Source organism: Mycobacterium sp. NGS64 (assembly GCF_059812245.1).
In genome coordinates, this window is the sequence record NZ_JCALCI010000004.1 from 628,576 (window position 1) to 683,409 (window position 54,834).

Here is a 54,834-nt window from a genome sequence, read left to right on the forward strand (position 1 = left end):
CTCGATAACCTCCCGATCACCGATAATCCCTTTCCACCGGACGTCTACGCCGGCGACGCAGCCTTTCGCGATCGTCCAGTCGCCCGGAAGGTGAAGGTCCTCGGTGGTTTGCGCGTAGTCGACCTCGCAGCGCACGTCGTCGAGTTCGGCCCCTAAGGCGTCGGCGATCAGGAGCACGCCGTCGCGGAAGATGCCGGAGCCCTTTTCGGTGATAGCCCTAAGGTCTGGCCGATCGATGGGATAGCCAAAGCCCATGGGGATTTCGGTCGCGGGCGAGTTGTAGATCGTCGTATCAGCGGATTCCAGCATGGACACCTTGTCCACTCGGTCCGAAAGCCCCGCCGACACGATGGCGAACAGTTGAATGAAACCGGGGTTTATGCCGCTGCCGAAGATGGTCGATCCGCCCCGTTCGCAGGCCTCCGCGACCCGCTCGCGTCCCGCACCGAGGAAGTGGCCGGTGATGAACCCGGCCGTCCCCACCACGTTGATGCCCGCCCCGAGAATGCGGACCAGCTCGTCGACGTCGGCGAACATCGGGTTGTAGACGACACAGTCCGGCTTAAGCGCGAGTAAGGCCTCAATGTCGTTGGTGGCCTTCACGTTCAGGGTTTCGATCCCGCACAGCTCGCCGACGTCGCGGCCCGCCTTCTCCGGCGACCACGCGTAGCATCCGACGAGCTCCAGGCCGGGGTTCGAGGCGATCGCCCGCACCGAGCTCTTGCCGACGTTGCCCGTCGTCCACTGAACCACCCGGTACGTCAATGTGGCGCCGCATGCTGTTGGGCGGCCTGGCGGGCGAGTCGTTCGTCGTGAATCCTGACCAGTTCTCGGAACCCGAGCCGGTGGTACTTCGGTATCGGCTGGATGCCCCACACGTCTTGGGCGGTGGCCTTGCCCTCCGCGCCCTCGGGCGGTCCGAACGGCGGGTACGGGTACTTGCACTCCAGGGTGTCGTTGGAGTAGCGAATCTTCAGGAGCTCGCTACAGATTTCGGTGAGGCTGAGCGTCGGGTACCCGTAATAGACCGCCATGAACGGCAACGTGAATGCGCCTTCGATGACCAAGGCCACCAGGCATACCAGGACCGCGCGCTTGATCCATTTGTGCATTCGCGCGTAGTACGGTGTCGTTCCCGGCTCGAGATTTGCAGCCGGTTCTTTTTCGTCGGCGCTTGACGGTGCGGTCATGGCACTGTCCCTTCTAGTCGGTGAAGATTTCGCGGTTGACGGTGTGCAGGTAGGGGATCGCGAGGAAGGGGGTGATGTAGAAGATGTCGTAGAGCCACCAGCCGATGACCGGAAACACCACACCGGCGTAGCGCACGTCGGCGAACATCGTCATGTTGAACACATACGCGGACCAGATCACTACGCCCATCCAGCAGGTGACCACCATCCATTGATGGCCCCACCGCTTCATCTGCAAGAACCCGATCGCCGCGGCCACCCGCATGGAGAAGACCGTGAGGATGAGCCCGGCGACATAGGCCTTTTCGCCCGGCCCCGCCGCGCCGCCAATCCAGAGCTCGTTGTAATGCCAGAAGTAGCCGGCGTCGAACATGTTGCCCCAGCCGACCATCAGCACCCGGTTGATCAACGTGTGGTTGGCGACCAGGTCCAGGGCCCAGCCCAGGCTGTTGAGCATGCCGTCGATCAGCACCAGGTAGCCGATCAGGGTCACGATCATGGGCCGAACCGACAGGCCGGCGCGCAGGGCCTGACGCTGCAACCACACCCCGCGCATGAAAATGGGAAACCCGATCAGGCCCGGGGCCCACATGCCCATCAGGGCGGCGCCGACAATCATCCACTTGTCGGCGCGGCGCTGCGCCTGGCGCGATTCGTCGTGGTGGCCCTCGAGGCTGACGGAGCCGTCGCCTGAATGACGGTTGAGCAGAGGAAGATTCACAGATCCCACCAGCCTCGGGCAAACGACATGTAAAGCTGGATTCCGAACATCACCAGCAAGTAGCCGTAGATGACGATCTGGAAGACGATGAGCGCCCGCTTGCGCTTCTGCTCTTTGAGATCCATGCCGATTGCTCCTTTTCTAGGGCTTTCTAAGGCGACGTGGCCAGGCTGGCTGCCGCGACTTCACGTAGACCGTCGGTGATGGCGCCGTCCGTGCTCAGTGGCGCGAGTATGCAAGCGTCGGCCGCGTCCAATTCGGTTGCGCCGGCTGCGATCAGCTGGGCAGCGGTGACCAGCACCCTGGTGGACGGCGGTTCGAAGTGAAAGGCTTCGTCGGCGGTGCGGATCGCGACCGCGCATGCGACCAGCCGCTGCGCGGTGGCCAGGGGAATCCCGGCTTCGCCGACGATCACCTCGGCCTCGCGGTCGGGCGGTAAGTACGTCATCGCAAGCGTGACGAAACGCTGGCGGAACGAGGGTTTGAGTTCCTTCAGCGAGCTGCGATATGCCGGGTTGTATGAACAGACAAGCATGAAGGTGTCGGGCGCCCGCACGACTTCGCCGGCACGGTCGAGGTATAGCGATCGCCGGTGATCGGTGAGCGAATGCAGGATGGCCAGCGAGTCGTGGCGAGCCTCGACGACTTCGTCGAGGTAGCAGATCGCGCCGGCTTTGACGGCTCGGGTCAACGGCCCATCGGTCCAGACCACATCGCCGCCGGTCACCATGAAGCGCCCGACGAGATCGGAGCTGGTGAGATCGTCGTGGCAACTGATGGTGACCACCGGCCGCTCCAACAGCAGGCCCATGTGCTCGACGAACCGCGTTTTGCCACACCCGGTAGGCCCGGTGAGCATCACCGGGATCCGTTGGCGGAAGGCCTGTTCGAACAGCTGGACTTCGTTGCCGTTTGCAAGGTAGGTATCCGTCATGCGGCGACCAGCTCTCGATGGACATGGGCCAGCACCCGCGGCAGCTCCTCGACACGCCGGATTCGTTGAGAACGACGGGGACCGAACACCTCCGGGAGGGGATCGACTCGGGTCGGTCCAACGCCTACGTAGTACATCGAAACCCCGGCGTCGCTGGCCTCCTCGACCGCGTGTGCGGCATCTGCCCAGGCATAACGGCCCTCATAACCTTCATCGGAGATCAGTCCGTCGCCGATCACGATGAGTAGGCGCCGCTCGGAGGGCTGCTCCAGAAGGCGGTTCGTCAAATGGCGAAGCGGCGCGCCGAGTCGCGTGTAACCGCTGGTCTGAAGTCCGAGGCCGCTCGGCGGCACAAATCGCGGGTCATCGAAGTCCTTCAGGCACCGAACTTCGACGCGGTGTCGGGTGTTTCCGGTGAACATGAAGATTCCGTGGCGCTCGCGAGCACGGTTCATCGCACGCGAAAGTGCATCGGCACAAGCCAATTCCAATCGGAAGATCCGGCCACCGTGCACTCCCAGCGATGAACTACCGTCGAGAAGTAGCGCAGTGGTGACGTCTCGGCCGCTGGGTAGCAGTTCGCGGAAGATTCGGGGTTCGCTCGCCTCGCCGGTCGCCGTGTCGACGTAGTAGCTGACGTATTGTTCGACGTCCAGGTCGGAGCCGTCTTCGAGGCGATTCTGCATCGCGCGATGCGTGTGTTCTTCGAACCATTTTCGAAGGTCGGCGGAGATGGAGCCGGGTTGGCGATCGCGGCTGGTATGTGGCCGCTCGAGAACCGCCACGTGGTCTCGCATAAAACTCTTCGTCCACGCATTCCACTCCGGATAGGGAATGCCGGGTCGATGGTCGGGGGTGATGTCGAAGTCGTTGTCCTGCGGTCGGCTCGGCGGCGGCAGGTTGGGATTGCGGACACCCCCGTCGCCGCCGACGGGAACCGAGTACGGCCGCGGCAGACGCTTCTGCGTTGTCGTCCATGGCATCCTGCCAAAGCTTCGCCGCAACTTGTCGGCCAAACCCTGCGGCATCGTGTAGGCCAGCGGCAGGTTACCCAGCAGCGGGTGCACCGTCAGCGCCTGACCTGTCGCTGCCAACGCAACCGCTCGGTTGAGCATCTCGGGGGCGTCCATGTCACCGGCTTCGGTAGGGAGCTCGGGTAGCACTCGTCTGATCTCGGGCAGCAGCCCTGGCCACCGCGACGCGATCCAGCCGACGGCGACGCCGGCTTCGACAAGCGTGAGCGCCCGCAATTCGCGGTCGGAGAGCTCGTTCAGTCGATATCCGGTGACGCGCTCCTTTGAGGGCGAACATTGCAGGGCCACACCGCATGTGAGTGTTCTGCGTGTCCAGTCGGACAGGGCGGGGTAGGGGACGTGAACGAAGGTGAGCTTCCCGTTAAGCCCGAAGGCGCGCCGGTCACCGGTGACGAGCCGGACACCTTCGCGGCGTTGCTCACTCAGCGCGACCGCCGTGACGGCGCAACTTCGTTCGAGCGCCAGCGCGTGGGCATCGGCGAGTTCAACCATATGTGCCCCGAACCGCTTAGAACGTACCGATGTTGGAGAAGAGCCAATACCAGAACCAAATGATCAGGCCGGTGCCGCCCCAAGCGGCGACATAGCGAAGGATCTCCCATAGATAACCCACAATCTGTCCTCCATGTCGCTTTCAGTCGGTGAAGATTTCGCGGTTGACGGTGTGGAGATACGGGATGGCGAGGAACGGCGTGATGTAGAAGATGTCGTACAGCCACCAGCCGACCACCGGCAGCACGACACCCGCGAAGCGGACATCGGCGAACATCGTCATGTTGAACACGTAGCCGATCCAGATCACGACCCCCATCCAGCAGGTGACGACCATCCATTGATGGCCCCACCGTTTCATCTGCAGGAAGCCGATGGCCGCGGCGATCCGCATCGTGAAGACGGTCAGGATGAGCCCGACCTCCCAGCCCTTTTCGCCGGGGCCCGCCGCGCCGCCGATCCACAGCTCGTTGTAGTGCCAGAAGTAGCCGGCGTCGAACATGTTGCCCCAGCCGTTCAGCAGAACGCGGGCCAGCAGGGTGTGGTTCGCCACCAGGTCAAGCGCCCATCCCACGGTGTTGATGGCGGCGTCGATGATCACGAGATAACCGAGCAACGTGACGAGCATCGGCCGGACGGAGAGCCCAGCGGTTTGCGCCCGGCGCAACGACCGCACACCCCAGAGGAAAAGAGGCAGCCCGAAGACGCCCAAAGCCGCGGTTCCGATCAGCAGGCTGCCGGAGATGAGCCACTTGTCGGCCTGACGCTGCGCGAGCTGCGATTGCTCCGTGTGCTCGTCGAACGTCAGCCCCTGTCGGGCCGGGCCGCGCTGTTGCAGCTTCGGCAGGTTCACAGACCCTCCCCGTCGTCGGCGCCGAGTGACCAGGTGGGTGCACTATAACAGGCTGACTTCAGTCAGCAAAAGGGTATGACGGTTCGCGCTAGGTCGGCGTGCCTGGCGCAGCAACATGACAGCCGCATCGATATCCAGCAGATCTGCTGGGAAGCTCAAGCGGATGCCGCATCTAATTACTGACAGTAGTCAGATTATCGCCGTTGACACGGTATCGGCGAAACGCCTACGCTCAGCGAGCGCTCAGCCATTGAGGCCAAAGGGGTTGCAATGACGCACAAATCGCCGGCCGAGAAGAAATATCGCGTAATCCAGTGGGGCATGGGCAATGTCGGGACGGTCGCGCTGCGTCACTTTGCCCACAATCCCGCGTACGAGGTGGTCGGGGTGCTCTGCAATCGCCCGGAGAAGGTGGGCAAGGACGCCGGCGAACTCGTCGGCGTCGCGCCGATCGGGGTGCTCGCCACCACCGATAAGGCCGCGATCGAAGCGCTTGACGCAGATTGTGTTTTCTACGCGCCGCTGTGGTCGGATCCAGACGAGGTCTGCAGGCTGCTGCGCGCGGGCAAGAACGTCGTCGCCTCGGGCGGCGCGTGGTGGTATCGAACCGAGCACAGCCAGGCCGACATCGACAAGATCGACGCGGCGTGCCACGAGGGCGGTACGTCATTCCACGCCGGGGGTGTCAACCCGGGCTTCGCCGGGGACCTGCTCGTGCTGACGCTGGCTCGCATCGTGAGCCGCATCGAGTCCATCCACATCTACGAGGTGGTGAATTTCGGCAAGGACACCTTGAAGTACCTGCACGAGATGGGGATGGGCAACACTCCCGAGGAGTTCATGGCCGGCCCGAATCTGCTGGGCAACGCCTGGCCGCTGTTCGCGCAATCGATGGCCATGGTGGTCGACGGCCTCGGGAAGACGGTGGACAAGTACACGACGGACGTCGAGCTGGGCACGGCAATTCGCGACATTCCGTACGAAGGCGGGCCGACCAGTGACATGCCGGGCTTTAAGGGCTCGATCAAGAAGGGCACCGTCGCCTCCCAGCATCACAAGTGGACGACGTGGGTCGATGGCAAGCCGCTCATCACCTTTCATGAGATGTACACCATGGACGAATACGATGCCATTGAGCCGCAGCCTGATTGGGGCGGACACTATCACTACCGCATCGTGATCGAGGGCGATGAGCCCACCGAGTTGATCCTTCAAGCGCCGGCCGATCCGCACGGCAATTACCCCAAGCCGGGTTACACCTGGACGGCGATGGGCCCGGCGAATACGGTGCCGGCCGTGTGCGAGGCCGCACCTGGATTCCTCACCCACAAGGAACTCGGGCTGGTGCCGTTGCGCGGCCTGGTCCGCTCGTAGCCGTAAGGGCAGTGGATCAAGGCCGCAAGCTGCGCAACGTCCTCGCCACGTAGTCTTCCAGCAGATCGTGGCCAGTCGGCCAGTGGTTCGTGGTGATCAAGAGCGAGTAGAGACCCAGTAGGAAGAACACCGCACTGTTCATGGGGTTGACTTCCGGATCCGTCTCGCCGCGTTCCTGAGCAAGCGCGATCTCCTGGGCGACCAAGACGACCAGGGGGTGGTCCCTGCCGTCTTCGGTAGGCGGACGGGTTTGGGAGAAGTGCAGCGCGAGAAAGTCATTGAAGAGCAGATAGCCCAGCCGGCGTTCCAGTCCGACCACGACGCGGACCGCCTCGTGAAGCGCGCCCGCAAGATCGTGCTCGTTCTTCAAGAATTGCGCGAACTGCTTGGCGATGCGGTCCTCTTCGCGGCGTTCCAGCTCCAGCAGCACGTGCTCTTTGGTGGGAAAGTGAAAGAAGAAGGTGCCGTGGGCGACTCCCGCGGCGGCCACGATGGCGCTGACATCGGCCTCTGCCATTCCCGCGCGGGCGAACTCCGCGATCGCGGCGCCCATCAACCGCTCTCGCGTCTGCAAGCGCTTGGCTTCCCGCGCAGACACCCGGTCCGTCACAGCCATTTCTTTCCTCACGGTTGACCCGACTCATACCAGAGCAGCGAGGCTAACAGATCATTATGCCGTGTTCCGGTCAAAAAGGCTTGCACAACTTGATCACTATGGGTACAGGGGCGCCGCGACAGATACCGATCGTGGAAATTCGTTGACTTTAGTCAGCTAGGTTCATAGATTGAACGACGCACACCTCACGCGCGGCCAAAGGAGCTCGGCATGGCGTTGGAGCAGTTCCGGCTGGATGGACAGGTCGCGATCGTCACGGGCGCCGGGAAGGGTGTCGGGGCGGGCATTGCGCGCGTCTTGGCGGAGGCCGGGGCCACGATTGTCGGGACCGCGCGTACCGAGGCGGATATCGTTGGCACGATTAAGGGTATCGAGGCCGCGGGCGGCAAGGGGCTGGCGCTGGTCGCCGATGCGATGAGCCGTCCCGACGGTGAGCGCGTCGTCAACACCGCGATGGAGCGCTTCGGCCGCATCGACATTCTGGTCAACAACGTCGGCGGCTCCACATACGCGCGGTTTCTGGACATCACCGACGAAGACTTCCGGCACACGTTCGACTGGTGCGTCACCTCCGCGTTCATCATGAGCCAGCTGGTGGCCCCGCACATGCTGAGTGCGGGGCGCGGTTCCATCGTGAACATCTCGTCCGGTTCGGCGCGCTTCGGCATTCGCGCGCTGACCGCCTACTGCGTGGCCAAGGGCGGCCTCGAAGCGCTCACCCGCGCCATGGCACAGGAACTCGCGCCGAAGGTTCGCGTCAACGCCATCGCCCTTGGTTCGTTCGCCACGGATGGCCTGAAGGGCAGCCTCGACCTGATGCCCGGGTCGCTGGAGAAGATGCAAGAGGCCACCCCCCTGCATCGGCTGGGCGACGTCGAGGACCTCGGACGGCTCACCGTGTATCTGTGCACGCGCGATTGCTACGCGACGAACGCGACGTTCCACGTCGACGGCGGCATCGACTCGAACAATTCGCCGCTGCCGATACCGGACTACTGATCTCGCCTGACATGATCGGTCATCATCCCTCGCTGTAAGGATCGGGCTAACAGTGCGCAGAGTCATTCAATTCTCGACCGGCAACGTGGGGCGGCACTCGTTGCGGGCCATCATCGGCAGGCTGGACCTCGAACTGGTCGGGGTGCACGCCGCCGGCACCGAAAAGATCGGTCGGGATGCCGCCGAGCTCTGCGGACTGGAACGGCCCACGGGCATCGTCGCCACTGACGACATCGACGCCCTCGTCGCCCTCGGAGCCGATTGCGTCGTGTACACGGCGCAGGGCGAGACCCGGCCGATGGAGGCCATCGAACAAATGGCTAAGTTTCTGGCGGCGGGCGTCAACGTGGTTGGCACGTCACTGGTCTGGCTGGTGACGCCGCACCAAGCCGACGACTGGTTACGGGTGCCGCTGGAGCGCGCCTGTGCGGCCGGCAACACCTCGCTGTACGTCAACGGCATCGACCCCGGCTTCTCCGGCGACACGTTGGTGCATTCGGCGGTCAGCCTGACCACCCGCGTCTCGTCGATCACCGTGCAGGAGATCTTCGACTACGGGAACTACGATGACGCTGAGTTCACCGGTGCCGCAATGGGTTTCGGAACTACGGCGGACGACGAGCCGGCGATGATGTTCCTGCCCGGGGTGATCGTCGCGATGTGGGGCGGCCAGGTACGCAGTCTGGCCGACCATCTCGACATCAAACTCGACGATGTGCGCCAGCGCGTCGAACCGTGGTACACACCCGAGCGCATCGACTGCACGATGATGACGGTGGAACCGGGGCAGATGGCCGCGGTCCGGTTCGCCACCGAGGGCGTGCTCGACGGCGAACCGGTCATCACCCTCGAGCACGTGACCAGACTGACCACCGCCGCCGCGCCCGACTGGGAGTTCCCTCCCGAGGGTCACACCGGCGTACACCGTGTCGTCGTGGAGGGCGAACCGCGGGTGGAAATCAACACCCACGTTTCCCATCCTCTTTTCGATTCCACCGATGCCGGCTGCATCTCGACCGCGGGCCGTGCCGTCAATGCGATCGACTGGGTGTGCCGCGCGCCGCAAGGGCTGATCGCCGTGGAGGACATCCCGCTGTCCGCGACGATGCGCGGCCTGATGTGGAACGAGCGTTAGGTGCGCCTTGCCGGTAAGCGCATTCTGATCACCGGCGCCGCCCGCGGCATGGGGCGCAGCCACGCACTGCGGCTCGCCGAGGAGGGCGCGGACCTCATCCTGGTCGACATCTGCCAATCGCTGCCGCAGATCGAATATCCCTTGGCCACAAAGGAAGACCTCGACGAAACGGTACGGCTGGTTCGGGAGTCGGGCCGGCGCTGCGTCAGTCATATCGTCGACGTCCGCAACGATGAGGCGCTGCGCGAGGCCGTCGATGACGGTGTTGGCGAATTGGGCGGCCTGGATGGTGCAGTGGCCAACGCGGGCGTGTTGACGGTGGCGGCGTGGGACAAGACCACCGCGGAGCAGTGGCGCACGGTGGTCGACGTGAACCTGATCGGCGTGTGGAATACCTGCGCCGCCGCGATACCGCACCTGCTCGAACAAGGCGGCGGCAGCCTGGTCAACATCAGCTCGGCCGGCGCTCTCAAGGGATTTCCGCTGCAGACGCCCTACACCGCGGCGAAGTACGGCGTCGTCGGCCTGACGCTGGCCCTGGCCAATGAACTGGCGGCACAGAACATCCGGGTGAATACCGTGCTTCCCACCGGTGTCCCGACCGGGATGGTTCCACCGTCGTTCGGGCCGCTCCTGGGCGAGCAGCGCTCCGACCTGATCCCGATCTTCGTCAACGCGATGCCGACGCCGGCCGTCGAGCCGGCCGACGTCAGCAACGCGGTGTTGTATCTGCTATCCGATGAATCCAGGTACGTGACGGGGTTGCAGTTCAAGGTCGACGCGGGCGTGACCATCAACTGAATTGCTCACAGCGGCCAGCTGTTCGGCCCGACGTCATAGCGCAGCGCGGCGGCGGGAGGCAATGGCTTACGTCCGTCCACCGAAATCGCATCGATGACGAGGGCGACATAGCGTCGCCAGCCGTCGCTGCCCGCATCCATCGTCGACAGCACGCTGAAGAGCATCGCGACCAGCCGCGGCAGGTCGTCGGCGACCAGGTCGGCGCGGATGCTGCCGACGCGCTGGCCTTCCCGGGCGAGCTCGCCGAGCGCCTCGTTGAGCGAAACCGAAATGTCGGACGTCAGCGATCCGGCCCGTCGCGCGGCGGTCAGCAGGTTGTGTTCGCGGGCCCCCAGCGATATCGCCGCTTCGATCAGTTCGGTAAGACCGCGTAGCGGGTCGTCGGCACGCCGGGCGCTGTCGATCACCGGCGTCAGGTCCTCGGCGATGCTCTGATCGAGGGCGGCCCGGACCAGATCGGCCTTGGCCGGAAACCTGCGGTAGAGGGTTCGTTCACCCACTCCGGCGCGACGGGCGACGGCTTCGACGGGTGCATCCGGTCCGAGCTCGCCGTATACGGCTCGCGCGGCGCGCAGTATGCGCGCGGCATTGCGGGCGGCGTCCGCCCGCAACGGCCGGTCCTCAACGGCGGTCACCCCGACAGCTTAACTGACGGTTGACTGCCAGTTAGGTGTAGCTCTAGGCTCACAAATTGACAGCTCGCTGCCACTTACCAGGAAACGCCGGTGATGCCAACAACTTCCGAATCCCGCCCTGACGTCGACCTTCCGGTGCTACCTGCGGCCCGGGCCGCGCGCTGCCCCCTCGCGCCGCCACCCGAATTCGCGGGCTGGCGCGAAGAGCCGGGCCTCCGCCGGGCGATGTTCCAGGGCAACCCGGTCTGGGTGGTCAGCCGCTACCGGGACATCAGAGAGGCGCTGGTCGATCCCCGCCTGTCCGCGAAGACCATTCCCGACGCCATCATGCCCAAGGACGCCGACAACAAGGTCCCGGTGATGTTCGCGCGGACCGACGATCCCGAGCATCAGCGGTTGCGGCGCATGATGACCAGCAACTTCACCTTCAGGCGTTGCGAATCGATGCGGCCACAAATTCAGGAAACGGTTGATTACTATCTCGGCCGAATGGTCGAGGGTGGAGCGCCGGCCGACCTGGTCCGTGAATTTGCCTTGCCGGTGCCATCTTTGGTGATCGCGTTGCTGTTGGGGGTGCCGCCCGAAGACCTCCAGATTTTCCAACGCCACACCACGACTGGGCTCGACCAGAGGTCCACCGACGAGCAAAAAGGCCAAGCCTTCGGGGCGATGTACGCCTACATCGAGGAGCTGGTGCAACGCAAGGAGCGCGAACCCGGGGACGATTTGATCAGCCGTCTGGTCACCGAATACGTGGCGACGGGCCAACTCGACCATGCCACCACGGCCATGAACAGTGTGATCATGATGCAGGCCGGCCACGAAACCACGGCCAACATGATCTCGCTGGGAACGGTTGCGCTGCTGCAGCATCCGGACGTATTTGAGCGACTCGGACACACCGACGACGCCGCCGTCGTCGCCAACATCGTCGAAGAGCTGATGCGCTACCTCACCATCGTGCACAGCCAGGTCGATCGTGTCGCGACCGAAGATCTGATCATCGGCGGTCAGCTGATCCGTGCGGGAGAGTTCGTCCTGATGAACCTGCCCGCGGGGAACTGGGATGCCGAGTTCGTCGACAATCCGGAATCATTCGACCCCGACCGAAACCCTCGGGGGCACTTGGGTTTCGGGTACGGCGTGCATCAATGCATCGGGGCGAACCTCGCCCGCGTCGAAATGCAGGTCGCGTTCGCCACGCTGGCGCGCCGCCTACCCGGCCTGAAGTTGGCGGTACCCGCGGATCAGCTGAGGTTCAAAGAGGCCAACATCTACGGCATGAAAGAACTTCCGGTCAGTTGGTGACCAACGAGCTGCGGTTCGACGAGCAGGTCGCCGTGATCACGGGTGCCGGCGGCGGGCTGGGGAGGCAATACGCGCTGCTGCTCGCATCACGCGGCGCGCGCGTCGTCGTCAACGACACCGGTGGGTCGGTGACCGGTGATGGCTCCGACGGTGAGGCGGCACAAGCTGTCGTCGACGAGATCCGTGAGCTGGGTGGCGATGCCGTCGGCGACGCCCACAGCGTGACGACTCCCGAAGGCGGACAGGCGATCATCGATACCGCCATGCGCGCCTGGGGGCGGGTCGACATCGTGATCAACAACGCCGGGATCGTCGGTGACGCGCCGTTCGCGGACATGACCGCCGACCGGCTCGAACCGCTCATCGACGTCCACCTCAAGGGCGCGTTCCACGTGACGCGACCCGCATGGAACCTCATGCGCGAACGCCGGTACGGCCGGATACTGAACACCTGCTCAGCGGCGGGAATCCTTGGCGCCGAACGCATGAGCAACTACGGCGCGGCGAAGACCGGACTGATCGGATTCACCCGAGTGCTGGCGGCCGAAGGGGCGGGGCACGACATCAAGGTCAACGCCATCGCGCCCATCGCCTACACCCGGATGCTGGCGCGCGAAGTCGAGCACGCGACCGGACAGCAGCCCGCCGAGCACGAGGCGGCGGCCCAGGCTGTGCTCGATGACCTTGTCGGCCAATACCTTCAGAAGCTGGACCCCGCGCTCGTCGCGCCGGTGGCGGCCTTCCTGACGCACCGCGAGTGCCCGGTTTCGGGCGAGATCTACACGGTCGGCGCCGGGCACGTCGCCCGCTTCTTCATCGGCAGGACAAGGGGTTTCTACCGTCCCGGGCTGTCCGTCGAGGACGTGCGCGATCACCTCGCCGAGATTCGCGACGAGGCGGGCTACACCGTCCCCGGCGGGCCTGCGGATGAGATGACGGAGCTGTTCGCGGCCGTCAGCGACCGACCGGGCTAAGGGTCACGCGGGCTTCTGGAACTGGCGCCAGACCACAAAACCGATGGCCACCACCACGCCCGCGATCAGAGCGAACAGCACGGTCTGCAGGGCATCGATCGCGAACCAATTAGGGTCGTACGAGTCGGCGCCCCGGACACACTCGAAGTCCACGTTGGTTCCCGACTGGCCGGGCTTGTAGCTGTAGTGCGAGGTGTTGTAGGTCAGCTGGTAGCCGCCGTCGCACACGATGGGACTCGTCCACAACGCGGTCGACGGCATCGATGCGGTGAGCGCCGCGGCGCCGCCGACGCAGAGACCGATGGTCCCGGCGATCGCCCCGAAACGGTTTGCCCACACGCGTCCGTCACGTTCGCGCCGGCCGCCGAACGTGGCTTGGCGCCTCGAGCCGACCTGTTGCGCAAAGCCCGTCGGCGGGCCCATGAAGGCCGGCGGGGCGTATTCCGGTGCGGCGCCCTGTCCGGAATACACCACCGAGTGCCCCACCTTGAACGTCGCCTTGCCGTGCTTGAAGATGTTGTCGATCTGCTCCTCCGACAGACCCGCCTGGGCCGCGGCTTGCATGAACGCGGCCCGATGCTGAGCCATCTCGGGCCCGGACGGCCCGCCGGGGCCGGCCGGTCCGCCGGAGCGCAAACCCTCCCACAACGACTCCGCGTACTGGCGGGCGCGCTCGTCGCCAGCCTCGCTCACGCCCGTTTGCACCGAGAAAAACGACGGCGGCTGCCCCGCGCCGGGGTTCTGGCCGGCGGCCGCCTTGGCCTCGGCCAGTTGACGTTCCAGCTCGGCGATGCGCTTTTGCTCCGCGAGCTGACGTTCCAGCTCGGCGATGCGCTTTTCGGGATCGTCGGGGTCCATCGGCAAATGGTCCCACGCCGAAACCGCGGTTGCAGCAAATTCAGCAGCCGAACGCGGCGCCGACCCCGTCCGGCGGTGGCACCGGCTTCAGGCACCCGAACGGCTGGATGCCGGCGGCGGCGAACCGCACCGCTGACTGGTGGGCGTAGTTCACGCAGAAAAGGCCCGAATCGTCGGCGCGGCAGCGATAGTCGCCGAACGACAACGAATCGCCGTTCGCCAATTCGGGTCCGTTGCCGTTGAGGAACGGACCGGGATCCGCGCGCGCCGACCCCACCTGAAGGTTCGTCCCGTCGAAGTCCACCCAGCCGCCCTTCCAATCGCCGTAGGCCGTGTCCGGGCGGGGCGGGGGATTGGTCAGGGCAACCAGACAGGCCAGCGTGGCGCCGGTGTGCTTGGAATCGGTCATGCAGGACACCTTGCCCCCTTGAGCGGTCAGGGCGATGTCGTTGCCGAGCGGTGTGGTCGCGCCCTCCCGGGCGGCGCTGTGATAACGACCGGGATCCGCCGGGTGAGCTGCCTCGATCCAGGCGATGACGGCGGAGATCGCGGCGCCGGCGGCCGGTGCGCCGGACGGCGCCGGAGGTTTGCTGCCCGACGCTCCGGCCGATGTGGTCGCGGGGGGCTGCGCGCTGGTCTGCGGCTGCCCCGAGTTGTCGCCGAGATGCGAGCATCCGGCGATCAGCAATGGCACGGCGACCAGCGCGGCGATCCGCATCCAGCCAGGCTAGCCGCCACACCCGGCGATTCGATCGCTAGCCGCGCAATACCGGCGCAGTCTCGGCTACCGTCACTGGTATGCATGAGCGCATCGTTCGCGCCCGCACCACCGCCGGCATCGTCGAAGGCTTCACCCGCGACGGCGTAAACCGCTGGCGGTCCATCCCTTACGCCCGCCCGCCGGTGGGAGCCCTGCGATTCCAGGCGCCGCAGCCCGCGCCGCCGTGGTCGGGCGTGCGGCACTGCCACGGCTTCGGCAACTGCGCGCCCCAGCAGCGCCGCTACACCTTGCTCGGTGTCGGCCGCTACCAGCCGATGAGCGAGGACTGCCTCACCCTCAACGTCGTCACCCCTGAGGCCACGGCCTCGGACGGGACTGACGAGCCGCTGCCGGTCATGGTCTTCGTCCACGGTGGCGGCTACATCATGGGCAGCTCGGCCACCCCGCTCTACGACGGCGCCGCGCTGGCGCGCCGCGGTTGCGTGTACGTGTCGGTCAACTACCGCTTGGGCGCGCTGGGATGCCTGGACCTGTCGTCGCTGTCGACGCGCGATACCCAAATCGAGAGCAACCTGTACCTGCGCGACCTGGTGATGGCGCTGCAGTGGATCCGGGACAACATCGCCGAATTCGGCGGAGACCCCGGCAATGTCACGATCTTCGGCGAGAGCGCCGGCGCCTGCATCACCTCCACGCTGTTGGCCGTGCCCGCCGCCGAAGGCCTTTTCGCGCAGGCGATCTCGGAAAGCCCGGCGTCAGGTTTGGTGCGGTCGCAGGAGATCGCCGTCGAGTTCGCCAAGCGCTTTGCCGGGCTGCTCGGCGTGCGCCCGCAGGACGGCGCGCACGCGGTGATGCAGGCGTCCGCGGCGCAACTCGTGGAAACGCAGCACCGGCTGATCGACCAGGGCATGGAAAGCCGGCTGGGCGCGTTCCCGATCGGCCCGGTCGTCGGCGACGACGTCCTGCCCCTCGACCCCGTCGAGGCGATGCGGTCCGGCCGGGCGCACAAGGTGCCTCTCATCGTGGGCACCAACGCCGAAGAGGGCCGCCTGTTCACCCGCTTCCTCAAGATGTTGCCGACGAACCAATCGATGATCGAAGAGCTGCTGGCCGACACGGAACCGGCCGCCCGCGAACGCATTACCGCCGCCTACCCCGACTACCCGTCGCCGTCGGCCTGCATCCAGCTCGGCGGCGACTTCGCGTTCAGCTCGGCGGCCTGGCAGATCGCCGAGGCCCACGGCAACCACGCGCCCACCTACCTCTACCGCTACGACTTCGCCCCGCGGACGCTGCGCTGGTCGGGCTTGGGCGCCACGCACGCCACCGAGCTGCTGGCCGTCTTCGACGTCTACCGCACCCGGTTCGGTGCGCTGCTGACCGCCGCCGCCGACCGGCGCGCGGCGCTGAAGGTCAGCAACCACGTGCAGCGCCGGTGGCGGTCCTTCAGCCGCACGGGTTCGCCGGGCGACGACTGGCCCGCGTACACCCGCGCCGACCGCGCCGTGATGGTGTTCGACCGCAAGAGCCGGATCGAGTTCGACCCGCACCCGCACCGCCGGATCGCCTGGGACGGCTTCTCACTTGCGAACTGACCTGGCACGCTAGACCCTCATGCACGCCGACACCGAGCAAGTCATCGAGCGACCCGAGAACCTCACCGCCTCCTGGCTGGCCGCCGCGATCGGCTCCGGACCCATTGCCGAATTCGCCGTGGAACGCATCGGCACCGGACAGATGAGCGAGTGCTACCGCGTTCGGATCACCTATGTCGATTCCGAAGCCGCGGGGCCGGAGTCGGTGGTGCTGAAGGTCGCGGCCTCCGATCCGGTGAGCCGGCAGACGGGGTCTGCGCTGGGCCTCTACGAGCGTGAAGTCCGCTTCTACGGCGACATCGCGCCCCGCCTGGGCGGGCCGATAGCGCCGTGCTACCACGCCGCCGTCGACACCGCCACGGGCGTGTTCGACCTGCTGCTCGGTGACGCCGGGCCCGCCGTCGTGGGCGACGAAATCGCCGGTGCCACACCGGAACAGGCCCGCATCGGCGTCGTCGAGCTGGGGCGGCTGCACGGCCCGCTGCTCGGCGACCCGGCGCTGGCCGACGCGCCGTGGCTCAACCGCGAAACGCCGCTCAACCAGGCGATGATCGCGTCGCTGTATGCCGGCTTCGTCGATCGGTACGGCGACCAGATCGCGCCCGAGCACCGCGTCGTGTGCGAGCGCCTGGTCGCCGCGTTCGACGGTTACATCGCGGCCGAGTCGGAGCCCCACCGGATCCGGGGCCTGGTGCACGGCGACTACCGGCTGGACAACATGTTGTTCGGCACCGAAGGGGCCGACCGCGCGCTGACCGTCGTCGATTGGCAGACGGTTTCCTGGGGACCGGCATTCACGGACCTGGCGTACTTCCTCGGCTGTGCGCTGCGGGCGCAGGATCGTCGCGACCACTACGACGAATTCCTGCGCGCCTACCACGACGCGCTGGGCCCGCAGCCGCCCGTCAGCCTGGCCGAGGTCGCCGAAGGGGTTCGGCGCCAAAGCTTCTTCGGCGTGATGATGGCCATCATCTCGTCGATGCTGGTGGAGCGCACCGACCGCGGTGACCGGATGTTCATGACGATGTTGCAACGCAACTGCGCACACGTGCTCGACACCGATGCGTTGGCGACCCTGCCCGCCGCGACCAAGCCGGAGCCGCTGCGGCCGTCGGAGGACGACGAGCTCGCCCACGATCCGACCGACGAGCCGTTGTGGAGCGAGAGCTGGTACGCCGACTTCGCCGACGCGGCACAGGGATTGGGCGGCTGGTTTCGCCTCGGCCTGATCGCCAACCAGCAGCACGCCCTGGTGCACGTGCTGCTGTGCGGCCCCGACATGGCGACCGTCGCCGTCGACGCCGAGATCCCGCTGCCCGCGGACCCGTGGGTGTTGCGCACCGACGCCTTCGAGCTGGGCCACTCCACCGGCGTCCCGCTGCAGACCTATCGGGTCGACGTGCGCGCGCAGGCCCAGGCCTATCCGGATCCGTCGGCCTTGTTGCGCGGCGAGCCGGGCACTGAAGTCGAAATGGCGATGAATTTGGAGTGGGCCACCGACGGCGCACCGTACAAATACCGGCTGACGACCCGCTACGAAATCCCTTGCCGCGTCTCGGGAACCGTCACGATCGGTGACACCAGCTACCGCGTCGACTCGGTTGCCGGGCAGCGCGACCACTCGTGGGGCGTGCGCGACTGGTGGAGCATGGACTGGATCTGGAGCGCGCTGCACCTCGACGACGGCACCCATCTGCACGGCGTGAACATCCGCATCCCGGGCGCGCCCACGTTCAGCATCGGCTACGTGCAGGACGCCGCACACAACGTGACCGAGCTGGACACCGTCGCCTCGCGGGAATCCTTCGCGGACAACGGGTTACCGCTGAACGCGACCGTGGACCTGCGCCCCGGTGACATCACCGCGGACATCGAGGCGCGCGGGCACGCCCCGGTGCGCATGCTCGCCAAGGATGGGCGCGTGAGCCAGTTCCCGCGCGCCTGGGTCGGCGTCAAGACCGCGGACGGACGCAGCGGTGTCGGTTGGGTGGAATGGAACCGCAACCTCGCCGAATAGCGGCCGGGCTACCCGTCGTGGTGATGGGTGTCTCGGGATCGGGCAAGTCGACGGTGGGGGCGGCGCTGGCCAGACGGTTGGCGGTGCCCTTCATCGACGCCGACACCCTGCACCCGCCGGCGAACATCGCGAAGATGACCGCCGGTGAACCGCTGGACGACGACGATCGCCGGCCCTGGCTCGAACGCGTCGGGGAGTGGTTGGCCGACCACCGCGACGGCGCCGTGGCGAGCTGCTCGGCGCTCAAACGCAAATACCGCGACCAGCTCCGCGCCCACTGCCCCGAGGTCGAGTTCCTGCATCTGGCCGGTTCACCCGAACTGATCGGTGGCCGGCTGGCCGCGAGGTCGGGCCATTTCATGCCGGCCGCGTTGCTGCGATCCCAGTTCGACGCGCTCGAACCCCTCGGCGCCGACGAGCGGGGCAAAACCATCGACGCAAGCCAACCGGTCGAGGCGATCGTCGACGCCTACGTCGCGGGTGGCTGACCCAGGTACGCGAGCGCGACGTCCGCGCCGCCTCGTGTAGCATTGTGCTACATTCTGTTACGAAGTGCTGCAGGGGCGGAGGAAGGTCATGGCAGAGGCTCTCGATCGCGTCACGCGCGTGGCCGCGGACCTGATGGACAGCGCGGCGTCCGAGGGCGCCCGCCAGAGCCGTTCGGCCAAGCAGCAACTCGACCATTGGGCGCGGGTCGGTCGGGCGGTATCCAGTCAGCACACCAGCTCCCGGCGGCGGGTGGAGGCGGCGTTGGCCGGTCACTTGGCGACCGGCGACCTCACCGTCGAGGAGGGCGTCGTGTTCAACGCCGAGATCTCGGCCGCCATCGAGGAAAGCCTGGCGCGCACCAATTACGGGGCGGCGCTGGCCGGGCAGGGGATCACCACGGTGGCCCTCAACGACGCCGGTGAGATCGTCGAGCACCGGCCCGACGGCACCGAGGTGGTGCTTTCGGACAAGCGCTGACCGCGCGGGACGATGAACCGCCTGGACCTGGTGGTCGGGCCGAACGGCGCCGGCAAGTCGACATTCATCGCGTTCACCCTCTCGCCGCTGTTGCCCCGAAGCCTCGTCGTCAACGCCGACGAGATCGCCCGCCAGCGCTGGCCCGAGGACCCCGCCTCGCACGCGTATGACGCCGCGGAAATCGCCGCCGGCACGCGCGCCAAGTTGATCGAGCTGGGCAGGTCTTTCATCGCGGAGACCGTCTTCTCGCATCCCTCGAAGCTGGAGCTGATCCGCAGCGCGCACGGCGAGGGCTTCACCGTCGTCCTGCACGCGCTGCTCGTCCCGGAAGACCTTGCCGTCGAACGGGTTAGGCACCGGGTGGCGGCCGGCGGACACCACGTACCCGAGGACAAAGTCCGTCAGCGGCACCGCCGGTTGGGGGCACTCGTCGCGGGCGCCATCGCCCTATCGGACATCGCGACCGTCTACGACAACACTCGCCTGCGCGGCCCACGCATCGTCGCCCAATTCAGCGGCGGCGAGGTGGTCGGCTCGCCCGACTGGCCGCAGTGGGCACCGAAGGAGCTGTCGGCACGCTGGCCGAACTGAATGCGGTTACCAAAGGCGCCGGCGGCGACGAGTCGGGAGCCCGTCGCCCACCCGGTCCCGGGCGGTGTCGGCCAGTTCGCTGCCGCGCGCGGCCGCCGTGTTGGCCAACTCGATGCCGCGCAGCCGCGCGATCTCGGCGAGCTCCGCGCCGCGGTCCCGCGCCTCTTCGGCGAGTTCCTCGCCGCGTTTGCGCGCCTTCTTCGCCAGGGGTGCGCTCTTTTCGGCGGCCGTGCTGGCGAGTTCTTCGCCGCGTTTGCGGGCCTTCTTCGCCAGGGGGGCGCCCTTCTCCGCGGCAGTGCTGGCCAGTTCGCGGCCGCGTTCGAGGGCGGCCTCGGCGTACGGGGCGCCTCGTTCGGCGGCGGTGCTGGCGAGTTCGCGGCCGCGTTCGAGGGCGGCCTCGGCGTACGGGGCGCCCCTTTCGGCGGCGGTGCTGGCCAGTTCGCGCCCGCGCTCGGCGCCGACCTGCAGGCCGTGCACGATCTTTTCGCCAAGTTCGCCGTCGTCAGACCCGGGCAGCGCCGACGACACCCGCTCGGAGAGCCGTTCCGCGGCCCGACGGCCCCGCCAGCCCAGGGACGGCTTGCCCGCCGTATCGGCGGACGCGATGATCAGCCCGCCCACCAGGCTGAGGTCGGTCAGAAAGTCCTTGCGCTTCTGGGCTTTCAGCTGCGGGTCGCTCTCGCTCCAGAACATGTGCGCGCCGAGGTTGGCGGGCAGCACGGTGAAGGCAAGCGCGGCCGAGGCGACGCGGGGCGCCTTGCCGATGGCGAGCAGCAAGCCGCCGCCGATCTGGACGGCCGCATTGATCTGAGCGAACGTCTGGGGGTCGCTGGGGATGCTGCTCCCCACCGGATCCGGCAGGGCGCGAAGACCGTCGACCGCCGGCGCCGCGGCTTCGGCCGCCGGCTTGGGATTGAGCAGCGAGTCGATTCCCTGGCCGATGAACACCGCCGACAACAGGGGCCTCGCGATTCTGCGGATCAACATGGCAGCTGGGTTACCCGGCCGACCGGGCGGCAAACCGCCGGGAGCCGCGCCCAGTCAAAGGTCCTGCTCGCGGCCGCCAGATCAAGCCCGGCGATAGGGTGGAGCGCGTGCGGGCGTTGATCGTCGTCGACGTGCAAAACGACTTCTGCGAGGGCGGCTCGCTGGCTGTGGATGGTGGTGCGGCGTTGGCTTCCGCCATCACCGGGTACCTCGCCGACGAGCCCGGTTACGACCACGTCGTCGCGACCGCGGACTTCCACATCGATCCCGGCGACCATTTCTCCGACCGCCCGGACTACCGGTCGTCGTGGCCCCCGCATTGCGTCGCGGACAGCCGCGGCGCGCAGTTTCACCCGGGCCTCGACACCCGCCGCATCGAGGCGGTGTTCCGCAAGGGCGACTACGCCGCGGCGTACAGCGGCTTCGAGGGCGTCGACGACGAGGGGACCCCACTGCTCGAATGGCTGCGTCGGCGCGGGGTCGACGAGGTCGACGTGGTCGGCATCGCCACCGACCACTGCGTGCGGCGGACCGCCGAGGACGCGGCGAGGGCCGGCCTGACCACCCGGGTGCTGGTGGGTCTGACCGCGGCCGTGGCGGCGGACTCGGCAGCGGAAGCGCTGAGGGAGATGCGGACCCTCGGCATCGAGCTGGTTGGCGGCCCGTGATGGTGGTGCCACTGGATCGCGAGCACCTGCTCGCCGCGGTGGAACGCTCGCCGCAGGCCGCCGCGGCGCACGACCGCGCCGAATGGGTGGGGCTGTTCACCGGCGACGGCCGCATTGAAGACCCGGTGGGATCGCGCCCACACGTGGGGCATTCGCAGATCGGCCGCTTCTACGACACCTTCATCGGCCCCCGCGACATCAAGTTCCACCGCGACCTCGACGTCGTGGTGGGCACCGCGGTGCTGCGCGACCTCGAGCTCGAGGTGTCGATGGGCTCGAGCGTGACCTCGAACGTGACCTCGAACGTGACGATGTACATACCCGCCTTCCTGCGTTACGACCTCCGAGAAGACAACGGCGAGTGGAAGATTGCGCACTTGCGGGCCTACTGGGAATTGCCGGCGATGATGCTGCAGTTCCTGCGGGCCGGGTCGCGGGCGGCGTCGCCCGCCGTGGCGCTGTCGCGTGACTTGTTGGCCAATCAGGGATTCGGGGGGACCGCGGGCTTCCTGGCCGGATTCCGCCGCCCCGGCGCGCGGCGCAAGCGACTGGCGGAGGCCTTCCTCGGCGCGGTCGCCCGGAAGGAGACATCCGCGGCTGTGCGTGCGCTGTCGCTAAGGGCCGCAATAACTTTGGGCGACAACGACCGGCTCGATCTCGCCGAACTCTCCGAACAGCTCGACGGGGCCGCCTGGGCCAAGGTGATCGGCGCCGGGACCACCGTCGCGGCCTCGGTCAGCTCGGCCCACGGGCGCGGCGTCGTGCTCGTGGACGTGGCCTGGCCGGGAAACGTGATCGACCGGATCCGGTACTTTCCCGCCTGAGGACTCCGCCCTTCCTCGGACCGTTGAAGTTAGCCAGTGCCGGATGCTTCTATGTCTTGCCAGGCAAGTGATACTGCCGTAGAAATAGCTGTCACTGAATGGAGGCGGGCAATGGATGTGGTGCGGATCGTCGGCGTGGGAGTTGCATTCACCGCCGTCCTGACGGTGGGAACGGCCTGCACGGTCACCACCACGACATCTTCGTCGAGCTCGTCCAAGCCGACGTCGTCCACCACGACGCCGTCGAGTTCGGCGACATCGACCACCACGTCGAGCACGCCGTCCGGCGTTGCGCCGCTGGGCGACTACACCTACTTGCTGCTGCAGGCGAGCGACATCGGACCCGACACCGCGACCATCGCACCCCCCGTGCAGAACCCCGGCGGTATCGCCGGAGCCGGCGTGACGTACGCCAACCCCGATCGGACGCGCAGCATCGACGACCTCGTCGTGGTGTTCACCGATCCGGCGACCGCCGCGCAGCAGGCCAAGGAGCGCGCGTCGTCCTACGGCAAATACGTGACCGGGGCCCCGCAGCCGTTCGAGGTCGGGACCAACGGCCTGATCGCGGTGGGGACGTCGCCCGACAACTCCAAATCGGTGACATATGTGACGTTCGCCGAGGGGAGGGTGGGTGTCGACCTGGAGTTCGACAGCGCCCCCAACGATCCCGCCCCGCGCGACGTCGTGCTCGACATGGCCCGCAGGCAAGACCAGCTCATCAAGGACCGGTTGCCCGCCTAGCGGGGTTCAGCGCGCCACCATCAACGCCAGCGTGGCCGCCGACAGGCACAGGTAGGCGCCGGGAAACGCGATGTTGTAGAAGACGCGCGCCCGCAGGTGAGTAACCACCGCGCCGACGAAGAACAGCACCAGGCCGATGGCGGCCGCAATCCCCAACGCGCGCAGGCCCACCAGCCCGACAACCAGCCCGGCGGCCCCGGCCAGCTTGATCACCGCCAGTGGCCGCAGCCACGAGCGCGGCACCCCGACCTCGGCCGAGTTCGCCAGGACGAATCCGGCGGGAATCAGGTCGGCCACCGCTATTGCGGCGGTGACGACGCCGGTTGTCAGCGTGATCACGATGTACGTGGTATGGATGTTCGTCATCTGCTCCAACCCCTTGTCCTACATGGTTTTTCCGCGGCGGCGAGCCGGATGGCCGCGCCGCGCGTCGCGGCGCACAATCGGTAGGGTCATGGTGCTGGTCTCCTTTGCGACAGAGAGTTCGATGGATGCGTTCACCGTCTTGACGACTCCCACGCGGAAAAGGTGACCCATGAGCGCACCAAAGGATCTGGCGGATCTCGCGCAACGGTTCGACGAGGATCGACGACACCTGAGGTCGGTCGCATTTCAGCTGCTCGGCTCGGTGGCCGACGCCGACGACGCCGTCCAGTCGGCGTGGCTGAAGGCCAGCGGCACGGCCTTTGACGGCATCCGCAACCTCACCGGCTGGTTCACCACGATCACCGCCCACGCGGCCATCGACCAGCTCCGGGCGCGGGGGCGGCGCGCCGAGCAACCGCTCGGCGATCCCACCGACCTCGACCGGCTCACGGGGACCGCGGCCGCCCCGGCGGACGAGGACGCGCTGCTGGCGGACGCGGTCGGCAGCGCCATGCTCGTCGTGCTCGACCGGCTCTCACCCGCGGAGCGGGTGGCGTTCGTGCTGCACGACGTGTTCGCCATGCCGTTCGAGGAGGTCGCCGGCCTCCTGGACCGCTCGCCGGCCGCGGCGAAGAAGCTGGCAAGCCGGGCCCGGGCACGCCTGCACGCCCGTCCGGCGATCGAACCGGCCCGTGCGGCCGAGCACCTAGCGGTCGTCGAGGCGTTTCTGGCGGCGTCCCGCGGCGGCGATATCGCCACCCTGCTCGAGCTGCTGGCGCCCGACGTGGTGCGCCGGGTCGATGCGGCGCTGGTCCCCGCTGACGTGCCCACCGAAGTGCGGGGGGCGAGGGAGGTCGCCGAGGAGACCCGCCGGTTCACCCGCCGCGCGCGGACGGGCGTGGTGCTGCTCATCGACGGCGTCCCGGGCATCGTCCTCGCGCCAAGCGGTCGCGCGCGGGCCATGCTTCGGATCGGCGTCGGCCCGGACAACCGCATCCACACCATCGACATCACCGGCGACCCCGGCCGGCTGCGCCGGGCCGTTTTCGCGCTGCCGAGTGAGCCGCCGCGCCAACACCTCAGCCCGATCGGGCGCCAGGGAGGTCCCAAACGGCCGGCGGCGGGGGCCGCTGCCGGGCAACATCGGGAGCACCATGCTCGATAAGCCGTTCGGCCGGCGAAGTCTGCTGCGGGGAGCCGGTGCGCTCACCGCGGCGTCGCTGGCACCCTGGGCGGCCGGCTGTGCCCCCGACGACGACGCGCTGACCTTCTTCTTCGCGGCAAACCCGGACGAGCGCGACGCGCGGCTGCGCATCGTCGACGAATTCCAGCGCCGCCACCCCGACATCAAGGTTCGGGCGGTGCTGTCCGCGCCGGGCGTGATGCAGCAGCTGTCGACGTTTTGCGCGGGCGGTAAATGCCCCGATGTGCTCATGGCGTGGGAGCTGACCTACGCCGAACTGGCGGCTCGTGGGGTGTTGCTGGACCTCAACACGATGCTCTCCCGGGACCAGGCCTTTGCGGCGGAACTCAGGTCCGACGGCATCGGCGCGTTGTACGACACCTTCACGTTCGACGGCGGCCAGTACGCCCTGCCGGAGCAATGGTCCGGAAACTATTTGTTCTACAACAAGCGGCTCTTTGCCGAAGCCGGGGTGCCCCCGCCGCCGGGAACCTGGGAACGGCCCTGGACTTGGACCGAATTCCTCGACACCGCAACCGCGCTCACCAAGCGAGACGGATCGGGGCGAGCCCGGCAATGGGGCTTCGTCAACATGTGGTTCTCGTACTACTCGGCCGGGCTGTTCGCCATGAACAACGGCGTACCGTGGGCCACCCCGCTGAAGAACCCGGCCCACTTCAACTTCGGCGACGACGCCTTCATCGAGGCGGTGCAGTTCTACGCCGACCTGGCCAACAAGCACAAGGTCGGGCCCAATGCATCCGAGGTGCAATCGATGTCCACCCCGGACCTGTTCGCGGCGGGCAGGGCGGCGATCGCGATGGGCGGCCACTGGCGCTATCAGACGTTCATCCGGGCCGAGGGCCTGGATTTCGACGTCACCTCGTTGCCGGTTGGCCCGCGCCGGCAAGGGCAGCCGGCGCGCTCCAACATCGGTTCCACCGGACTGGCCATCTCCGCGAGCAGTCCGCGCAAGGCGCAGGCCTGGGAGTTCGTGAAGTTCGCGACCGGACCCGTCGGGCAGGCGTTGATCGCCGAATCCAGCCTGTTCGTGCCGGTGCTGCGGTCCGCGCTCGACTCGGCCGGATTCGCCAAAGCCCACCGGAACGTCGGCAACCTCGCCGTGCTCACCCAGGGACCGGCGTATTCCGACGGGTTGCCGGTTACCCCGGCGTGGGAGAAGATCGTTGCCCTGATGGACCGCAACTTCGGGCCCGTGCTGCGTGGATCCCGGCCGGCGACGTCGCTGACCGCGCTGCCGCCCGCGCTCGACGAGGTGCTGCGCACCTCATGACATCGGTCGACACGCCCACGGCGCCCGGTCCCTCCCGGCGACGCGCCCGCGCCGGTCGCCTGTTCGTCGCGCCCAACCTCGCCGCGGTCGCGGTGTTCATGTTGTTTCCGCTCGGCTTCTCGCTCTACATGAGCTTTCAGCAGTGGGACGTCTTCAGGCCGCCGAAATTCGTGGGGCTGAAGAACTTCCAAGAGCTGTTCACCTCTGACCCGCTGTTTCTGATCGCCATCCGCAACACCGTGATCTTCACCCTCGGCACCGTCGTGCCGACCATCCTGGTCAGCCTCGTCGTGGCCGGCGTGCTGAACCGAAAGGTCAAGGGCATCGGTGTTTTCCGCACGATCGTCTTCCTGCCGCTGGCCATCTCGTCGGTGGTGATGGCGGTCGTGTGGCAGTTCGTCTTCAACACCGACAACGGGCTGCTCAACATCATGCTCGGCTGGGTCGGGATCGGGCCGATCCCATGGCTGGTCGACCCCAAGTGGGCCATGGCCTCGTTGTGCATCGTCAGCGTCTGGCGCAGCGTGCCGTTCGCCACCGTCATCCTGCTCGCGGCGATGCAGGGGGTTCCCGAAAGCGTCTACGAGGCGGCCAGGATCGACGGCGCGGGCGAGGTACGCCAATTCGTCTTCATCACGGTGCCGCTGATCCGGGGGGCGATCTCTTTCGTGGTGGTCATCTCGATCATCCACGCGTTCCAGGCGTTTGACATGGTCTACGTCCTCAACGGCGCGAACGGTGGGCCCGAAAGCGCCACCTATGTGCTGGGCATCATGCTGTTCCAGCACGCGTTCTCGTTCCTGGAATTCGGCTACGCGTCGGCGCTGGCCTGGGTGATGTTCGCGATCCTGCTGGTGCTGACCGTCGTGCAGTTGCGCCTGGCGCGGCAGCGTTCTTTGGAGGCTTCCGGTGGTCTTGGCTGAGCGGGTGTTCAAGCGCAACGTGTTTCGCGCTGTCCTCGTGTACACGGCGCTGACCGCGATCGCGTGGTGCTGGCTGTTCCCGATCGCGTGGGCCGTGTCCGGCTCACTGAAAAGGGAAGGCGAGGTGACCGAGCCCAGGCTGTTGCCGGCCCATCCGCGGTGGTCCAACTACACCGAGGTGTTCTCGCTGATGCCGTTCTGGCGCATGTTCTTCAACACCGTGCTGTACGCCGGGTGCGTCACCGCCGGGCAGGTCTTCTTCTGCTCGCTGGCCGGATACGCGTTCGCGCGACTGCAGTTTCGCGGCCGGGAGGCGTTGTTCGTCCTATACCTGGGCACGCTGATGGTGCCGCTGACCGTCACGGTGATCCCGCAGTTCATCCTGATGCGGACCCTGGGCTGGGTGGACACGCCGTGGGCGATGATCGTGCCGGGCTTGTTCGGCAGCGCCTTCGGCACCTATCTCATGCGGCAGTTCTTCCGCACGCTGCCAACCGATCTCGAGGAGGCGGCGATCCTGGACGGTTGTTCCCCATGGCAGATCTACTGGCGCATCCTGCTGCCGCACGCGCGGCCGGCGGTGCTGGTGCTCGCGGTGCTCACCTGGGTCAACGTGTGGAACGACTTCCTGTGGCCGCTGCTGATGATTCAGCGCAACAGCCTGGCGACCCTGACGCTCGGCCTGGTCAGGCTGCGCGGCGAGTACGTCGCCCGCTGGCCGGTGATCATGGCCACCTCCATGCTGATCATGGTGCCGCTGGTCGTCATCTACGCCTTCGCCCAGCGCTCCTTCGTCCGGGGCATCGCCGTCACCGGAATGAACGGATAGCCATGGCGTCGGTCAGTTTCGAGCAGGCGACGCGGCGCTATCCGGGCACGGATCGACCCGCCCTGGACGGCCTCGATCTCGACGTCGGGGACGGCGAATTCGTCGTCCTGGTCGGGCCGTCCGGCTGTGGCAAGACGACCTCGCTGCGGATGGTGGCCGGACTGGAAACGCTGGACGCCGGGCGCATCCGGATCGGGGACCGCGACGTGACCAACGTCGACCCCAAGGATCGCGACGTGGCGATGGTCTTTCAGAATTACGCGCTCTACCCGCACATGACGGTGGCGCAGAACATGGGCTTCGCGCTCAAGATCGCCAAAACCCCGAAAGCCGAGATCCGCGAGCAGGTGCTGGCCGCGGCGAAACTGCTTGACCTGCAGCCGTATCTGGATCGCAAGCCCAAAGACCTGTCCGGCGGGCAGCGCCAGCGGGTCGCGATGGGCCGTGCGATCGTGCGGCGCCCGCAGGTCTTCCTGATGGACGAGCCGTTGAGCAACCTCGACGCCAAACTGCGCGTGCAGACCCGCAACCAGATCGCCGCGCTGCAGCGGCGGCTCGGCACCACCACCGTGTACGTCACCCACGACCAGGTGGAGGCCATGACCATGGGGGATCGGGTCGCCGTCCTGTGCGACGGGGTGCTGCAACAGTTTGCGACACCGCGCGAGCTCTACCGCAACCCCGAGAACGTCTTCGTCGCGGGGTTCATCGGGTCCCCGGCGATGAACCTGTTCACCCTCCCCGTCGTCGACTCCTCGGTTTCGCTGGGGGACTGGCCGATCCGGGTCCCGCGCGAGATCGGCGGCGCCGCAGACGAGGTCGGCCAGATCGTTGTCGGGGTCCGCCCCGAACACTTCGAACTGGGCGGCCTCGGCGTCGAGATGGAAGTGGACGTGGTCGAGGAGCTCGGCGCGGACGCCTATCTCTACGGCCGAATCACGGGTTCGGGCAAGGTGATCAGCCAGCCCGTCGTGGCGCGCGCCGACGGGCGTCACCCACCGGAAAAGGGCAGCCGCGTGCGCCTACACCCCGAACCCGGGCACTTGCACTTCTTCGGCACCGATGGCCGAAGGATTTGTTGAGCGGCTATGCGCTGGCGCAGCCGATCGCGTGCAGCCGACGCTGCACGCGCGCGATGTCATCGTCGGAGGGCATCGCGTTGGTGACGTGCGTGATCGCCACCCCGACGTCGGCGCTGCTGATCGGCGCACATCTGCGCATGATGAGTTCTCTTGTGATGGTGTTGATCTCGTCGTTCGAGACGCGCCGGTGCGACAAAGCCGCCAGCGGCGCGTAACCGGTCGCCGGCATGCCGGTGGGGTACCCGGCGCGCAAAAAAGCGACAATGCTCGACACCCAATGGGACAGGTCCATAACGTCCACCTCGCTCACCGCCACACGCTGTGCATTAGCGGCACTTAGCAACCTAGCAGCGGCAACGCAATCAGCCCGGTAAGGCCACGCAGTTACTTACGACAATTTATGGATTTCTCATGCTTACGGCCGAATCCTTAACAGATTCGAGGCGTGGATGCTGTTATCCGAAACAATGACTATCGCGCTCCCGAGCGCGACGATTGTCTCGCCAAGACCCGCGCCGAATGCCAAAGGGAGTCGCCCGGATGATCCCCTATTCCGACGGTATCCCGGCCCGCAGGTTTCCCATCGTGAACTCCACGCTGATCGCGATCAACTTCGCGGTGTTTCTGTTCTACGAATTGCCGAACGGGGATGCCGCGATTGACCGGGCGTCGTTTTATCCGTGCAACGTCGACGGTGCCTGTCACGTCGGCGTCCCCTGGGGGCTCGGCTGGATCACGGCGATGTTCCTCCATGCCGGCTGGGATCACATCCTCGGCAACATGCTGTTTCTGCTGATCTTCGGCAAGAACGTCGAGGATGCTTTCGGACGGCTCGGCTACCTACTCCTGTACTTCGCCGGGGGGTTCGTCGCCACCATGACGCAGACGGCCATGACCCTGCTCTTCGGCTCGGCCTCCGATGCGCGAGTACCGGCACTCGGTGCCAGCGGCGCGATCGCGGCCGTGCTGGGCGCTTATCTGGTTCTCTACCCGAGCTCGCGTATCAGCACCTTCATCGGGTGGATCCCGGTCGGCATCCCCGCCTGGGTGTTCCTGGGTGGCTGGTTTCTCTACCAGTTTTTCGAGGGCAACTCCTCGCTCGTCCAACCCAAGGCCGGCGGCAGCGGCGTCGCTTTCTTCGCCCACGTCGGCGGATTCGTCTTCGGTTTCCTGGTAACGCGAGTGTTGGTGGGTGCCGATCGACTCGCGGTTCGGCAGCCCCAGGGGAGTGGATGATGACACCGAAAATCGTGCCGGGCCGGCCCGAAACGCTCGGCGCCACACCCGATGCCGGGGGCACCAACTTCGCGGTCGCCTCCGGCGGTGACGAGGTGACGCTGTGCCTGTTCGACGCTGACGGAGCCGAGACGCAGCTGGTGATGCCCGACCGCGACGGCGACGTCTGGCACGGCTTCGTGCCGGGCATCGGGCCGGGACAGGCCTACGGATTTCGGGTCGCCGGCCCCTTCGACCCCGGTCGCGGGCTGCGCTACAACCCGGCCAAGCTACTGCTGGACCCCTATGCGCGCGCAATCGCGGGCGATGTGCGCTTCGGACCGGAGGTCGTCGGTCACTCGCTGGAAACCCCCGCGGCGCCAAGCCCTCTGGACTCGGCACAGCATGTGCCGCGCAGCCTGGTATGTGCGGCGCTCCCGCCGCTAACCGCACCCAAGCCCCAGCACGCGCTCGCCGACAGCATTCTCTACGAGGTTCACGTTCGCGGATTCACCGCCAGCCATCCGCGCGTTCCCGAAGAACTACGCGGTACCTACGCGGGCCTTGCCCACGATGCGGCACTGCAACACCTGACCGACCTTGGCGTCACCGCGGTGGAACTGTTGCCCGTCCACCGCTGCGTGCCCGAGCAGTTCCTCGTCGAGCGGGGCCTGACGAACTACTGGGGGTACAACACAATCGGGTTCTTTGCGCCGCAGGCGAACTACTCGGCCGCGGCGCGCGCCGGCCAACCGGGCGCCGAAGTCGAAGAATTCCGCGCCATGGTCGACGCCCTCCATGCCGCCGGTTTGGAAGTGATTCTCGACGTGGTGTTCAACCACACGGCCGAGGGCGGAGCGGGCGGGCCGACCCTGTCCTTCCGCGGGCTCTACAACCCCGCCTACTACCGGCTCGTTCCGGGCGACCCGAGCAGCTACTACGACACGACCGGGACCGGCAATTCGTTGAACACCGGCAATCCCACGACGCTGCGGTTGATCATGGACTCCCTTCGCTATTGGCTGTCGCAGATGGGCGTCGACGGCTTTCGGTTCGACCTGGCCGCCACCCTCGGCCGCGGGGGTGGCGCCTTCGACCCGGTGTCCGCCTTCTTCGATGTGATCGGTCAAGACCCGGTGATTTCGCGGGCAAAGCTCATCGCCGAACCCTGGGACGTCGGTCAGATGGACAGCTACGAGGTGGGCCGATTTCCGCCGCTGTGGAGCGAATGGAACGGGCGCTTCCGCGACACCGTCCGCGACTGGTGGCGCAGCCACGACGGGGTTCTGGCGGACTTCGCGTCCCGGCTGTGTGCCTCGTCGGACATCTACGGCGATCGTGCCGAGGGGCGACGCCCGAGCGCATCGGTCAACTTCGTCACCGTGCACGACGGGTTCACACTGCGCGACCTCGTCTCCTACGACCAGAAACATAACGAGGCGAACGGCGAGAACAACCGCGATGGCACCGACGACAACCGGTCATGGAACTGCGGGATGGAGGGGCCGACCGACGATCCCGATGTGCTGGCGCTGCGCGCGCGCCAGCAGCGCGCGTTCCTGCTGACCCTGTTGCTGTCCGGCGGGGTTCCGATGCTGCTGGGTGGCGACGAACTCGGCCGCACCCAGCGCGGCAACAACAACGCCTATTGCCAGGACAACGAGATCACCTGGTTCGACTGGTCCGCGCGCGACGACGACCTCATCGGGTTCACCACCGACCTCATCGCGTTGCGCCGCCGTCACCCCGTGTTCCGCCGGCGCCGCTTCCTCATCGGCCCGGCCGCCGCGGACCTGCGCTGGTTCACGCCGGCCGGCGCGGATATGACCCCCCAGAATTGGGCGGATCCCCTCGCGCGCAGCATCGCGTTGTTCATCGACGGCACAACGGATCCCGACGTCGCCCCCGATGGCACGCCGATGGTCGACGACGATTTCCTGGTATTCGTCAACGCCTGGTGGGAGCCGTTGACGTTCTCCCTTCCGGCAGATCTTGCGCTCCTGCCGTGGGACATCGTGTGCGACTCCTTCGACCCCGGGCGAACCGGACCCGCCGGGCAACAGCTGGAGGTCGGGCCGCGGTCCGCGGTGGTCCTGCGATCCGCTGGCGCGCCGTAACCCCGATCGGCCGCAACGCTTCCTAGTATTGCCGGGTGGTCGATCGCTACGGAACGGATCTCCTCGCCTCGGGTCGGCGCAAACCCCGCTCGACGGAGCACCCGGCCGAGCCCGGCCTGGTGGTCGAGGACGTCGAAACCGGCTACGTCGGGGCGGTGGTGCGGGTCGAATACGGCCGCGTCTACCTGGAGGACCGGCACGGTCACACCCGCGGCTTTCCGCTCGGCCCAGGCTTTTTGCTCGAGGGCCGCCCGGTGATCCTCACCTCACCGCGCCGCGCGGCGCCCGCTGCCGCGGGCAGGACGGCGTCCGGCTCCGTCGCGGTGCCCGGCGCGCGCGCCCGGGTCGCCCGGGCCGGCCGGATCTACGTCGAGGGCCGCCATGACGCCGAACTGATCGCACAGGTGTGGGGCGACGACCTGCGCATCGAGGGCGTCGTCGTCGAGCATCTCGGTGGCATAGACGATCTGGTGGGCATCGTGGCCGAGTTCGCGCCCGGCCCCGGGCGCCGGCTCGGGGTGCTCGTCGATCACCTCGTCGCGGGTTCGAAGGAGACCCGGATCGCCGAGGCGGTACGCCGGGGGCCGGGCGGCCGCGACACCCTGGTCGTCGGCCACCCCTACGTTGACATCTGGCAGGCCGTGAAGCCGCAGCGGCTCGGCCTGGCGGCCTGGCCCGAGGTCCCGCGGAACATCGAGTGGAAGCACGGCGCGTGTGCGGCGCTCGGCCTGCCGCACAACAACCAGGCCGACATCGCCCGGGCGTGGCGGCGCATCCGCTCGAGCGTGCGCGACTGGAACGACCTGGAACCGGCGCTCATTGGCCGCGTCGAGGAACTCATCGACTTCGTCACGCAACCGCCCGGGCCCTGAACCTTCCGACGGAAAAGATCCGCGGGATTTTATTCGCGCGCCGAACAAGCCCGGCGGGCCCGACCTGCTCGACGCATGCTGAGGTCCCCACCGACTAGCTACCTCCGCGCGGCGGCACCCGGCCGAGGAAGCCCACGACACCGGGCAGAGTCGGTTCATCCGGGCAACACCGTGTCGGTGCGCGCGGTCGTCGGTGGCCGCGCTTTTCGGGCAACCGAAGTGCCGCCTCGTCGGTGGGTCGCGAGCGCGCCCGCCGTCACGCATCGGTTCCTAAGAGCACTAAATCCGTGGAGAGCCAAACACCGCGGGAAACGGAGGACGTTCATGACCGACGCGCTCGTCATCGATGCCGAAGGGCTCGACCGGCTGTCGTGTAATGCCAAGGCCAACCCCGACACCGGCAAGAAGACGCTGAAGGCCAAGACGGTCTGTGAAGCGGGGTTCCGCAACATGACCTACGTGCGCGGTCTCGCGCCGATGCTGGTGGGAGAACCGCCGGCGCTGCTGGGCGACGACTCGGCGCCCAACCCGTCGGAAACGGCCCTGGCGGCCCTGGGGTCGTGCGTGTCGGTTGGCCTGCTCGCCAACGCCACCCACCGCGGGGTGACCCTGACCAAGATCGAGGTCGAGATGGAGGGCGACATCGACATCTCCGCGGTCTGGGGGGTGGGCGACACCCCGGAGGGCAAACGCCTCGGCTTCAGCGCGGTTCGCTGCAAGGTCACCCTCGCCGGCGATGCCGACGACGCGACCCTCAAACAGATCCACGACAACGCGATCGCCTGGTCGCCCGTGGTCAGCACCTTCCGCAACCCGGTGACCGTGGACTCGACGCTGGTCACCGAATAGGCATCGTGACAAAGGGATTTAGTGAAATGACGGCGACGTTGGACCCCGCGGCCGGCCGGTTGGACCTCGAACTGTTGGAGGACATCCGCGCCCACGCGGGGGCGTTGGACCGCGGCGAGCACCACTCGCGCCGCAGTTTCGCTGCGCTCGGGGCGGCCGGCCTGCTGGGGATCGGCGCGCCGGGCAACGCCGACGGCAGGCTGCCCGAGATGGCGGACGTCGTGCGGCGGATCTCCGCGGAGTGCATGAGCACCGGTTTCTCGGTGTGGGCGCATCGGATGGCGCTGGAGTACTTGCTCACCGCCGCAACGCCTTTCAGCATCGCGGCGGCGCGGCCGCTGCTGGCCGGAACCGCGCCGGGGGTCACCGCCATGGCATCGGCCTTCAAGGAAGCGGCGGGCTGCGGTGGCCTCGATCTTACGGCCGCACCGGTCGACGGCGGTTACGAATTGTCCGGTCCGATCAGGTGGGCCAGCAACCTCTACCCGGACTCGACGATGGTCACCGCCGCGCGGACCGACGCCGGCGAAAAACTCATCGTGGCACTGCCGTTGGGCACAGCCGGGGTCGTCGTAGGGGAGCACTTCGACCTGTTGGCACTGGGGAGCACGGCGTCGTCGTATCTGAATCTGCAGTCCGCGTACGTTCCCGCGGAGCAGGTGTTGTCGCGCGACTTCGATGGGTTTCTGCGCACGGTCCGCCCGACCTTCCTTGTCTTGCAGTCGGCCATGTGCCTGGGGCTGGCGAGAGCCGCGGTGGAACAGAGCAGGCTGGGGCTGACGGGGGTCAACGCCGTCTTCGCCGCGGAGGTCGAACGCGTCGCGGAGCAGCTCGCCTCGGCGGAGGCGACGTTGGCCAGGTTGGCGGCAGCGCTCGGCGGGGCTGAGGCGTCACAGACGCCGACGAAGAAAGAGCTGCTGTCGCTGCGGCTCACCGCGGCCGAACTTGCCGGCGCCAGTGCGGATCTGGAGATCCGGACCGCCGGGGGCAAGGGCTACGCCAGTAGGACCTCGGCAAGTCGGCGATACCGGGAAGCAGCGTTCATTCCCGTGCAGTCCCCGTCGGAAGCGCAACTGCGCTGGGAACTTGCCAGATGCTCCTGAGTGAGGGGCGATGGTGACTCCAGTCGCGCTGCCCCCCGAGGGCGCCGAGTCTGAACACCTGGTCGGCGGAATTCCGCTGGCCAATTTGGTGCGAGACTTCCACCGGCCGATGGTGAACTTCGCTCGCACCATGGTCAATTCGACGACGGTGGCCGAAGAAGCGGTCCAGGAAGCATGGGTGCAGGTCCTGCAGTCGTCCGGTTCGTTCGAGGGACGTTCCTCGGTGCGCACCTGGTTGTTCGGGATCGTCAAGAACACCGCATCGCGGTACCGGCGGCGTGAGTCGCGGATCCGCGACCACGAGGTCCTGGCAGCCGCTGACGCTGAAGCCGTCGATCCACTGGCGGGTCGCATGCACCCCGTCGGTCACCCCGACGCCGGGCACTGGAGCTCGCCGCCGTCGCATCGCTTCCTGCCCGAGGACCAAACGGTGGCAGGCGAACTCGTCGGGCTCGTGCGCGCCGCGCTGGATGCGTTGCCGGAGCGGCAGAAACAGCTGATCATCCTGCGCGACCTCGTCGGCGCATCGGCCGAAGAGGCGGCCGGCATCCTTCAGCTGTCCGCTGAGGCACAGCGCGCCCTGCTCTACCGCGCCCGTGGAAACCTCCGAAATGAATTGGAAAGGCGGTATCAACGATGACCGTCTACGACAACACCGTCCCCGCCATCGACTGCGTCGACTTCGTGCGGCTCGTCGACGAACTCGTCGATTCCGATCCCGCGGGATGGGGCCCGATCGTCGCCAAGCACCTCGAGGACTGCCCCCCGTGCCTGGTCTATCTGCAGCAGATGCTCGACCTCAAGATCCTGCTCAACCACGTTTTCGAGGGGGAGAAGCTCAGCGACGAGCACGTTGCCGGGGTCATCAACGCGATCCACGACTTCAAGAAAGGCCGACACGAATGACGATCGACACGCAAGCGCCGCAGTTGGAAAGGCAAGTCACGGCGGGAGACACGCTGGTCTCCTTGTCTTCCGCTACGCCCAGCGCCGCGACCCAGGGCCCCACCGAGGATCCGTTCGAGCCGCTGAGCGTGGGCGCGATGGTGGACCGGGTGGCCGCCATGGCGGTGGAAAAGGCCGCACATCCGTTGGCGTTCTTCGTCCGTTCCGTGGTCGGCGGCGCGATGGTGGCCTTCGGGGTGCTGCTCGCGCTCGTCGTGAGCACCGGTGTGAAGACCCCGGGCGTGGCGAGCCTGCTGATGGGCCTGGCGTTCGGCATGTCCTTCGTGCTGATCCTGGTGTCGGGCATGTCGCTGATCACCGCGGACATGGCCGCGGGGCTGCTTGCCGTGCTGAAACGCACCATGAGCGTTCGCGGCTACGCGTGGCTGGTTGGCGTCGGCCTCATCGGCAACATCGCCGGTGCGTTTGTGTTCGTCACGCTCTGCGGCGCCGCCGGCGGCCCGTATCTGGGTGCCTTCGCCGAGCGCGCGGCAACCGTCGGCGCCCTGAAGGCCGGCCAACCGGTCGGCACCGCGCTGTTGCTGGCCGTGGTGTGCACCTGGTTCCTGCAGACCGCCATGTGCATGTTCTTCAAGGCCCGCAGCGACGTCGCCCGGATGGCGTTCGCGTTCTACGGGCCGTTCGCGTTTGTGATCGGCGGCACCCAGCACGTGATCGCGAACGTCGGCTTTCTCGGGCTTCCCTTGTTGCTCAACCTGTTTCATCACGCCGCACCGCGCGCCGGCATCAGCTGGGGCTTCGGCCACGACGGCTTGCTCACCAACATCGGTGTCACCACCGTGGGCAATCTGATCGGCGGCACCGTCTTCGTGGCGTTGCCCTTCTGGATCATCGCGCGGCTTCAGCGTCGCCAAACCTGAACGGCCCTCGATTAACGAATGAATGGGCGGTTACCGCTGGACGACTTCCGTCGGCTAAGTCAGCTAACTGCCCCAATGGGTTTCACTGACTGTCCTCCGTCCCAGGTTGTTGAGGACTAAAGCCTCACGACCGACACCCCCGCCTCCCGATAGCGTCGCTGGTGACGAAGGGAGAACCAAGTGTCTGAATCCGTGAAACGCCTGGGCATCGTCGTCGCGGTCGACGGCGCGCCCGCAGCGAACACCGCCGCGTGCTGGGCGGCACGCGAGGCGACGATGAGAAACGTTCCGCTGACCGTCGTCCACGCGGTGGCGACGCCCACCGCGACCTGGCCGCCGGTCCCGTACCCCGAGTCTCTGGCGGTACGGCTCGAGGACGACGGCAAGAAGGCCATCATACACGCCATCAAGATCGCGGAGGACGCGATGCCGGAGGACGGAAAGGTCGCCATCGGACGGGAATTGGTGTACGCCGCCCCGGCGACCACCCTGATCGAAATGTCCAATGACGCGGAAATGGTCGTTGTGGGCACCTCCGGACGGGGCTTGCTGGCCCGCGGCGTGCTCGGTTCGGTCAGTGCGACCGTGGTGCGGCACGCCAGTTGTCCGGTGGCGGTCGTCCGTGACGAGGATTTACCGGACCTGAACGCTCCCGTCCTGGTGGGCATCGATGGCTCTCGGACGTCCGAACACGCGACGGAGCTGGCTTTCGACGAGGCGTCTCGTCGGGGCGTCGACCTGGTCGCGTTGCACGCATGGAGTGACGTCACGACCGAGGTGCCGTTCTTGGATTGGGCGACCGTGGAGGAGGAGGGGCAGCGCAGCCTCGGCGAAGCCTTGGCGGGCTGGGCAGAACGCTATCCGGACGTGACGGTCCGACGCGTGATCGTGCGCGACCGGCCGGCGCACCACCTCATCGAAGCGGCCGAATCCGCGCAGCTTGTCGTGGTGGGCAGCCACGGCCGAGGCGGTCTCACGGGGATGCTGCTGGGCTCCGTCAGCAACACGCTCCTGCACTCGGTCCGCATTCCGGTGATCGTCGCCAAGCCGGCTCATTAAATCCGCGCCGTCCTAGCCGCCCCTTTTACCGCGAGCGTTCAGTCGGCGTGCAGGACGGTGGCGGCCCACGCACATAGCGCCGCCTGGTCGCGGCCCGCGCGCATGACGGTCCGGTCCGGGCGCACCAACGCCGCGGTGGCTCGGCCACCGCGCAGCCACGAGTCGAGCCCGCCGCCGGGCTCGGCAACCACGACGGCGACGCCGCGGCGCCCGAGGAGCGCTTGCTCCTCGGCGCCAGGGAGACTCGTGGTGATCAGTGCGAACCCGGTGCCGATGACGTCGTCGAGCCGCTGACCGTTGGGCAGCAACGGGTTCGGGGACAGGGTGCCGGCGAGCTGGCCCGGCCGGCGGGATTTGCGCACCAGCGCGGAAGCCCGCAGCGGCGGGGTGGTCGAGTCGACCACCTTGTCGCGCAGGCCGGGGATCAGCCGCAGCCTGGGCAGCACCAGGCGACGCGCGAGATCGCCGGCGCGGCCGCCGCCGGTCATCGCCCAGCCGACGCCCAGCGCAAGGTGGATCATGTGCCGGGTATGCGGCTTGCGTTCCTGCTCATAGGAATCCAGAACGCTTGCATCGAGGGTGCCATGGTGGACCGCGGCGATCTTCCAGGCCAAGTTGGCGGCGTCCCGCATTCCGGCGCACAAGCCCTGCCCGACGAACGGGGGAGTGAGATGCGCCGCGTCACCGAGGATGAAGACGTTGCCGCGGCGCCAGCGATCCGCGATCTGCGCCCGGAACGTGTACTCCGTAACCCGCAAGAGCGTCATCTCGGAGTCGGCAACCTCGGCGATCCAGGACGCGATCAATGGTCGCAATGACTCCAACGTGCCGAACTGCTCGGCGCTTTCGCCGTCCAACAATCGGAACTCCCACCGGTAGCGGCCCGCTCCGATGCGCATGTAGGTCCCGGCGCGCACCTTGTCGCACACCTGGTGGACGCCGTCCCATTGGTGCAGGTCGGAGTCGCTGGCGATGTCGACCACGAGCCACCGCTGCTCAAACTTCAAATCCCGCATGGCCGAGCCGATTTCGGTGCGCACGATGCTCTTGGCGCCGTCACAGCCCAACACGTAGTCTGCGTCGACGTGGTGCACACGGCCGTCGGTTATGTCGGTGAACGTGACTCGGGCCCCCGGTCCGCTGTCGCTCACTGCGGTGACCTCGACGTTCCCGCGCAACTGGGCGTTCGGATACCGCTTGAGGTTCGCGCGGAGCAGCGCCTCGAACTCCGGTTGGTCGAACATGTTGGCCTGCGGAAAACCGTTCCGGCTTTGGGAGGGCTCGCGGTGGAACTCGCCGAGCACCCGGAACCGGTTGTCCACCAAGCGCAATCCGAGGGTGGGCCGCGAAATCGTGGCGAACTCGTCGGCCATGCCGAGCCGTGCGATGATGCGATAGATCTCGTCGTCCAAGTGCACGGCGCGCGGTTGCGGGTACACGTCGGGCCAGCGGTCGAGGACAAGGCTGTCGACCCCACCCTGCGCCAGCAGGGTGGCGGCCGTGATCCCGGTCGGTCCGGCGCCGACGATCACCACCGGAACATGCGGAACAACGTTGTCGCTCATTTGAATCGAACCTCGTTGCGCTGTGCGCCGAGGTCGATGGCCCCGTCGTCGGTGGCCACCGAAGCCTCCACGACGTCGCCGTCGTTGAGGTACTTGGGGTTGCCGGCCTGACCTTTGAAGAACATCTTCCATTTCACCGCGGGCGGCAACAGGTTCGAGATGATCTGCACCGGCTTCGGCGGGGCACTGAGCGCGGTGCCGACCGGGGTGCCGGTGAGTACCAGGTCGCCGGGAGCGAGTTCCTGAAACTGGGTGAGCGATTGCAGCGCTTCCAGCGGCCGATACAGCATGTCGCCCTCGACGAGCGCGTTTTGCCGCTCCTGGCCGTTGACGCTCAGCCGCAGCCGCAGGTCGCCGAACCGGTTGAGCTCTTCGGCGGTCAGCAGCACCAGCTCCGGACCGACCGGCGTGAACGTCGGGTACGACTTGGCCTCGTAGAACTGGGTTTGGGGAAGCTGGATGTCGCGCGCGGAAACATCGTTCGTCACCGCCAGCCCGGCGATGAATTCGGCGAGGTTGTCCTCGGAAATGGTTGCGCCGATGGGGACTTCGCGGCCGATGACCAGCCCGATCTCCACCTCGTAGTCGAGGAACCTGACGTGCGGGGGTTTGACGATCTCGTCGAACGGACCGGTGATCGACGCCGACGCCTTGCGGAAGAAGGTCAGCGGAATGGACGCCGGGTCCATGCCGGCGTCCTTGACGTGCGACGCGAAGTTGGTCATCTGCGCGATCACCCGGCACGGGCGGGTGATGGGGGAGACCAATGGCAGGCTGTCCAGCGCGACGGGCTCGCCGCCGGCGGCCGCGATGGCGGCGCGGTCGGCCAGCAGGGCCGCGGTACTGGTGGCGTCGGTGTCGATCTTCACGGCGCCGTCCGGGGTCTTGAGCCACCAGGCGGGGCCGGCTTCAGAGGCGGTGCGCAGCACGGAAATTGTCATGAGGTGGGTACTTTCAGTAGGCCGGCGAGGCGGTTGACATCGAATTCGTTGCGTGCGCGTAGCGCGGTGATCATCGAAATCACTTCGTGGCGCGCGGATTTCAGGTCCGTTCCGAGGAAGTCCTTGGTCGCCGGCGGCCCCCACTGGGCCAGTCCGGACGCGGTGAAGGCCGCCCAGCCCGGGTCCAGGGTGTTGTCGAAGAGGTCGCCGTCGGTGAAGTGCTCGACCAGGAATCCGTCGGGATCGCGCCAGTAGTCGAAGATTTGACTGCCCTGGATGTGCCTGCCGATTCCCCAGGATCGGACATAGCCACGGTCCTTCAGGTATTCGCCGCCGGCGGCCAGCGCGTCCAGGTCGCTGACCTGGTAGGCCGAGTGCACGTAACGGTTGGCCGGCCCGAGCGCCAGCGCCAGCGTGTGGTGATCGGCGGGGGTCGATCCTCGATCGCAGCGGATGAAGCTCATGGTCGGTCCGCGGCGGCGCTGGCCCGGGAAGTACAGAAAGTCGCTGACGATCATCCCCAGGTTGTCGAGGTACCAGTTCAGCGTCTCGAGATACTTCGTCGACTGCAGCACCAGGTGCCCCAGCCGCTCGATGCGTGCGGGCACGCGCGGGGGGCGCTGGCCGGCGTTGGTTCGCCGCACGCCGCAGCCGAAGTTGAGGGCGTGGACCGGCTGGCCGGGCAGCTCGGGCAACTCGTGCATGCCGGCGACGACGCGCACCGGCATGCCGCTGGGATCGACCAGGTCGGCCGACAGGCCGCCGATGGTCTCCGGCAGCGCCCGCACGGGAGCACCGGATGCGTCGGCGAGCCGCAGCACGTCGGCCTCGTCGCAGGCCCGGAAGGCCACGCCGGTGAAGCGCGTGCGCGGGCCCCGGCGCAAGATCACGCACGGTCCGCCCGCGCGGGTGCCACGCAGGTGTAGGTCGTCGGGGTCGTTCCGCGCGGTCTGGAAGCCAAAGGCCCGGGCGAACGCCTCGGCGCGGGTCAGGTCGGGTTTGTCGAACTCCAACCAGGCGATGTCGGCGACCTTGATCACCGGATTGCTGGACCGGCCCGGGTGCTCGCCGCGCAGCGCGCCTTTCTCGCTGTGCAGATTTTGGTGGGGGTTTTTCGTCAGATTCATCGCCATCTCCAGGTAACTGACGAAATCGTCACATATCCGGGGCGCGCCGTCAAGATCTATCTGACGAAATCTTCAATAGTGATGCATACTCCTATAGGTGAGCGCGATGCCCGAAGCCCAGGACCAGCCCAGCCGCTTGGAACGGCGCAAACAGCGCACCAGGGCGGCGCTGATCGGCGCCGCCCAGCGCCTGATCGCCGAGGGCAAGACCAACGTGCCGGTCCTGGAGATCACCCAGGCGGCCGACGTGGGGATGGGTTCCTTCTATAACCACTTCGAGAGCAAGGAGCAGCTGTTCGAGGCCGCGGTCGCCGACGTGCTCGACGCGCACGGGGCGATGCTGGACCGGCTAACCGAGTCGATCGACGACCCGGCGGAAACCTTTGCCACCTGCTTCCGGTTGATCGGCCGGCTATTCCGCCGGCGGCCGCGGGAGAGCGACATCCTGCTGGCCAACGGGCTGGCGCTGCTGTCGTCCGATCGAGGCCTGGCCCCGCGGGCGCTGCGTGACATCAAGGCCGGCGTCGACATGGGCAGGTTCACGGTCGACGATCCCGAACTCGCCCTCTTCATGGCGGGGGGTGCCCTACTCGGGCTGGGAAAGCTGTTGCGGGACGACCCGGAACGCGACGACGCACGGGCCGCCGACAGGGTGACGGAAAGCGTTCTGCGTCTATTCGGGCTCAGCGCCGAGGACGCGCGCGCGGTGTGTCAACGCCCGCTGCCCGACGACGCGCTCGTCGAGGCCTAGCGGTTTCGGGTGTCGGTCGACCACAGGTTCGCGCAGCCCGGGCATTGCAGGTTGACCACCGTCGCGCGGTTGCTCAGCAGGTACTGCCAGTGCGCGCCGCAGTTGCGCTGGCTACGGCACTCCGAGCACTTGTCGCGGCCCCAGCCGCAATTCGGGCAGGGCAGCCAGGCGCGACGGGACGCATCGGCGTGTGGGTGCAACGGGAACCTAACCGGCACAGTAAGTAAGCCTTCCTATCTAAATTAGTTAGGGTAGCCTACCCACATTGCCGATGGCAAAACGCGCCGAATTGCGGGTCAGATAAGGGGCGGGCCGGCCTCGTAGGCGGCGATCAGGCCCCTTTGAGGGCGTCGTCCCCGGCGGCCGACACGATGTGGGCCACCAGCTTGCCGCCGCGGACGACCTCAATCGTGTGGCCCGCCGCGACCCTGTCGAAGTAGCGTCCCGCGCGCTTACGCAGCTCGTCCAGCTCGATCCGGCGACCAGCGTCCGCCGGCGGCGGGGACGTCGCGCCGGCTACGGCCGACACGATTCGGGCCAATATCCGCCCGCCGCGGACGACGTAGACCGTCTCGCCGGCCGCGACCCGGTCGAAGCACCGCCCGGCGCGGGTTCGCAATTCCTCGAGCCCAACCCAGCCGCCCGCGTCGGAGGCCGGGGCTTTGACGGATCGCGTCGGGACGGGAGCCACCCTCCAGTCGCCGACCGGCAGGATTCGCGCCACCAGCTTGCCGCGACGGACGACATCGATCGCCTCTCCGGTGGCCACCCGCTCGAGATAGGCGCACGCGTCACTCCGGAGCTGGCCCAGGCCAATCACTTCCGGCATTTCGCTCCGATCTCCGAGCTTCACCGACCTGGAGCGTGGTGATGCGCCAACTCGACGATGCCCAAGTATATGACTGTACGTGCGGTCAGTGTCAATGGCCTGGTCAGGACGCTGAGGCTGCCCGGAGGAGCCGCGCGACGCGTCTCCGGGCGTGCGGGTGCGGGTTAGGTGGGGGAGGGCGACCCTCCCGTTGCCCAGAACCTTGGGATGGGGCCAAAAGCCTTGCAAATCAATGGGATCCATGGGGAGCAAGCTCAACCGGGCGGCGCCAGCATGTCCTTCCACCCGTCGTCCCCGGTTTTGGTCGAATTTTCGACCGCGTACTTCACGCCGTCGGGCCCCACAAGCTCGCCGCTCTGCGGGCTGTAAACCGCCGCGGGAGGGCCGCCCGGGATGTAGACGCAGGGGTTCGGCTGCTGCCCGTTGCATTGGACGGTGCCCGAGCCCGGGCGCTGCAACGGATCGCTGACGGGGGGCGGTGTCCCCGGAATCCGGTCGGAGGGTGCGGGATTCATGCCGTTGTTGACGGACGGCGCGGGTATCACCAGGCCCGGCTTGACCGGCTGATCACAGCGCGCCGCGGGCGCGGGGCAGGTCAGGATCTGGTTTGGGTCGCCGTACCACGGGTTGGTGCCCGCGGGGACGTACGGCTTGGAGTCGCGGCATTCCCGCGGCGTGGCGGCGCGTTTGCCGGGCACATCGACACACGGCAGGTTGCGCGCCCCGCGCACGGCGTTGGCCGGCGCGTCCTGCGGGATCTTGCAATAGGTTCCGGACGGCATGGGCGCCAGGCTGGTGTCCGCCGGCGAGCGCCACTGCGGTGCGGGGAGAAACCCCGTCAGACAGGGCGGCGGCTGGTTGATCGTCAGCGAGGTGCCGAGCGATGCGTAGCCCGGGAACGGCGTCGTCACGGTCTGGCCTTCCGAGGCGCCTTGCGGGTAGGAAACGAGCAATTGCTCGACGCCCTTGTGGTAGCGCTTGAGCATGTCCAGCACGATCTCGAGATTCGCCAGCGTCTGCGGCAGCGATTCGCGGACGTCGCCGAACACCGCGTTGACCTGATCGGCGGTCGGCGCGCCCTGGGTCAGGATGCTTTGCACGTGTTGGTCGTTTTCCGCACTCTGTGCGGCCAGGATGTCCAGGTTGTGCGACCACCGCTCGATCGAGTCACCCGAGGCGACCTGGCTGTCGATGATCGGCCCGGAGTTTTGGATGATGTCGTTGACATCACCGATGTTGGTCTTGAAATCCCCGGCGATCGCCTGGGTCGCGTCGACCAGTCGTTGCAGCGCGGGCCCCAATCCGCCTACGGCTTGGGCGGTTTCGTCGAGCAACGAGGAGATCTTGTCCTTGGGTAGCGCGGCCAGCCCGCGGTTCGCGGCGTCCAGCGCCGGACCGATGTCGGTGGGTATGGTGCCCTTGGTGATGGTCTGTCCCGGCTGGAAGTACTTGCCCGGGTTGCCGAGCGACACCAGATCGATGTACTGCTCACCGACCGCGGACACCGAATGCACGTTCGCCGTCGCGTCGATCGGGATCTTGAAGCGGTTGGCGATGCTCATGGTCACCCGCGCGCCCGACTTGGTCGGCTCGACGTCGGTGACCCTGCCGATGGTTTCGCCGCGATAGGCCACGTTGGCCGTCTCGTACAGACCGCCCGACGCCGGCAGGTCCGCGTGCAGCGTGTACTGGCCGATCCCCGCCGCGGTGGGAATCCGCAGGTAATACCCGCCGAGTGCGACCGCGGTGACGAGGCTCAGGAGGGCGAACAGGATCAGCTGGCGCTTGATGAAGGGGGTCAGCATTGGCCTCGGTCCGCCCTTTCCACCAGCGGCCCGCCCGGAGCGTCGTTCGGGTTCGGCGTGTAGCGGACGTCGGGGATCATCGTCTCGGGGTCGCGGCCCCACGATTGCTCGAGCGCGCGCAGCGCTCCGGAGAATCCGGTCCCGGTCAGGATCGCGTTGTCGACGGAGCTCATGGTCAGGTCGAGCGTCAGCGACAGGTTGAAGTAGTCGCCGCGGAACGCCTTCGGCACGGCGTCGACGTCGAACGGCCGCACCAGGATCAGCTTGAGCGCGCGGATCAGATAGGGCGCGCCACGGCCCAGCTCCCGCAGCGGGCATTGCAGCGCCAGCAGGTCCTGGTGCAGGTCGCCCCGGGAAGCGGACAGGTATTGGTCGGCAACCTGGCTGAGTCGGCCCGTCGCGTCGACCGCGTTGATCAACAGGTTCTGTTTATCGGCGAAATGCTTGAGCAGGGGCGGGAATTCGGTGAGGACCCGATCGATGACGTCCGAGCGGGGACCCACGTACGCCAGCAGCCGATTGGTCGAGTCGATGGCTCGGGTGATGTCATCGGTCTGCTCGTTGAGCCGGGCGGTGAAGGTGTCCAGCTTGCCGAGGAAGGCCCGGATCTGGTCGGCCCGCCCGTGCACGATGTTGTACACCTCGTTCTGCAGCGTTTCGAGGTTCGGGATGCCGCCCCCGCGCAAGATCATGGCGAGACTGGCCAGGGTCTGCTCGGTCGTGGGGTAAGCCGACGCGTTTTGCAGTGGGATGGTGTCACCCGGCCGCAGCGGCTCCGGCGACGGGTTGGGTGGCGCGGCCAACTCGATGTGCTGGGAGCCCAGCAGGCTGGTCTGCCCGATCTTGGCGGTCGCGTTCCGCGGCAACTTGACGCTCTTGTCCACCCGCAGCGTCAGCGTGGCCACCCAGTTCTTCAGGGCAATCGCGCGCACCGTGCCCACGAAGACATCGGCCACCCGCACCCGGCTGTTGTCGTTCAGGGCCAGCGTGTCGGGCATCTGCACGTAGACGATGTACGAGCCGGGGCCGCTGCCCGGGCCGCCCGGCATCGGCACGTTCGCGATTCCGTGCCACTTCGCGCAGGACGTCAGCGCCGCGGTGGCGACCAGCAGGGCAACCGCTTGGCGCGCCCGGTACCCGACGCGAATGCCGAAGGCGCGCAGCGCGTTCACGATCCCAGTCCCGCCGAAACGGCCGCCGCAGCGGGCGGGGGTGTCGGTGCGACCGGCCCCGGGATCACGCCCGGCCCGGGCGCCGGCGGCGGGATCGGCACCTGCGGGGCGCGCACGCCGATGGGGGGCAGCACCGGGTTCTCGTCGTAGGCATTCGGCGGTCCCGGCGGCGTCTGCAGCCCCGATTGCGGGGGCGCGATGTCCGGGCCGCCCATCAGTTCGGCCAGCGAGTCGGGGGTCAACAGGCCCGCGGTGATCGGCCCCACCTGCTGCCCCTGCATCCCCGGGGCAACTACCCAGCCGGGCTGGGTGTTGCGGTGCGACAACGGGGTATCGGGCACCCAGATCCCGGGCACAGTCGTGTCCTTGTACCCGTTCGGCGGCTGCAGCCGGCGCTCCGAGTAGGCGACTTCCTTGGGCAGCGTCTCGGCGGTGGAAAACAGGTTCAGCCCGAAGGGCAGGTAGTTGAACTTGATCGCATCGAGGACCGGCGCCAGGTATTGCGCGCACAGTTCGGCGGAATCTTGGTAGCCCAGCCGGCTGCCGGCCTGAATCATGCTGCAGACGAACTGCATTGGGTTCGCGAAGTTCGGGATCGCCGGGATGGACATGACCGCGCCGTGCGTCGGGTGATAGATCTGGCTGAGGTTCGTCTCCAGCGTGGGCAGCACGTGCAGGGCGGTCTCCAAACCATTCAGCGGATCGGGCTGCACCAGCGTGTTGGTCAGGGTGGCGAGGTTGTCGATGTCGTTCGTCAACACCCCGCGGTTCTTGTTCAGGAACGGCCGCAGCGTGGACAGGAGGGAATCGAACTGCTGTATCGCCGTGGCCAGCTCGCGATCGGACCCGGTCAGCTTGTCGGTGAACTGGGCCAGGTTCTGGTTCAGCGCGACGAACTGCTGGTCGTCTTTGTGCAGGGCGTTGACGAACTGCGCCAGGCTGCGCACCACCGCGAAGAAGTCCCCGCGGCCCTCGTTCAGCGCGGTCAACGCCCGCGACAGGCTGTTCAGCGTGGTGTTGATCTGCTTGCCCTTGCCGGCCAGCCCGTCGGCGAACGACTCGATGGCGTCACCGAACGGACCCTTCGGCTGCTCGGGTGTCGGGCCCAACTTGTTGATGACGTTGGCGACGCTCTGGCTCAGTTGGTCCCACTCCGTCGGGACTTGCGTGCGCTCGATGGGGATCACCGCTTTGTCGCCCATCACCGGGCCGCCCTGGTAGGGCGGCTCCAACTGAATGTTGCGTGACGCCACCAGGGTTGGGTTGACGATCACGGCGGACGCGTTGGCGGGCACCTTGTATTTGTTCTCGTAGTGAAACGTCACCCTCATCTTGTCGCCGGCCGGCTCGATCTTGTCGACCGCACCCACGCGGACGCCCATGATCTGCACCTTGTCCCCGGCATAGAGCGCGTTGGCCTCCGGGAAGTACGCGACCACGGTGTTGGTCGTCAGCTTGTTGTAGAGCTGCAACCCGAGGTATCCGGCCAGCACCGCCAGCGCCACCACCAGCACCCCGATGACCTTCCGCGCCCGCGGGATACGAAATGTGTTGACGGCACTCAATTCTGGTTACCTCCCGTGATGCCGCTGCCTCCCGTGCCGCCGGGATTGATGAACGGGGCCGGCAGTTGATTCCCGGGTCCGGGCGGTGCGGGTGGCCCGGGAGGCAGGGCGGGCGCGAACGTTGACGGTGGCGGCAGCGGGCCGGCGGGCTGCAGGTTCTCGGTGCGCGCGCCCGGCGGTGCCTGGGTTGGCAGTGGCACGGGTGTGCCCGGCACGTCCGGGGGCGGATCGCCCGGCCGCCCGGCGATCGCGATCCCCGGGGTCGGGGGCAGACCGTTCGGGTTCGGCGGCGAGGCCTGCACGTCGATCGGCGCCGGGAAGCTGCCGCCGAACGGTCCGACGTTTACGCCCGCGCACGGCAACGGGTTCCGCGGCCGCGGCAGCGCGTCGGCTGGTGGTGTGTACGAACACGCCGTTCCCGGCGGGACGGCCGGTCCCGGATGATCGGGCGTGCCCTCCAGCACCGGAGGTGCCGGCGGTGGCGCCCCGTTGGGGAACCGGGTCCCGTTCGGGTCGGGCCAGCGGAACTCGGGCAGCCCGGCGCTGCGCCAGAAGTCCTCCGGATCGAGACCTCGTTTCTTGAAGGCGGCGTCGACGAACGGCTGCAGGATCCAGTACGGCAAGAGGTTGGACAGCACGATCTTGAAGTACGGTCCCGACGCGACGGATTCCCCCAGCGATGCGGCGAATTGGCTGACATAGGTGAGGGTTTGGGCCAGGTCTTCCTTGCGCGTCACCAGCACGTCGGTGATGGCGTGCAACTGTTCCAGCACGGGGTTGAGGTTCGGGTTGTCGTTGATGAACCCCTGCACCTGCGTCGAGAAGGCCGAAACGTTTTGCAGCAGGGCGTCGATGGCCCGGCCGCGCTCGTTGAACGCGACCAGCAGCGTCTTGGCGTTGACCAGCAACCGATCGATCTGTTCGCTGCGGTCACCGAGCACGCCGGCCACCTGGTGGGCCTGCGCGAGCAGGTGCTTGATCTGTTCGTCGCGCTTGCCGATGGTGTCGGAGAACTTGGTCAACCCGTCGAGCGTGGCGCTCAGGTGCGGGTAGGTCTGGTCGATGGTCTGCGACAAGACGTTCAGCGAGCGCTTGACGGTGTCGACGTCCCAGCCGGCGGCGGCCCTGGTGATGTCGAAGTTCGCGTCGTAGAGCTGATAGGGGGTGGTGCTTTGGCTCAGCGGCAAGACGCTGCCCGGCTTTAACGTCTGGTTTCCGCGCGGCTCGATCTCGAGAACTTTCTTGCCCAGGATGGTATCGGTCTTGATCGCGAGCCGACTCTCGGTGCCGATGGTGTTGGCGCCGATGTTGAACTTGATCAGGACATGGTCGCCGTCGATCGCGAAGGACTCCACCTTGCCGACATTCACGCCGGAGATCCGCACCTTGTCGCCCTTGTTCAGTTGGCCGGTGTCGGTGAACTGACCGTAAAAGCTCGGAGTGGCGAAGATCATCGGGACGCTGGTGAAGCTTTGGCCGACCACGACGCCGAGGATCAACACCGTGATGCCCATGAGACCCACACGGCTGCGGTTGAATTCGGTCAGCGTTCTCATTGCGGCGAGCACCTGCCCGTGGGCTGCTGCCAAATTCTGACCGTCCGGACCGGGCCGCCGGCCTGCAGACCGTTCCACTTGATCGTCAGGTCGCAGAGGTAGAAGTTCACCCAGTCGCCGTAGAGGCCGATGCTGCGCCCGATCAGGTTGAGCGCGGTCGGCGTCTTGTGGACCAGATCGCTGAGCTGATCGCGTTGGTCCACGAGCGGCTGCTGGAGCGCCTGCAGGTAGTCGATCTCCTTGTGCAGCAGAGCGCGGTTGTCGGCCAGCAGGTTGGCCACCGTTCCGGCGGCGTTGCTGATGTTCGCGGTGCCGGCGGCAAGCGGGTCGGCGTGGTTTTCCAGCCCGGTGATCAACCGCTCGAAGTTGTCGATCGTCTGGTCGAATTCCTTGCGATGCCGAACCGTGGTGTCCAGCACCACATTCAGGTTCTTGACCACCTCGCCGATCGCCTCGTCACGCTCCGCGAGGTGCGAGGTCAGCTGCGCGGTCTGGTCGAGGATGTCGTTGATGGTGCCGCCCTGACCCTGAAACACGGTGATGATCGCCGACGCGATGGTGTTGACCTTTTCCGGATCCAGCGCCCGGAACAGGGGTTTGAAACCACCGATCAGGGCGTCGAGATCTAACGCCGGTGAGGTGCGGGACAGCGGGATGAATCCGCCCGGCGGCAACACGCGGTCGGTGCCCGCACCGTCGCCGCGCTTGAGTTCCAGGAAGCGGTTCGCGAACAGGTCGAGGTAGCGGATCTGGGCGGTCGTCGACTGGTAGAGCGGAATCGAGCGGTCGACGGCGAAGTCCACCTGCGCCTTGCGGCCACCGTCGACCAGGCGCACCTTCTTGACCTTGCCGACCTCCACTCCCGAGGCGCGAACGAACTGGCCGTCTTTGAGGCCGCTGGCATTGCTGAACTCCGCGGTATAGCTGTTGGTCCGGTTGAAGCGCAGCTGTGCGAACACGACCACGATCGAGACGGTGATCAGCGCCAGCACCAACGAGACGATGCCGAGCTTGATGGCGGAGCCGGTGATCTTCATGGGTTGATCGTGTTGTCCCCGACTTGGCGGCCCCACACGTACTCGATGGCGTACGGCGAGCCGGTGTCCAGATGGTTGTACGGTGCGAGGCTGGCGCCGGTGTCTTGCACCAGCTCGGGCGCGGGCCACAGGTCATGGGTGATGCCCTGCCAGCAACCCGGCGCACCCCCGGGCCCGCCGCGCGCGTTCACCCGCGGCAGATTGTCCGGGTACGCATAGGGATTCGGCGCGCCGCCCACCAGCCCGGCCAGCCCGAGGAGCCCCATGGTGGCCACCGTGCCGGCCAGCCCCGGGAGCGTCAGGATGCCGCCCAACCCCGACGTCAGCTCGGTCATCGTCCTCAGCGCGTAGCCGTTGCCGCCGCCCGTCGTCGCGAAGGCCGCGGGTTCTTCATCGTAGTAATTGCGGATGGTGCAGAAGAATTCGGGGCTGTAGGTGTCGAGCAGCTGGGCGGTGGGCACCAGATCCGCGGCGCCCCGCTGGAAGTAGGGCCCGCCGCGTCGGAAGATGTCCTCACCCGTGTTGCCCAACCCGGCCGCCGCCAGCAACGCGGCGTCCAGGTCGGCCTCCTGCCGGTGCAGGGTGCGCGCCGTGACCACCGCGTGGTTGAGGGAGTCCAACAGATCAGGTGCGGCGTTCGCGTAAGTGTCGCCGAGGGCCGCCAGCCGCTGGATGTCGTGGCGGATCTGCGGCATTTGCGGATTGATGTCGTCAAGAATGGTGTTGCCGTTGACGATCGACTGCCCGAACTTGTCGCCCAGCCCGGTCAACGCCTGCGCCGCGGCGGCCAGCGTGAGGTTCACCTTGACCGGGTCCACCTTGTCCGCGATCGAGGTGATCGTCCCGAACAACGTGTTGAACTCCGTCGTCACCGACCGCGCCTCGATCACCTGATTCGGGGTAACGCGTTGCGGCGTCGGGTTTTTCGGAGAGGTCAACGACACATACTTGTTGCCGAACACCGTGGTCGCCTTGATGTTCGCCTCCACGTTGGCCGGGATCAGGTCGATGTACTTGGGCTGGACGTCCAAGACGAACTTGGCCGCCGGCACGCCATCACGCTGGATCTGCGAAATGCTGGCCACCCGGCCGATTTCCACCCCGTTGTAGGTGACCTTCGAATTCGGATCCATCACCAAACCCGATCGGGGGGCCACCATCGTCAAGGGCGTCTTCGGCGTGAGCCGGCCCCGGAACTGCAGCCACACGAACGACAACACCACCGCGGCGATCACCAGGAACACCACGGCCGCCGTCTTGTACGGCGGAATCCGTGGCGGGTGGTCCTTGATCTGCGGGGGCGGGGCTGTCCGGGTCGTCATGGTCGGCTACACCGTGAGGTTGAAGTTCGGGCTCTTGCCGTAGACCGCCATCGCGGTCAGCACGACGACGACAACGATCGTGATCAACGACAGCCGCATCGACCGGCCGACGGCTTCACCGACGCCGACCGGCCCGCCGCTGGCGGTGTAGCCGTAGTAGCAGTGGGTGGTCATCACGACCACCGCGACCAGGATCACCTCCGCGAACGACCAGCCCACGTCGTTGAGGCGCAGGAATGTGTGGAAGTAGTGGTTGTACGTGCCGGCGGACTGCCCGTAGAAAAAAACCGTGGTGACCTGCTGGGACACGAAGGCCAGGGTGATCGCCAACCCGTAGAGCGGGATGATGACGACGAGACCCGCCACCACCCGGGTGGACGCCAGGAAGGCGACCGACCGGATGCTCATCACCTCCAGCGCGTCGATCTCCTCGCTGATGCGCATGGCGCCCAGTTCCGCGGTGGCGCCGGCACCAACCGTCGCGGCCAACGCCTGACCGGCGGCCACGGGCGCCACGAAGCGCACATTGACCAGCGCGGCCAAGAACCCGGTGAACGCCTCGACACCGATGTTGCCCAGCGTCGCGTAGCCCTGGATGGCGACCAGCGAGCCCGCGGACAGGGTGATGAAGCCGACTATGGCCGCGGTGCCCCCGACCACGGCCATGGCGCCGGTGCCCATGCCCATCTGGGCGACCATCCGCAACATTTCTTTGCGGTAGCGGCGCATGGCGAAGGGGATCTGCCCGACGGCGGTCATCGCGAACCAGACCATCTGCCCGATCTCAACCAGTGCCCGGGCCGGGGCCTCGCCGTATCGGCTGAGGCTGGCCCATGAGAAGCGGGCGGGCGCCGTGGAATCCGCTGCGGTGACGGTCATCAGCGCCCGGTCCCGAACCGCACGCCGATGGTGGTCAGCGCCGCGTTGACCGCGAACAGGGCGATGAAGCACAGCACCACCGTCTCGTTGACCGCGGTGCCCAGACCCTTGGACCCGCCGCGGACGATGAGCCCGCGGTAACAGCCGACGAGGCCGGCGATCAGCCCGAACGTCGCGGCCTTGATGAACGCGATCACCACCTCGGGCAGGCCCGTCAGCGCCGTCAACGTGGAGAGGTAGGCGCCGCTCGAGACGTTCTGCAGGTAGACGCTGAAGAGGTAGCCGCCCCCGAGGCCGACGGCGACCACGAGGCCGTTGAGCAGCACCGCGACCATCGTCGAGGCGACGACGCGCGGCACCACCAGCCGGTGGATCGGGTCGATGCCGAGCACCTCGAGGGCGTCGATCTCCTCACGGATGGTGCGGGCGCCCAGGTCGGCGCAGATGGCGGTGCCCCCGGCGCCGGCGACCACCAGCACGGTCACGATCGGGCCGAGCTGGGTGACCGCGCCGATCGCGGCACCGGCACCGGAGACGTCGGCGGCGCCGATCTCGGCCAGCAGCAGGTTGAGCGTGAAGATCAGCAGCACGGTTTCCGGGATGGACACCGCGATCGTCGGCAGCAGCGACACCCGCATGAGGAACCAGCCGGTCCAGATGAACTCGCGCCACTCGAAGGGCTGCTTGAGGGCCTTAGCGGTCAGCACGCACATCCGGAAGAACCCGCCGGCGACTTCGGTGCCCGGCCGGATCCGTTGGCCCACTTTGCCGGCAAACGAGTGCGTGGTGGTGGTCATCGGCGCGGCCCCCCGGGCGGATGCGTGGCGGATCGCGGCTCTAGTGCCGGCCGTTCACGTGAGCGACGCGGCGGCGCGGGGGAGAGGCGCAGCCGGCCGGCGTGGTTCCGATTCGCAGCCTTGCCCGTAGGGTGCGTACGCTCCGAAAACCGGCGCGGCAGAATGCATTTCGACGGCGTATCGAGTGATGACGCCTGCCGGCTGCCGCGCGTCACGATCCGGCCCAACTGTGCTCGGTGCGACACCCGGCGTCGCGCATCACGCCGTTCGAGGTGCTGACCCACTCCGCGGTCCTCCCGGGCGGCGGCCCGGGTCCCCGCCCTCCGGCCCCACGCCGCCATCCTTTGCGCCACGCTGCAACTATCGCATTAGACCGTACGTGCGGTCAATAAATCGCAAATCTCGCCCGCTTTCGCCCAAACATGTGGGCGATCCGCGGAACGCCCTGGTTTTATCAGGGCTTTTTGTGTCTCATGGCGACTGCCGGCGCAGCGGCACGTATGCACGCCGACTATCGTCGAATGTGGCTCCGGCGCAACATGTTTCGGCGATCGTCCGTCAGCGTCGCCCGGCCGTGACCGCGGCGAGGCACTCACGCACCACCGAGACGACGCCGGCAGACGGGTTCGCCCACTTGCTGAGGCCCAGGCGGTCGAGCAGCAGCCCGCCGAGAAACACGTCGACGAAAGCGGCGCCGACTTCTTCAGGCGTCCGGGAATCGGCCGGATCGAACCACACCCACATCCACTCCAGCGATCCCCACAGCTGCAGCGCCGCCAATTCGACGTCCACGCTTCGAAACACGCCGAGATCGATCCCGTTGCGGATTTCGTCAATTGCATGTGTCTGCAACTGATCGCGCAGCTTGCGTACCTGCTGCATCGCGGGGTCGTCGGACAGTTGAACCACCTCGCGCTGGCTCGCGACCGTAGCGTGGCGCGCGCTCACCTGCAGCAGTGCGGAGGCGTAAATGATCGCCGCGATCCGCTCGTGCGGGGCGGCCAGGCGATCCCAGGCCATCCGCAGCACGTCGAGCTGGAGGGCCAGGTGGGTCTCTTCGAGCTCCCGCAACATCTGGGCCTTGGTGCCGAAGTGATGGACGATCGTGCCCTTCGACATGCCGAGTTCGTCGGCGATGTCGCCGATATTCGTTCTGTCATAGCCACGTTCGGCGACATAGCGGACGAACGCGTCCAGAATCTCGCCACGCCTGCCAGGCGACCTGGGCATCTTCAACCCTTCGGCATAACTAACCGTACGAACGGTCTATCATAGCGTTCAGCGACGCGAATACACGTAACGGTTTGGTCAGCGTGGCCCGCGGCGTGCCGCGCCGGACCCGTCCGGTGCCCTCACGACATACATGTTCTCGCCGGGCGCGGAGTTGATCTCACCGGCGGCGTAGACGGTCAGAAGTTCGGAGCCATCGCGATCGGCGACGCACACGTAGGCGTCGGTCTCCGCGTCGTATTCGAAACCATCCCAAGCCAATACGAACGCTAAGCAGTTGCCGTCGCGGTCGAGAACGACGAGCTTGTGCACGCCGGATTCCTTCAATAGTTCGGCATCCTGGGCGCGCCCTTGAGGGCCGTGGTTGTTGGTGACCGCTAGGCTGTCTAACATCTGCGTACTCCCTTAGCTAAGGCGTTGGGACCTGCCAGAGACGTTTCTCCCAGATACGGCCTCCGACCAGGGCATTACGGCCCCTCTCAAGGGGTCGTAAGTCGCTTGCC

59 protein-coding genes (1 of these 59 only partly in view) are annotated in these 54,834 nt (G+C 67.1%); 30 read left to right on the forward strand and 29 right to left on the reverse strand.

The window, feature by feature from the left end; genetic code table 11:
- The 6 genes in view from AC5Y4S_RS20860 to AC5Y4S_RS20885 are tightly spaced (at most 26 nt apart) and all read right to left on the reverse strand, a layout consistent with a single transcriptional unit that may run on beyond the window.
- On the reverse strand, positions 1-765 hold the 5' portion of the coding sequence (locus AC5Y4S_RS20860; RefSeq protein ID WP_500034505.1) for an NAD(P)H-dependent amine dehydrogenase family protein. It extends 291 nt beyond the left edge of the window; only the first 765 of its 1,056 coding nucleotides appear in the window; the start codon lies at positions 763-765; its stop codon lies beyond the left edge, outside the window.
- Positions 762-1,190, reverse strand: coding sequence for a hypothetical protein (locus tag AC5Y4S_RS20865; protein ID WP_500034506.1), 429 nt, complete (start codon positions 1,188-1,190; stop codon positions 762-764). Before AC5Y4S_RS20865 ends, AC5Y4S_RS20860 begins: the two co-directional genes overlap by 4 nt.
- 13 nt (positions 1,191-1,203) lie before the next feature.
- A complete protein-coding gene (locus AC5Y4S_RS20870) occupies positions 1,204-1,911 on the reverse strand; it encodes a hypothetical protein (protein WP_500034507.1) in 708 nt (235 codons plus the stop codon).
- Positions 1,908-2,036 carry a hypothetical protein gene (locus AC5Y4S_RS20875; RefSeq protein WP_500034508.1) on the reverse strand — a complete coding sequence of 43 codons (129 nt, stop codon included), beginning with the start codon at positions 2,034-2,036 and terminating at the stop codon, positions 1,908-1,910. The genes AC5Y4S_RS20870 and AC5Y4S_RS20875 overlap by 4 nt, the downstream gene beginning before the upstream one ends.
- 26 nt (positions 2,037-2,062) lie before the next feature.
- Positions 2,063-2,845, reverse strand: coding sequence for a CbbQ/NirQ/NorQ/GpvN family protein (locus tag AC5Y4S_RS20880; protein WP_500034509.1), 783 nt, complete (start codon positions 2,843-2,845; stop codon positions 2,063-2,065).
- Complete coding sequence (locus AC5Y4S_RS20885) at positions 2,842-4,305, reverse strand: nitric oxide reductase activation protein NorD (protein WP_500034650.1); 1,464 nt, start codon at positions 4,303-4,305, stop codon at positions 2,842-2,844. The genes AC5Y4S_RS20880 and AC5Y4S_RS20885 overlap by 4 nt, the downstream gene beginning before the upstream one ends.
- Here AC5Y4S_RS20885 and AC5Y4S_RS20890 point away from each other — a divergent pair.
- Positions 4,219-4,434 (forward strand): hypothetical protein, encoded by a 216-nt coding sequence (locus tag AC5Y4S_RS20890; RefSeq protein ID WP_500034658.1) that lies wholly within the window; start codon positions 4,219-4,221, stop codon positions 4,432-4,434. The two genes, AC5Y4S_RS20885 and AC5Y4S_RS20890, sit on opposite strands and share 87 nt — an antisense overlap.
- Before the next feature lie 79 nt (positions 4,435-4,513).
- Here AC5Y4S_RS20890 and AC5Y4S_RS20895 read toward each other — a convergent pair whose 3' ends face one another.
- On the reverse strand, positions 4,514-5,224 hold the full coding sequence (locus AC5Y4S_RS20895; RefSeq protein WP_500034510.1) for a hypothetical protein: 711 nt from the start codon (positions 5,222-5,224) through the stop codon (positions 4,514-4,516).
- A 270-nt stretch (positions 5,225-5,494) separates the two neighbouring features.
- Here AC5Y4S_RS20895 and AC5Y4S_RS20900 point away from each other — a divergent pair, with 270 nt between their 5' ends.
- Positions 5,495-6,598, forward strand: coding sequence for an NAD(P)H-dependent amine dehydrogenase family protein (locus AC5Y4S_RS20900; protein ID WP_500034511.1), 1,104 nt, complete (start codon positions 5,495-5,497; stop codon positions 6,596-6,598).
- Between the two features lie 16 nt (positions 6,599-6,614).
- Here AC5Y4S_RS20900 and AC5Y4S_RS20905 read toward each other — a convergent pair whose 3' ends face one another.
- The gene (locus AC5Y4S_RS20905) at positions 6,615-7,214 is read right to left on the reverse strand and encodes a TetR/AcrR family transcriptional regulator (RefSeq protein WP_500034512.1); all 600 of its coding nucleotides are present in this window, start codon (positions 7,212-7,214) and stop codon (positions 6,615-6,617) included.
- 210 nt (positions 7,215-7,424) lie between these two features.
- Here AC5Y4S_RS20905 and AC5Y4S_RS20910 point away from each other — a divergent pair, with 210 nt between their 5' ends.
- From AC5Y4S_RS20910 to AC5Y4S_RS20920, 3 genes are read left to right on the forward strand one after another with little or no spacing between them, the layout of a single operon-like run.
- Positions 7,425-8,213 carry an SDR family NAD(P)-dependent oxidoreductase gene (locus AC5Y4S_RS20910; protein WP_500034513.1) on the forward strand — a complete coding sequence of 263 codons (789 nt, stop codon included), beginning with the start codon at positions 7,425-7,427 and terminating at the stop codon, positions 8,211-8,213.
- Between the two features lie 52 nt (positions 8,214-8,265).
- Positions 8,266-9,348, forward strand: a complete 1,083-nt coding sequence (locus tag AC5Y4S_RS20915; protein WP_500034514.1) for an NAD(P)H-dependent amine dehydrogenase family protein — start codon at positions 8,266-8,268, stop codon at positions 9,346-9,348.
- A complete protein-coding gene (locus tag AC5Y4S_RS20920; RefSeq protein WP_500034515.1) occupies positions 9,349-10,149 on the forward strand; it encodes a mycofactocin-coupled SDR family oxidoreductase in 801 nt (266 codons plus the stop codon).
- 5 nt (positions 10,150-10,154) lie between these two features.
- On the opposite strand, the gene AC5Y4S_RS20925 is transcribed toward AC5Y4S_RS20920, so the two are convergent.
- Complete coding sequence (locus AC5Y4S_RS20925; protein ID WP_500034516.1) at positions 10,155-10,784, reverse strand: TetR/AcrR family transcriptional regulator; 630 nt, start codon at positions 10,782-10,784, stop codon at positions 10,155-10,157.
- A 93-nt stretch (positions 10,785-10,877) separates the two neighbouring features.
- Here AC5Y4S_RS20925 and AC5Y4S_RS20930 point away from each other — a divergent pair, with 93 nt between their 5' ends.
- Positions 10,878-12,092, forward strand: a complete 1,215-nt coding sequence (locus tag AC5Y4S_RS20930) for a cytochrome P450 (RefSeq protein ID WP_500034517.1) — start codon at positions 10,878-10,880, stop codon at positions 12,090-12,092.
- Positions 12,089-13,066, forward strand: coding sequence for an SDR family NAD(P)-dependent oxidoreductase (locus AC5Y4S_RS20935; protein WP_500034518.1), 978 nt, complete (start codon positions 12,089-12,091; stop codon positions 13,064-13,066). Before AC5Y4S_RS20930 ends, AC5Y4S_RS20935 begins: the two co-directional genes overlap by 4 nt.
- A 3-nt stretch (positions 13,067-13,069) precedes the next feature.
- Here AC5Y4S_RS20935 and AC5Y4S_RS20940 read toward each other — a convergent pair whose 3' ends face one another.
- Complete coding sequence (locus AC5Y4S_RS20940) at positions 13,070-13,924, reverse strand: hypothetical protein (RefSeq protein WP_500034519.1); 855 nt, start codon at positions 13,922-13,924, stop codon at positions 13,070-13,072.
- A gap of 40 nt (positions 13,925-13,964) precedes the next feature.
- The gene (locus AC5Y4S_RS20945; protein WP_500034520.1) at positions 13,965-14,642 is read right to left on the reverse strand and encodes a hypothetical protein; all 678 of its coding nucleotides are present in this window, start codon (positions 14,640-14,642) and stop codon (positions 13,965-13,967) included.
- Between the two features lie 80 nt (positions 14,643-14,722).
- Here AC5Y4S_RS20945 and AC5Y4S_RS20950 point away from each other — a divergent pair, with 80 nt between their 5' ends.
- The 5 genes from AC5Y4S_RS20950 (at position 14,723) to AC5Y4S_RS20970 (ending at position 19,814) form a co-directional block, all read left to right on the forward strand.
- Positions 14,723-16,240, forward strand: a complete 1,518-nt coding sequence (locus AC5Y4S_RS20950; RefSeq protein ID WP_500034521.1) for a carboxylesterase/lipase family protein — start codon at positions 14,723-14,725, stop codon at positions 16,238-16,240.
- A 19-nt stretch (positions 16,241-16,259) separates the two neighbouring features.
- Positions 16,260-18,257 (forward strand): DUF7064 domain-containing protein, encoded by a 1,998-nt coding sequence (locus AC5Y4S_RS20955; RefSeq protein WP_500034522.1) that lies wholly within the window; start codon positions 16,260-16,262, stop codon positions 18,255-18,257.
- Positions 18,254-18,745: a gluconokinase gene (locus AC5Y4S_RS20960; protein WP_500034651.1), complete on the forward strand. Its 492-nt coding sequence runs from the start codon at positions 18,254-18,256 to the stop codon at positions 18,743-18,745. The genes AC5Y4S_RS20955 and AC5Y4S_RS20960 overlap by 4 nt, the downstream gene beginning before the upstream one ends.
- An 88-nt stretch (positions 18,746-18,833) precedes the next feature.
- A complete protein-coding gene (locus tag AC5Y4S_RS20965) occupies positions 18,834-19,223 on the forward strand; it encodes a TA system antitoxin ParD family protein (RefSeq protein WP_500034523.1) in 390 nt (129 codons plus the stop codon).
- Positions 19,224-19,235: 12 nt separating this feature from the next.
- Positions 19,236-19,814 carry an ATPase gene (locus AC5Y4S_RS20970; RefSeq protein ID WP_500034524.1) on the forward strand — a complete coding sequence of 193 codons (579 nt, stop codon included), beginning with the start codon at positions 19,236-19,238 and terminating at the stop codon, positions 19,812-19,814.
- A 6-nt stretch (positions 19,815-19,820) separates the two neighbouring features.
- Here the strand turns inward: AC5Y4S_RS20970 and AC5Y4S_RS20975 are convergent, their stop codons facing one another.
- Complete coding sequence (locus tag AC5Y4S_RS20975; RefSeq protein ID WP_500034525.1) at positions 19,821-20,801, reverse strand: DoxX family protein; 981 nt, start codon at positions 20,799-20,801, stop codon at positions 19,821-19,823.
- Between the two features lie 107 nt (positions 20,802-20,908).
- Between AC5Y4S_RS20975 and pncA the strand changes: the two genes are divergently transcribed.
- The 3 genes from pncA to AC5Y4S_RS20990 all read left to right on the forward strand — a co-directional run bounded on the left by pncA (position 20,909) and on the right by AC5Y4S_RS20990 (position 23,037).
- Entirely contained in the window at positions 20,909-21,469 is a 561-nt protein-coding gene (gene pncA, locus AC5Y4S_RS20980; RefSeq protein WP_500034526.1) for a pyrazinamidase PncA, read from the forward strand.
- Complete coding sequence (locus AC5Y4S_RS20985) at positions 21,469-22,293, forward strand: ketosteroid isomerase family protein (RefSeq protein WP_500034527.1); 825 nt, start codon at positions 21,469-21,471, stop codon at positions 22,291-22,293. Before pncA ends, AC5Y4S_RS20985 begins: the two co-directional genes overlap by 1 nt.
- A gap of 111 nt (positions 22,294-22,404) precedes the next feature.
- Positions 22,405-23,037: a hypothetical protein gene (locus AC5Y4S_RS20990; protein WP_500034528.1), complete on the forward strand. Its 633-nt coding sequence runs from the start codon at positions 22,405-22,407 to the stop codon at positions 23,035-23,037.
- 6 nt (positions 23,038-23,043) lie between these two features.
- On the opposite strand, the gene AC5Y4S_RS20995 is transcribed toward AC5Y4S_RS20990, so the two are convergent.
- Positions 23,044-23,403, reverse strand: a complete 360-nt coding sequence (locus tag AC5Y4S_RS20995) for a DoxX family protein (RefSeq protein ID WP_500034529.1) — start codon at positions 23,401-23,403, stop codon at positions 23,044-23,046.
- A 169-nt stretch (positions 23,404-23,572) separates the two neighbouring features.
- Between AC5Y4S_RS20995 and AC5Y4S_RS21000 the strand changes: the two genes are divergently transcribed.
- Genes AC5Y4S_RS21000 through AC5Y4S_RS21020 form a run of 5 tightly spaced genes read left to right on the forward strand, consistent with a single transcriptional unit; the run spans position 23,573 to position 28,714 of the window.
- Positions 23,573-24,568, forward strand: coding sequence for a sigma-70 family RNA polymerase sigma factor (locus AC5Y4S_RS21000; RefSeq protein ID WP_500034530.1), 996 nt, complete (start codon positions 23,573-23,575; stop codon positions 24,566-24,568).
- On the forward strand, positions 24,558-25,880 hold the full coding sequence (locus AC5Y4S_RS21005; protein ID WP_500034531.1) for an ABC transporter substrate-binding protein: 1,323 nt from the start codon (positions 24,558-24,560) through the stop codon (positions 25,878-25,880). Before AC5Y4S_RS21000 ends, AC5Y4S_RS21005 begins: the two co-directional genes overlap by 11 nt.
- A complete protein-coding gene (locus tag AC5Y4S_RS21010; RefSeq protein ID WP_500034532.1) occupies positions 25,877-26,803 on the forward strand; it encodes a carbohydrate ABC transporter permease in 927 nt (308 codons plus the stop codon). The genes AC5Y4S_RS21005 and AC5Y4S_RS21010 overlap by 4 nt, the downstream gene beginning before the upstream one ends.
- The gene (locus AC5Y4S_RS21015) at positions 26,796-27,632 is read left to right on the forward strand and encodes a carbohydrate ABC transporter permease (RefSeq protein ID WP_500034652.1); all 837 of its coding nucleotides are present in this window, start codon (positions 26,796-26,798) and stop codon (positions 27,630-27,632) included. Before AC5Y4S_RS21010 ends, AC5Y4S_RS21015 begins: the two co-directional genes overlap by 8 nt.
- A 2-nt stretch (positions 27,633-27,634) precedes the next feature.
- A complete protein-coding gene (locus AC5Y4S_RS21020; protein WP_500034533.1) occupies positions 27,635-28,714 on the forward strand; it encodes an ABC transporter ATP-binding protein in 1,080 nt (359 codons plus the stop codon).
- Between the two features lie 4 nt (positions 28,715-28,718).
- Here the strand turns inward: AC5Y4S_RS21020 and AC5Y4S_RS21025 are convergent, their stop codons facing one another.
- On the reverse strand, positions 28,719-29,006 hold the full coding sequence (locus AC5Y4S_RS21025) for a DUF3349 domain-containing protein (protein ID WP_067156063.1): 288 nt from the start codon (positions 29,004-29,006) through the stop codon (positions 28,719-28,721).
- A gap of 248 nt (positions 29,007-29,254) precedes the next feature.
- On the opposite strand from AC5Y4S_RS21025, the gene AC5Y4S_RS21030 reads away from it, so the two are divergent.
- The 9 genes from AC5Y4S_RS21030 to AC5Y4S_RS21070 all read left to right on the forward strand — a co-directional run bounded on the left by AC5Y4S_RS21030 (position 29,255) and on the right by AC5Y4S_RS21070 (position 37,755).
- Positions 29,255-29,950 (forward strand): rhomboid family intramembrane serine protease, encoded by a 696-nt coding sequence (locus AC5Y4S_RS21030; protein ID WP_500034534.1) that lies wholly within the window; start codon positions 29,255-29,257, stop codon positions 29,948-29,950.
- A complete protein-coding gene (gene glgX / locus AC5Y4S_RS21035) occupies positions 29,950-32,046 on the forward strand; it encodes a glycogen debranching protein GlgX (RefSeq protein WP_500034535.1) in 2,097 nt (698 codons plus the stop codon). Before AC5Y4S_RS21030 ends, glgX begins: the two co-directional genes overlap by 1 nt.
- 35 nt (positions 32,047-32,081) lie before the next feature.
- A complete protein-coding gene (locus AC5Y4S_RS21040) occupies positions 32,082-32,918 on the forward strand; it encodes a DUF3097 domain-containing protein (protein ID WP_500034536.1) in 837 nt (278 codons plus the stop codon).
- 324 nt (positions 32,919-33,242) lie between these two features.
- The gene (locus AC5Y4S_RS21045) at positions 33,243-33,767 is read left to right on the forward strand and encodes an OsmC family protein (protein WP_500034537.1); all 525 of its coding nucleotides are present in this window, start codon (positions 33,243-33,245) and stop codon (positions 33,765-33,767) included.
- Between the two features lie 26 nt (positions 33,768-33,793).
- Positions 33,794-34,870 carry an acyl-CoA dehydrogenase family protein gene (locus tag AC5Y4S_RS21050; protein ID WP_500034538.1) on the forward strand — a complete coding sequence of 359 codons (1,077 nt, stop codon included), beginning with the start codon at positions 33,794-33,796 and terminating at the stop codon, positions 34,868-34,870.
- 10 nt (positions 34,871-34,880) lie between these two features.
- Positions 34,881-35,510 (forward strand): RNA polymerase sigma factor, encoded by a 630-nt coding sequence (locus AC5Y4S_RS21055; RefSeq protein WP_500034539.1) that lies wholly within the window; start codon positions 34,881-34,883, stop codon positions 35,508-35,510.
- The gene (locus AC5Y4S_RS21060; protein WP_500034540.1) at positions 35,507-35,776 is read left to right on the forward strand and encodes a hypothetical protein; all 270 of its coding nucleotides are present in this window, start codon (positions 35,507-35,509) and stop codon (positions 35,774-35,776) included. Before AC5Y4S_RS21055 ends, AC5Y4S_RS21060 begins: the two co-directional genes overlap by 4 nt.
- Complete coding sequence (locus AC5Y4S_RS21065; RefSeq protein WP_500034541.1) at positions 35,773-36,696, forward strand: formate/nitrite transporter family protein; 924 nt, start codon at positions 35,773-35,775, stop codon at positions 36,694-36,696. The genes AC5Y4S_RS21060 and AC5Y4S_RS21065 overlap by 4 nt, the downstream gene beginning before the upstream one ends.
- A 180-nt stretch (positions 36,697-36,876) precedes the next feature.
- Positions 36,877-37,755: a universal stress protein gene (locus AC5Y4S_RS21070; RefSeq protein ID WP_500034542.1), complete on the forward strand. Its 879-nt coding sequence runs from the start codon at positions 36,877-36,879 to the stop codon at positions 37,753-37,755.
- A 38-nt stretch (positions 37,756-37,793) separates the two neighbouring features.
- Here AC5Y4S_RS21070 and mhpA read toward each other — a convergent pair whose 3' ends face one another.
- From mhpA to AC5Y4S_RS21085, 3 genes are read right to left on the reverse strand one after another with little or no spacing between them, the layout of a single operon-like run.
- A complete protein-coding gene (gene mhpA, locus AC5Y4S_RS21075) occupies positions 37,794-39,320 on the reverse strand; it encodes a bifunctional 3-(3-hydroxy-phenyl)propionate/3-hydroxycinnamic acid hydroxylase MhpA (RefSeq protein ID WP_500034543.1) in 1,527 nt (508 codons plus the stop codon).
- Entirely contained in the window at positions 39,317-40,261 is a 945-nt protein-coding gene (locus AC5Y4S_RS21080) for a fumarylacetoacetate hydrolase family protein (protein ID WP_500034544.1), read from the reverse strand. The genes mhpA and AC5Y4S_RS21080 overlap by 4 nt, the downstream gene beginning before the upstream one ends.
- Entirely contained in the window at positions 40,258-41,388 is a 1,131-nt protein-coding gene (locus AC5Y4S_RS21085) for a VOC family protein (protein ID WP_500034545.1), read from the reverse strand. The genes AC5Y4S_RS21080 and AC5Y4S_RS21085 overlap by 4 nt, the downstream gene beginning before the upstream one ends.
- A gap of 106 nt (positions 41,389-41,494) precedes the next feature.
- Here AC5Y4S_RS21085 and AC5Y4S_RS21090 point away from each other — a divergent pair, with 106 nt between their 5' ends.
- Positions 41,495-42,139 carry a TetR/AcrR family transcriptional regulator gene (locus AC5Y4S_RS21090; protein WP_500034653.1) on the forward strand — a complete coding sequence of 215 codons (645 nt, stop codon included), beginning with the start codon at positions 41,495-41,497 and terminating at the stop codon, positions 42,137-42,139.
- On the opposite strand, the gene AC5Y4S_RS21095 is transcribed toward AC5Y4S_RS21090, so the two are convergent.
- The 12 genes from AC5Y4S_RS21095 to AC5Y4S_RS21150 all read right to left on the reverse strand — a co-directional run bounded on the left by AC5Y4S_RS21095 (position 42,136) and on the right by AC5Y4S_RS21150 (position 54,724).
- Complete coding sequence (locus tag AC5Y4S_RS21095) at positions 42,136-42,357, reverse strand: hypothetical protein (protein ID WP_500034546.1); 222 nt, start codon at positions 42,355-42,357, stop codon at positions 42,136-42,138. The two genes, AC5Y4S_RS21090 and AC5Y4S_RS21095, sit on opposite strands and share 4 nt — an antisense overlap.
- Positions 42,358-42,470: 113 nt before the next feature.
- Positions 42,471-42,968, reverse strand: coding sequence for a type II toxin-antitoxin system Phd/YefM family antitoxin (locus AC5Y4S_RS21100; RefSeq protein WP_500034547.1), 498 nt, complete (start codon positions 42,966-42,968; stop codon positions 42,471-42,473).
- A 254-nt stretch (positions 42,969-43,222) separates the two neighbouring features.
- Positions 43,223-44,773, reverse strand: coding sequence for an MCE family protein (locus tag AC5Y4S_RS21105; protein WP_500034548.1), 1,551 nt, complete (start codon positions 44,771-44,773; stop codon positions 43,223-43,225).
- Complete coding sequence (locus AC5Y4S_RS21110; RefSeq protein WP_500034549.1) at positions 44,767-45,945, reverse strand: virulence factor Mce family protein; 1,179 nt, start codon at positions 45,943-45,945, stop codon at positions 44,767-44,769. Before AC5Y4S_RS21110 ends, AC5Y4S_RS21105 begins: the two co-directional genes overlap by 7 nt.
- Complete coding sequence (locus AC5Y4S_RS21115) at positions 45,942-47,510, reverse strand: virulence factor Mce family protein (RefSeq protein WP_500034550.1); 1,569 nt, start codon at positions 47,508-47,510, stop codon at positions 45,942-45,944. Before AC5Y4S_RS21115 ends, AC5Y4S_RS21110 begins: the two co-directional genes overlap by 4 nt.
- Positions 47,507-49,066 carry a virulence factor Mce family protein gene (locus tag AC5Y4S_RS21120; RefSeq protein ID WP_500034551.1) on the reverse strand — a complete coding sequence of 520 codons (1,560 nt, stop codon included), beginning with the start codon at positions 49,064-49,066 and terminating at the stop codon, positions 47,507-47,509. The genes AC5Y4S_RS21115 and AC5Y4S_RS21120 overlap by 4 nt, the downstream gene beginning before the upstream one ends.
- Complete coding sequence (locus AC5Y4S_RS21125) at positions 49,063-50,103, reverse strand: virulence factor Mce family protein (protein ID WP_500034552.1); 1,041 nt, start codon at positions 50,101-50,103, stop codon at positions 49,063-49,065. The genes AC5Y4S_RS21120 and AC5Y4S_RS21125 overlap by 4 nt, the downstream gene beginning before the upstream one ends.
- The gene (locus tag AC5Y4S_RS21130) at positions 50,100-51,425 is read right to left on the reverse strand and encodes an MCE family protein (RefSeq protein ID WP_500034553.1); all 1,326 of its coding nucleotides are present in this window, start codon (positions 51,423-51,425) and stop codon (positions 50,100-50,102) included. The genes AC5Y4S_RS21125 and AC5Y4S_RS21130 overlap by 4 nt, the downstream gene beginning before the upstream one ends.
- A gap of 6 nt (positions 51,426-51,431) precedes the next feature.
- Entirely contained in the window at positions 51,432-52,304 is an 873-nt protein-coding gene (locus tag AC5Y4S_RS21135) for an MlaE family ABC transporter permease (RefSeq protein ID WP_068187061.1), read from the reverse strand.
- Positions 52,304-53,017: an MlaE family ABC transporter permease gene (locus tag AC5Y4S_RS21140; RefSeq protein ID WP_500034654.1), complete on the reverse strand. Its 714-nt coding sequence runs from the start codon at positions 53,015-53,017 to the stop codon at positions 52,304-52,306. Before AC5Y4S_RS21140 ends, AC5Y4S_RS21135 begins: the two co-directional genes overlap by 1 nt.
- Before the next feature lie 642 nt (positions 53,018-53,659).
- Positions 53,660-54,331: a TetR/AcrR family transcriptional regulator gene (locus AC5Y4S_RS21145; protein ID WP_500034554.1), complete on the reverse strand. Its 672-nt coding sequence runs from the start codon at positions 54,329-54,331 to the stop codon at positions 53,660-53,662.
- Between the two features lie 78 nt (positions 54,332-54,409).
- Entirely contained in the window at positions 54,410-54,724 is a 315-nt protein-coding gene (locus AC5Y4S_RS21150; RefSeq protein ID WP_500034555.1) for a hypothetical protein, read from the reverse strand.
- Positions 54,725-54,834: the final 110 nt, after the last annotated feature.

Excerpts from the sequence above, each read along its gene's own strand:
- AC5Y4S_RS21100 (WP_500034547.1), bottom strand. The coding sequence starts at position 42,968 with ATGCCGGAAGTGATTGGCCTGGGCCAGCTCCGGAGTGACGCGTGCGCC.
- AC5Y4S_RS20910 (WP_500034513.1), top strand. The coding sequence starts at position 7,425 with ATGGCGTTGGAGCAGTTCCGGCTGGATGGACAGGTCGCGATCGTCACG.
- AC5Y4S_RS20875 (WP_500034508.1), bottom strand. The coding sequence starts at position 2,036 with ATGGATCTCAAAGAGCAGAAGCGCAAGCGGGCGCTCATCGTCTTCCAG.
- AC5Y4S_RS21065 (WP_500034541.1), top strand. The coding sequence starts at position 35,773 with ATGACGATCGACACGCAAGCGCCGCAGTTGGAAAGGCAAGTCACGGCG.
- mhpA (WP_500034543.1), bottom strand. The coding sequence starts at position 39,320 with ATGAGCGACAACGTTGTTCCGCATGTTCCGGTGGTGATCGTCGGCGCC.
- AC5Y4S_RS21150 (WP_500034555.1), bottom strand. The coding sequence starts at position 54,724 with ATGTTAGACAGCCTAGCGGTCACCAACAACCACGGCCCTCAAGGGCGC.
- AC5Y4S_RS21105 (WP_500034548.1), bottom strand. The coding sequence starts at position 44,773 with ATGCTGACCCCCTTCATCAAGCGCCAGCTGATCCTGTTCGCCCTCCTG.
- AC5Y4S_RS20985 (WP_500034527.1), top strand. The coding sequence starts at position 21,469 with ATGGTGGTGCCACTGGATCGCGAGCACCTGCTCGCCGCGGTGGAACGC.
- AC5Y4S_RS21080 (WP_500034544.1), bottom strand. The coding sequence starts at position 40,261 with ATGACAATTTCCGTGCTGCGCACCGCCTCTGAAGCCGGCCCCGCCTGG.
- AC5Y4S_RS20900 (WP_500034511.1), top strand. The coding sequence starts at position 5,495 with ATGACGCACAAATCGCCGGCCGAGAAGAAATATCGCGTAATCCAGTGG.
- AC5Y4S_RS21135 (WP_068187061.1), bottom strand. The coding sequence starts at position 52,304 with ATGACCGTCACCGCAGCGGATTCCACGGCGCCCGCCCGCTTCTCATGG.
- AC5Y4S_RS20965 (WP_500034523.1), top strand. The coding sequence starts at position 18,834 with ATGGCAGAGGCTCTCGATCGCGTCACGCGCGTGGCCGCGGACCTGATG.
- AC5Y4S_RS20955 (WP_500034522.1), top strand. The coding sequence starts at position 16,260 with ATGCACGCCGACACCGAGCAAGTCATCGAGCGACCCGAGAACCTCACC.
- AC5Y4S_RS20990 (WP_500034528.1), top strand. The coding sequence starts at position 22,405 with ATGGATGTGGTGCGGATCGTCGGCGTGGGAGTTGCATTCACCGCCGTC.
- AC5Y4S_RS20880 (WP_500034509.1), bottom strand. The coding sequence starts at position 2,845 with ATGACGGATACCTACCTTGCAAACGGCAACGAAGTCCAGCTGTTCGAA.
- AC5Y4S_RS21140 (WP_500034654.1), bottom strand. The coding sequence starts at position 53,017 with ATGTGCGTGCTGACCGCTAAGGCCCTCAAGCAGCCCTTCGAGTGGCGC.
- AC5Y4S_RS21000 (WP_500034530.1), top strand. The coding sequence starts at position 23,573 with ATGAGCGCACCAAAGGATCTGGCGGATCTCGCGCAACGGTTCGACGAG.
- AC5Y4S_RS21055 (WP_500034539.1), top strand. The coding sequence starts at position 34,881 with ATGGTGACTCCAGTCGCGCTGCCCCCCGAGGGCGCCGAGTCTGAACAC.
- AC5Y4S_RS21050 (WP_500034538.1), top strand. The coding sequence starts at position 33,794 with ATGACGGCGACGTTGGACCCCGCGGCCGGCCGGTTGGACCTCGAACTG.
- AC5Y4S_RS21145 (WP_500034554.1), bottom strand. The coding sequence starts at position 54,331 with ATGCCCAGGTCGCCTGGCAGGCGTGGCGAGATTCTGGACGCGTTCGTC.
- AC5Y4S_RS20940 (WP_500034519.1), bottom strand. The coding sequence starts at position 13,924 with ATGGACCCCGACGATCCCGAAAAGCGCATCGCCGAGCTGGAACGTCAG.
- AC5Y4S_RS21045 (WP_500034537.1), top strand. The coding sequence starts at position 33,243 with ATGACCGACGCGCTCGTCATCGATGCCGAAGGGCTCGACCGGCTGTCG.
- AC5Y4S_RS21020 (WP_500034533.1), top strand. The coding sequence starts at position 27,635 with ATGGCGTCGGTCAGTTTCGAGCAGGCGACGCGGCGCTATCCGGGCACG.
- AC5Y4S_RS21005 (WP_500034531.1), top strand. The coding sequence starts at position 24,558 with ATGCTCGATAAGCCGTTCGGCCGGCGAAGTCTGCTGCGGGGAGCCGGT.
- AC5Y4S_RS21125 (WP_500034552.1), bottom strand. The coding sequence starts at position 50,103 with ATGAAGATCACCGGCTCCGCCATCAAGCTCGGCATCGTCTCGTTGGTG.
- AC5Y4S_RS20865 (WP_500034506.1), bottom strand. The coding sequence starts at position 1,190 with ATGACCGCACCGTCAAGCGCCGACGAAAAAGAACCGGCTGCAAATCTC.
- AC5Y4S_RS21130 (WP_500034553.1), bottom strand. The coding sequence starts at position 51,425 with ATGACGACCCGGACAGCCCCGCCCCCGCAGATCAAGGACCACCCGCCA.
- AC5Y4S_RS20945 (WP_500034520.1), bottom strand. The coding sequence starts at position 14,642 with ATGCGGATCGCCGCGCTGGTCGCCGTGCCATTGCTGATCGCCGGATGC.
- AC5Y4S_RS20930 (WP_500034517.1), top strand. The coding sequence starts at position 10,878 with ATGCCAACAACTTCCGAATCCCGCCCTGACGTCGACCTTCCGGTGCTA.
- AC5Y4S_RS20905 (WP_500034512.1), bottom strand. The coding sequence starts at position 7,214 with ATGGCTGTGACGGACCGGGTGTCTGCGCGGGAAGCCAAGCGCTTGCAG.
- AC5Y4S_RS21085 (WP_500034545.1), bottom strand. The coding sequence starts at position 41,388 with ATGAATCTGACGAAAAACCCCCACCAAAATCTGCACAGCGAGAAAGGC.
- AC5Y4S_RS20975 (WP_500034525.1), bottom strand. The coding sequence starts at position 20,801 with ATGTTGATCCGCAGAATCGCGAGGCCCCTGTTGTCGGCGGTGTTCATC.
- glgX (WP_500034535.1), top strand. The coding sequence starts at position 29,950 with ATGACACCGAAAATCGTGCCGGGCCGGCCCGAAACGCTCGGCGCCACA.
- AC5Y4S_RS20950 (WP_500034521.1), top strand. The coding sequence starts at position 14,723 with ATGCATGAGCGCATCGTTCGCGCCCGCACCACCGCCGGCATCGTCGAA.
- AC5Y4S_RS21030 (WP_500034534.1), top strand. The coding sequence starts at position 29,255 with ATGATCCCCTATTCCGACGGTATCCCGGCCCGCAGGTTTCCCATCGTG.
- AC5Y4S_RS21120 (WP_500034551.1), bottom strand. The coding sequence starts at position 49,066 with ATGAGAACGCTGACCGAATTCAACCGCAGCCGTGTGGGTCTCATGGGC.
- AC5Y4S_RS20970 (WP_500034524.1), top strand. The coding sequence starts at position 19,236 with ATGAACCGCCTGGACCTGGTGGTCGGGCCGAACGGCGCCGGCAAGTCG.
- AC5Y4S_RS21010 (WP_500034532.1), top strand. The coding sequence starts at position 25,877 with ATGACATCGGTCGACACGCCCACGGCGCCCGGTCCCTCCCGGCGACGC.
- AC5Y4S_RS21060 (WP_500034540.1), top strand. The coding sequence starts at position 35,507 with ATGACCGTCTACGACAACACCGTCCCCGCCATCGACTGCGTCGACTTC.
- AC5Y4S_RS21090 (WP_500034653.1), top strand. The coding sequence starts at position 41,495 with ATGCCCGAAGCCCAGGACCAGCCCAGCCGCTTGGAACGGCGCAAACAG.
- AC5Y4S_RS20995 (WP_500034529.1), bottom strand. The coding sequence starts at position 23,403 with ATGACGAACATCCATACCACGTACATCGTGATCACGCTGACAACCGGC.
- AC5Y4S_RS21025 (WP_067156063.1), bottom strand. The coding sequence starts at position 29,006 with ATGGACCTGTCCCATTGGGTGTCGAGCATTGTCGCTTTTTTGCGCGCC.